At 59.7% G+C, this 48163-nt stretch carries 47 protein-coding genes and 2 pseudogenes; 28 read left to right on the forward strand and 21 right to left on the reverse strand.

Annotation, left to right across the window (positions count from 1 at the left end):
- Nucleotides 1–726 precede the first annotated feature (726 nt).
- The 5 genes from ACXJKO_RS09065 to ACXJKO_RS09085 all read left to right on the forward strand — a co-directional run bounded on the left by ACXJKO_RS09065 (nucleotide 727) and on the right by ACXJKO_RS09085 (nucleotide 3357).
- Nucleotides 727–936, forward strand: coding sequence for a cold-shock protein (locus tag ACXJKO_RS09065; protein ID WP_196271559.1), 210 nt, complete (start codon nucleotides 727–729; stop codon nucleotides 934–936).
- 133 nt (nucleotides 937–1069) lie between these two features.
- Nucleotides 1070–1261, forward strand: coding sequence for a hypothetical protein (locus tag ACXJKO_RS09070; RefSeq protein WP_457090759.1), 192 nt, complete (start codon nucleotides 1070–1072; stop codon nucleotides 1259–1261).
- A complete protein-coding gene (locus tag ACXJKO_RS09075) occupies nucleotides 1258–1635 on the forward strand; it encodes a DUF6481 family protein (RefSeq protein ID WP_457090760.1) in 378 nt (125 codons plus the stop codon). The genes ACXJKO_RS09070 and ACXJKO_RS09075 overlap by 4 nt, the downstream gene beginning before the upstream one ends.
- Before the next feature lie 66 nt (nucleotides 1636–1701).
- On the forward strand, nucleotides 1702–2898 hold the full coding sequence (locus ACXJKO_RS09080) for a sensor histidine kinase (protein ID WP_457090761.1): 1197 nt from the start codon (nucleotides 1702–1704) through the stop codon (nucleotides 2896–2898).
- Nucleotides 2899–3036: 138 nt separating this feature from the next.
- Nucleotides 3037–3357: a response regulator gene (locus ACXJKO_RS09085; RefSeq protein WP_457090799.1), complete on the forward strand. Its 321-nt coding sequence runs from the start codon at nucleotides 3037–3039 to the stop codon at nucleotides 3355–3357.
- 51 nt (nucleotides 3358–3408) lie between these two features.
- Here the strand turns inward: ACXJKO_RS09085 and ACXJKO_RS09090 are convergent, their stop codons facing one another.
- The gene (locus tag ACXJKO_RS09090) at nucleotides 3409–4143 is read right to left on the reverse strand and encodes a PRC-barrel domain-containing protein (protein WP_457090762.1); all 735 of its coding nucleotides are present in this window, start codon (nucleotides 4141–4143) and stop codon (nucleotides 3409–3411) included.
- Between the two features lie 315 nt (nucleotides 4144–4458).
- On the opposite strand from ACXJKO_RS09090, the gene ACXJKO_RS09095 reads away from it, so the two are divergent.
- Both ACXJKO_RS09095 and rsgA read left to right on the forward strand, forming a co-directional pair.
- A complete protein-coding gene (locus ACXJKO_RS09095; protein ID WP_457090763.1) occupies nucleotides 4459–4680 on the forward strand; it encodes a DUF2934 domain-containing protein in 222 nt (73 codons plus the stop codon).
- Nucleotides 4681–4962: 282 nt separating this feature from the next.
- Entirely contained in the window at nucleotides 4963–6006 is a 1044-nt protein-coding gene (gene rsgA, locus ACXJKO_RS09100; protein WP_457090800.1) for a ribosome small subunit-dependent GTPase A, read from the forward strand.
- A 177-nt stretch (nucleotides 6007–6183) separates the two neighbouring features.
- On the opposite strand, the gene ACXJKO_RS09105 is transcribed toward rsgA, so the two are convergent.
- Nucleotides 6184–7611 (reverse strand): alpha,alpha-trehalose-phosphate synthase (UDP-forming), encoded by a 1428-nt coding sequence (locus tag ACXJKO_RS09105; RefSeq protein WP_457090764.1) that lies wholly within the window; start codon nucleotides 7609–7611, stop codon nucleotides 6184–6186.
- Between the two features lie 645 nt (nucleotides 7612–8256).
- Here ACXJKO_RS09105 and ACXJKO_RS09110 point away from each other — a divergent pair.
- Both ACXJKO_RS09110 and ACXJKO_RS09115 read left to right on the forward strand, forming a co-directional pair.
- Nucleotides 8257–9207 carry a transglutaminase family protein gene (locus tag ACXJKO_RS09110; RefSeq protein ID WP_457090765.1) on the forward strand — a complete coding sequence of 317 codons (951 nt, stop codon included), beginning with the start codon at nucleotides 8257–8259 and terminating at the stop codon, nucleotides 9205–9207.
- Nucleotides 9204–10022, forward strand: a complete 819-nt coding sequence (locus ACXJKO_RS09115) for a transglutaminase-like domain-containing protein (RefSeq protein WP_457090766.1) — start codon at nucleotides 9204–9206, stop codon at nucleotides 10020–10022. The genes ACXJKO_RS09110 and ACXJKO_RS09115 overlap by 4 nt, the downstream gene beginning before the upstream one ends.
- A 361-nt stretch (nucleotides 10023–10383) precedes the next feature.
- On the opposite strand, the gene ACXJKO_RS09120 is transcribed toward ACXJKO_RS09115, so the two are convergent.
- Nucleotides 10384–11316, reverse strand: coding sequence for a LysR family transcriptional regulator (locus ACXJKO_RS09120; protein WP_457090767.1), 933 nt, complete (start codon nucleotides 11314–11316; stop codon nucleotides 10384–10386).
- Nucleotides 11317–11461: 145 nt separating this feature from the next.
- Between ACXJKO_RS09120 and ACXJKO_RS09125 the strand changes: the two genes are divergently transcribed.
- The 9 genes from ACXJKO_RS09125 (at nucleotide 11462) to ACXJKO_RS09165 (ending at nucleotide 19710) form a co-directional block, all read left to right on the forward strand.
- Entirely contained in the window at nucleotides 11462–12529 is a 1068-nt protein-coding gene (locus ACXJKO_RS09125; RefSeq protein WP_457090768.1) for a PdxA family dehydrogenase, read from the forward strand.
- 93 nt (nucleotides 12530–12622) lie between these two features.
- Nucleotides 12623–13579 carry a Bug family tripartite tricarboxylate transporter substrate binding protein gene (locus ACXJKO_RS09130; RefSeq protein ID WP_457090769.1) on the forward strand — a complete coding sequence of 319 codons (957 nt, stop codon included), beginning with the start codon at nucleotides 12623–12625 and terminating at the stop codon, nucleotides 13577–13579.
- Between the two features lie 172 nt (nucleotides 13580–13751).
- Complete coding sequence (locus ACXJKO_RS09135; RefSeq protein WP_457090770.1) at nucleotides 13752–14234, forward strand: tripartite tricarboxylate transporter TctB family protein; 483 nt, start codon at nucleotides 13752–13754, stop codon at nucleotides 14232–14234.
- Between the two features lie 51 nt (nucleotides 14235–14285).
- On the forward strand, nucleotides 14286–15776 hold the full coding sequence (locus tag ACXJKO_RS09140; RefSeq protein WP_457090801.1) for a tripartite tricarboxylate transporter permease: 1491 nt from the start codon (nucleotides 14286–14288) through the stop codon (nucleotides 15774–15776).
- A gap of 51 nt (nucleotides 15777–15827) precedes the next feature.
- Nucleotides 15828–16910 (forward strand): isocitrate/isopropylmalate dehydrogenase family protein, encoded by a 1083-nt coding sequence (locus ACXJKO_RS09145; RefSeq protein ID WP_457090771.1) that lies wholly within the window; start codon nucleotides 15828–15830, stop codon nucleotides 16908–16910.
- Between the two features lie 94 nt (nucleotides 16911–17004).
- Nucleotides 17005–17562, forward strand: a complete 558-nt coding sequence (locus tag ACXJKO_RS09150; RefSeq protein WP_457090772.1) for a chromate transporter — start codon at nucleotides 17005–17007, stop codon at nucleotides 17560–17562.
- The gene (locus ACXJKO_RS09155) at nucleotides 17555–18097 is read left to right on the forward strand and encodes a chromate transporter (RefSeq protein ID WP_457090773.1); all 543 of its coding nucleotides are present in this window, start codon (nucleotides 17555–17557) and stop codon (nucleotides 18095–18097) included. Before ACXJKO_RS09150 ends, ACXJKO_RS09155 begins: the two co-directional genes overlap by 8 nt.
- 813 nt (nucleotides 18098–18910) lie before the next feature.
- Nucleotides 18911–19270: a helix-turn-helix domain-containing protein gene (locus ACXJKO_RS09160; RefSeq protein ID WP_457090774.1), complete on the forward strand. Its 360-nt coding sequence runs from the start codon at nucleotides 18911–18913 to the stop codon at nucleotides 19268–19270.
- A complete protein-coding gene (locus tag ACXJKO_RS09165; RefSeq protein WP_457090775.1) occupies nucleotides 19234–19710 on the forward strand; it encodes a helix-turn-helix domain-containing protein in 477 nt (158 codons plus the stop codon). Before ACXJKO_RS09160 ends, ACXJKO_RS09165 begins: the two co-directional genes overlap by 37 nt.
- 34 nt (nucleotides 19711–19744) lie before the next feature.
- Here ACXJKO_RS09165 and ACXJKO_RS09170 read toward each other — a convergent pair whose 3' ends face one another.
- From ACXJKO_RS09170 to ACXJKO_RS09180, 3 genes and pseudogenes are all read right to left on the reverse strand, one after another.
- Nucleotides 19745–20029: a hypothetical protein gene (locus ACXJKO_RS09170; protein ID WP_457090804.1), complete on the reverse strand. Its 285-nt coding sequence runs from the start codon at nucleotides 20027–20029 to the stop codon at nucleotides 19745–19747.
- A gap of 94 nt (nucleotides 20030–20123) precedes the next feature.
- Nucleotides 20124–20630: pseudogene (locus ACXJKO_RS09175) on the reverse strand (cation transporter); the annotation flags it as partial.
- Nucleotides 20631–20889: 259 nt separating this feature from the next.
- The gene (locus ACXJKO_RS09180; protein ID WP_457090776.1) at nucleotides 20890–21144 is read right to left on the reverse strand and encodes a hypothetical protein; all 255 of its coding nucleotides are present in this window, start codon (nucleotides 21142–21144) and stop codon (nucleotides 20890–20892) included.
- A 156-nt stretch (nucleotides 21145–21300) separates the two neighbouring features.
- Here ACXJKO_RS09180 and ACXJKO_RS09185 point away from each other — a divergent pair, with 156 nt between their 5' ends.
- Nucleotides 21301–21615: an XRE family transcriptional regulator gene (locus ACXJKO_RS09185; RefSeq protein ID WP_457090777.1), complete on the forward strand. Its 315-nt coding sequence runs from the start codon at nucleotides 21301–21303 to the stop codon at nucleotides 21613–21615.
- 504 nt (nucleotides 21616–22119) lie between these two features.
- On the opposite strand, the gene ACXJKO_RS09190 is transcribed toward ACXJKO_RS09185, so the two are convergent.
- The 4 genes and pseudogenes from ACXJKO_RS09190 to ACXJKO_RS09205 all read right to left on the reverse strand — a co-directional run bounded on the left by ACXJKO_RS09190 (nucleotide 22120) and on the right by ACXJKO_RS09205 (nucleotide 25649).
- Entirely contained in the window at nucleotides 22120–22692 is a 573-nt protein-coding gene (locus ACXJKO_RS09190) for an NADPH-dependent FMN reductase (protein WP_457090778.1), read from the reverse strand.
- Between the two features lie 92 nt (nucleotides 22693–22784).
- The gene (locus ACXJKO_RS09195; RefSeq protein ID WP_457090779.1) at nucleotides 22785–23861 is read right to left on the reverse strand and encodes an AI-2E family transporter; all 1077 of its coding nucleotides are present in this window, start codon (nucleotides 23859–23861) and stop codon (nucleotides 22785–22787) included.
- A gap of 141 nt (nucleotides 23862–24002) precedes the next feature.
- Nucleotides 24003–25051 (reverse strand): annotated as a pseudogene (gene pstS / locus ACXJKO_RS09200) (phosphate ABC transporter substrate-binding protein PstS).
- Nucleotides 25052–25313: 262 nt separating this feature from the next.
- A complete protein-coding gene (locus ACXJKO_RS09205; protein ID WP_457090780.1) occupies nucleotides 25314–25649 on the reverse strand; it encodes a hypothetical protein in 336 nt (111 codons plus the stop codon).
- Here ACXJKO_RS09205 and ACXJKO_RS09210 point away from each other — a divergent pair.
- Complete coding sequence (locus ACXJKO_RS09210) at nucleotides 25632–26330, forward strand: IS6 family transposase (RefSeq protein WP_457090781.1); 699 nt, start codon at nucleotides 25632–25634, stop codon at nucleotides 26328–26330. The genes ACXJKO_RS09205 and ACXJKO_RS09210 overlap by 18 nt on opposite strands.
- A gap of 83 nt (nucleotides 26331–26413) precedes the next feature.
- Here the strand turns inward: ACXJKO_RS09210 and ACXJKO_RS09215 are convergent, their stop codons facing one another.
- From ACXJKO_RS09215 to ACXJKO_RS09245, 7 genes are all read right to left on the reverse strand, one after another.
- Complete coding sequence (locus ACXJKO_RS09215; RefSeq protein ID WP_457090782.1) at nucleotides 26414–27661, reverse strand: MFS transporter; 1248 nt, start codon at nucleotides 27659–27661, stop codon at nucleotides 26414–26416.
- Between the two features lie 7 nt (nucleotides 27662–27668).
- Nucleotides 27669–28775: a mandelate racemase/muconate lactonizing enzyme family protein gene (locus ACXJKO_RS09220; RefSeq protein ID WP_457090783.1), complete on the reverse strand. Its 1107-nt coding sequence runs from the start codon at nucleotides 28773–28775 to the stop codon at nucleotides 27669–27671.
- Nucleotides 28776–28809: 34 nt separating this feature from the next.
- Nucleotides 28810–29712 (reverse strand): carbohydrate ABC transporter permease, encoded by a 903-nt coding sequence (locus ACXJKO_RS09225; protein WP_457090784.1) that lies wholly within the window; start codon nucleotides 29710–29712, stop codon nucleotides 28810–28812.
- Nucleotides 29709–30605 carry a carbohydrate ABC transporter permease gene (locus ACXJKO_RS09230; protein ID WP_457090785.1) on the reverse strand — a complete coding sequence of 299 codons (897 nt, stop codon included), beginning with the start codon at nucleotides 30603–30605 and terminating at the stop codon, nucleotides 29709–29711. Before ACXJKO_RS09230 ends, ACXJKO_RS09225 begins: the two co-directional genes overlap by 4 nt.
- Nucleotides 30598–31656, reverse strand: a complete 1059-nt coding sequence (locus ACXJKO_RS09235; RefSeq protein ID WP_457090786.1) for an ABC transporter ATP-binding protein — start codon at nucleotides 31654–31656, stop codon at nucleotides 30598–30600. The genes ACXJKO_RS09230 and ACXJKO_RS09235 overlap by 8 nt, the downstream gene beginning before the upstream one ends.
- Nucleotides 31657–31665: 9 nt before the next feature.
- Nucleotides 31666–33219 (reverse strand): argininosuccinate lyase, encoded by a 1554-nt coding sequence (gene argH, locus ACXJKO_RS09240; protein WP_457090787.1) that lies wholly within the window; start codon nucleotides 33217–33219, stop codon nucleotides 31666–31668.
- Between the two features lie 66 nt (nucleotides 33220–33285).
- Complete coding sequence (locus tag ACXJKO_RS09245; RefSeq protein ID WP_457090788.1) at nucleotides 33286–34626, reverse strand: ABC transporter substrate-binding protein; 1341 nt, start codon at nucleotides 34624–34626, stop codon at nucleotides 33286–33288.
- 150 nt (nucleotides 34627–34776) lie between these two features.
- Between ACXJKO_RS09245 and ACXJKO_RS09250 the strand changes: the two genes are divergently transcribed.
- Complete coding sequence (locus ACXJKO_RS09250; protein ID WP_457090789.1) at nucleotides 34777–35676, forward strand: LysR family transcriptional regulator; 900 nt, start codon at nucleotides 34777–34779, stop codon at nucleotides 35674–35676.
- A gap of 152 nt (nucleotides 35677–35828) precedes the next feature.
- Here the strand turns inward: ACXJKO_RS09250 and ACXJKO_RS09255 are convergent, their stop codons facing one another.
- The 3 genes from ACXJKO_RS09255 to ACXJKO_RS09265 all read right to left on the reverse strand — a co-directional run bounded on the left by ACXJKO_RS09255 (nucleotide 35829) and on the right by ACXJKO_RS09265 (nucleotide 38510).
- On the reverse strand, nucleotides 35829–36533 hold the full coding sequence (locus ACXJKO_RS09255; protein ID WP_457090790.1) for an IS6 family transposase: 705 nt from the start codon (nucleotides 36531–36533) through the stop codon (nucleotides 35829–35831).
- 48 nt (nucleotides 36534–36581) lie between these two features.
- Nucleotides 36582–37622, reverse strand: a complete 1041-nt coding sequence (locus ACXJKO_RS09260) for an Ldh family oxidoreductase (protein WP_457090802.1) — start codon at nucleotides 37620–37622, stop codon at nucleotides 36582–36584.
- A 171-nt stretch (nucleotides 37623–37793) separates the two neighbouring features.
- Nucleotides 37794–38510 carry a GntR family transcriptional regulator gene (locus tag ACXJKO_RS09265; RefSeq protein ID WP_457090791.1) on the reverse strand — a complete coding sequence of 239 codons (717 nt, stop codon included), beginning with the start codon at nucleotides 38508–38510 and terminating at the stop codon, nucleotides 37794–37796.
- A 552-nt stretch (nucleotides 38511–39062) separates the two neighbouring features.
- On the opposite strand from ACXJKO_RS09265, the gene ACXJKO_RS09270 reads away from it, so the two are divergent.
- From ACXJKO_RS09270 to ACXJKO_RS09295, 6 genes are all read left to right on the forward strand, one after another.
- Entirely contained in the window at nucleotides 39063–39863 is an 801-nt protein-coding gene (locus tag ACXJKO_RS09270; RefSeq protein ID WP_457090792.1) for a FadR/GntR family transcriptional regulator, read from the forward strand.
- Nucleotides 39860–40852, forward strand: a complete 993-nt coding sequence (locus ACXJKO_RS09275) for a sialic acid TRAP transporter substrate-binding protein SiaP (RefSeq protein ID WP_457090793.1) — start codon at nucleotides 39860–39862, stop codon at nucleotides 40850–40852. The genes ACXJKO_RS09270 and ACXJKO_RS09275 overlap by 4 nt, the downstream gene beginning before the upstream one ends.
- A 104-nt stretch (nucleotides 40853–40956) precedes the next feature.
- Nucleotides 40957–41529: a TRAP transporter small permease gene (locus tag ACXJKO_RS09280; protein ID WP_457090794.1), complete on the forward strand. Its 573-nt coding sequence runs from the start codon at nucleotides 40957–40959 to the stop codon at nucleotides 41527–41529.
- Between the two features lie 44 nt (nucleotides 41530–41573).
- Nucleotides 41574–42980 carry a TRAP transporter large permease gene (locus tag ACXJKO_RS09285; protein ID WP_457090795.1) on the forward strand — a complete coding sequence of 469 codons (1407 nt, stop codon included), beginning with the start codon at nucleotides 41574–41576 and terminating at the stop codon, nucleotides 42978–42980.
- Nucleotides 42981–42993: 13 nt separating this feature from the next.
- Nucleotides 42994–44043, forward strand: coding sequence for an L-idonate 5-dehydrogenase (locus tag ACXJKO_RS09290; RefSeq protein ID WP_457090796.1), 1050 nt, complete (start codon nucleotides 42994–42996; stop codon nucleotides 44041–44043).
- A gap of 91 nt (nucleotides 44044–44134) precedes the next feature.
- Nucleotides 44135–45664, forward strand: a complete 1530-nt coding sequence (locus tag ACXJKO_RS09295; RefSeq protein WP_457090803.1) for a UxaA family hydrolase — start codon at nucleotides 44135–44137, stop codon at nucleotides 45662–45664.
- A 499-nt stretch (nucleotides 45665–46163) separates the two neighbouring features.
- Here the strand turns inward: ACXJKO_RS09295 and ACXJKO_RS09300 are convergent, their stop codons facing one another.
- Nucleotides 46164–47174, reverse strand: a complete 1011-nt coding sequence (locus ACXJKO_RS09300; RefSeq protein ID WP_457090797.1) for a zinc-binding alcohol dehydrogenase family protein — start codon at nucleotides 47172–47174, stop codon at nucleotides 46164–46166.
- A 408-nt stretch (nucleotides 47175–47582) separates the two neighbouring features.
- Here ACXJKO_RS09300 and ACXJKO_RS09305 point away from each other — a divergent pair.
- The coding region (locus ACXJKO_RS09305; protein ID WP_457090798.1) for an IS110 family transposase at nucleotides 47583–48163 on the forward strand (581 nt) is incomplete at its 3' end.

A 48163-nucleotide genomic window follows, 5' to 3' on the forward strand; every position in this document is an offset into this window, starting at 1 on the left:
AATGACATCCGTCAGATAACCAGCAGTTTCCCGCCGAGGTCTGCGAGATGAAGGAAGAGATGGACGAACGGTCTGCCCGGCGCAACCACAAGACTGGGTGCCATTTTGGCCCACAGAGGTCTTTCCGGTAGCGAGTCCTGGATGCGCGCGGATACCCATGATGGCCCGGAGCTGAGGCTCCACCCTGAGGCCGAATACATTGATGCAGCTCTCATGTTCGTTAGTCTGCCAACATCATCTTGCGACGCACGGCCGGACCATACATGATGGCACTTCCGCGACCCAAGCTCGAAGGCCGCAATCCTCATCGAAGCGGACGCTCTGAAAGCGCAGGGAATTTCATTGGCTGACCCGAAGGCGACATTCGACTGAGTTGATCACGGCGTTGAGTTCCCGTGACCGAGAGCGAACCATAACGAGAGCGAACCATAAAAAGTATGAGCATTCGTGCGCTCATCAGGCGACAGGCAATACCAGTTGAGGTCTCAAGAGGATGGCGGCCCCGCTTGAGGGTGCGGAGAGTATCTTTCCATCCAAGCTTGCAATGGGGCGAGAAACACCTATATCCATTCTATCGACTTTGGCCGAACAATCGGGCCGTTACGCCCTGGCATGCCGGGCGCACGTTCAGAAACTCTCCCAAAACATCGACGAACCGAGCACGGGACTGCGCTGCTGCGCGCCCCTTAAGCTCACGTGCACTCACGCATACCCAAGGATATTCCCATGAATACGGGCACCGTAAAATTCTACAACGATCAAAAAGGCTTCGGCTTCATCGCTCCGAGCAACGGCAGCAAGGACGTGTTCGTTCACGCGACCGCTCTTGAGCGTGCCGGCATCCGCGGCCTCGTCGAAGGCCAGAAGGTTGCCTTTGATACGGCTGAAGACCGCCGCTCCGGCAAGATCGCCGTCGACAACATCGAGATGGCATAAAGAGATGGCATAAAGCCAGTCTCTTCGGTGCAGGCTTGCCTGCACTGAGCCATTGAGGCCGCTCTCCATGGGAGCGGCTTTTTGTTTGCATTCGTGGCGCCGCCACAACGCACGCCCACTCTGGAGAACTAACATGCTTCATAAATACAAGATCCGACAGATGGTGCGCCTCGTGCGTGCGCCGATCTCTGACAGCCGCGCCAATGGCAGCGGCATCTACGAGGTGACCCGCCTCATGCCTGCCGACGAGACTGGTGAAGTCTCGTATCGGATCAGATCGGGTGCGACGGAGCGTGCCGTCCGCGAGAGCGAGATCCGAGCATGAGCGGCTTCCGGGACAAAGGGTTTGGTGATCGGCTGAACACGGCCGAGAACGCCCGCAAGGCCATGCTGGAGCGCGTTCGGGCAAAGCCAGGTGCGGACGATCCGGCGATGGCCGAACGCAAAGCAGCGCGGCAGGCGGTCAGTGCCGCCCGTGAAGCGCGGCTGGCCGAACGCRAGACCGCCAAGATTGCCGAGCAGGCCCGAAAGGCCGCAGACGAGGAAGCGCGTCAGGTGGCCGTGCATGAGCAGCGCGTCGCTCAGGAAGCCAGTGAGGCGACCGCCCGAGTGGAGGCCGCTGAGCGCCAGGTCGCTCTGGAGGCCGAGCAAAAGGCAGTCCGCGATGCCCGTTATGCCGCCCGAAAGGCGCGCAGGTGAGCTAATCCAGGCATTGGCCGAACCTCTATTAGCCTGTCACTGCACCCACCTCACACCGGATTGGTCATGAACGAGTTTCAAGAGAACAAGGCGGATACCAACGAACGAACTGTCTCGGAACGCCACATTGAGGCGGTTCGGCAACAAGGTGGCGTGTTCGTCGAGGCGGTTCGGCGCACGCGCATGCCAATGCTGGTGACTGACGCCACCCTGCTTGGCAATCCGATCGTTTTTGCCAATCAATCCTTCGTAGATCTGTCAGGCTACAGCGTGGACGAGTTGCTCGGGCAAGATCCGCACTTCATGAATGGCGAAGGCACCGACCCTGATGCCATCCGGCGGTATGAGGCCGCGATCCTAGAGAGACGGGACGAAACGCTGGAGATCCTTCAGTACCGCAAGGACGGCACTCCTTTTCGGGCCATGCTGTTCGCCAGTCCCGTGGATGACGGCCAGGGCACCGTCACCAATCACTTTCTCTCCTACCTCGACATCACCCGACGGTACGAGGCCGAAGAGGACCTGCGCGCTCTGACCTCGGAACTGGAGGCCCGAGTGGCGGCCAGAACTCGGAAGTTGGAGGCCGCTAACAGGAAGCTGTCGGCACTGGTTTCTGAGAGAGAGATGCTACTGGTCGAGGTCAACCATCGCGCCAAGAACAGCCTTGCTATTGCCGCATCCCTCCTGGCGATCCAAGGACGGCGCCAGCCTGATCCGGCCGTCAGGGCACTGTTCGAGGAGGCCCAGGATCGTCTGAACGCCATGGCGCGGGTGCATGACCTTCTCAGCAAGTCGGAGAAGGCCCAACAGGTCGACGTCTCCGTGTATGTGGCGGATCTATGTGATGCGTTAAGGCCGATCACGGAAAACGACGACCGCATCCGTCTTGAAACGCAGATGGAGGACGAGATCCTGGTCGACGCCGATACAGCGGTTCCGCTCGGCATCGTGCTGACCGAACTGATTACCAACTCCTTGAAATATGCCTTCCCCACACCCCGGTCAGGGACGATCCTCGTCAAGGCGCGCCGCATGCAGCCGAGATGGATTGAACTGGTCGTCCGGGATGATGGGATCGGAATGTCGAGTCTGCGGGAAGGATCCCTCGGATATGGCCTTATCCGGTCTCTCGTTCAGCAGATCCAGGGTCAGATCGATGTGCGCAGTGATGCGGGGCTGACGGTGGTGATCTCGTTTCCAGGGGGCGTTGCAATAGGCGCTGGAACACCCCCCGATGTGACGAAAGTTCCGGAAACGCATTGAAGCCTTGGACCGCGCCCGCGCAACATCATCGCGGTCCCGCAAAGGAAGAGGATCGATCCCCATTTCATTCGACATGACTGAGAAGAAACCTGACATTCGCGCACTCATTCTCGTGGTGAGGACGAAGCCCTCGTGCGCATGATGCTAGTCGATGTGCTGGATGATGCTGGGTTCAAGGTCATGGAAGCGGCTCATGCAGACGAGGCGCTCCGTATTCTCGCGGCCGTTCCCGACGTCCAGGTGGTTGTCACGGACGTGGAAATGCCACCCGGAAGCATCAATGGCTTCGAGCTAGCCCGCCGAGTGCGGGAGGATCGACAGGATATTGGTGTTCTGATTTCATCGGGACGCGCTGCCCCTCAGGCCGGCGACTTGCCGGAAGGGGCTTATTTCGTCGAGAAGCCCGTTCGTCCTGAAAGATTGCTTGAGATGATCCGAGCACTGCTCCGCAAGGAATAGGAGTGCCACGAACGCCGTGGCACTGAATCGCGGGCCAAACCCCTCCCATAGTTATGGGCGCCCTGCAAAGAGCGCGTCATTTCGGGTGCGCCATGCTTCATCCGCCAGCCATTTGTAGTCCTGATCAGGCATGTGCGGCACAGTCCTGACGCTTGCCTCGGTCATGGGAAGGAAGAAGCTGTCCCGTTCCTGCGAGACCTTAAGGGAGCGGATCGGAACGACGATACTGTCCTTGCCGGGTGTGAAGAAACCTCCAGAGGCCACAATAGCGTAGTCGCGGCGGTCTTTGGTGCCAAACACGACGTTTCTAACTTCTCCGACGATTTTGTCATCGGCACTTCGCACCTCTGCCCCGATGATCTGGTCGGCCCGCAGGCCCGGAGCCAGCTCCTCAATGTTGATCAGCGGCTTGGCGTCCTTGTCCGCACGACGACCTCGCACGGCGCCCCGTTGGACCTTCGGCTCGCGCGCGCTCATCTGGGTTTCCGCATCCTCTTCATCGTTGCCACCCAAGGAGTTCATTGGCGGGCCGGAGAGAAGTTCGCGGATATTGCCCAGAAGGCGCTCGCAATCGTCATGCCGCCCGTACGACCAGAGCGTGATCGCAGCATCGCGTAAGTTGCGCAGGTCCCGAACCGTCTGGCGATTGGCCTTCCCGCGAAGCTCGGGCTTTTGCAGGATGGCTTCTTCGAGTTTGGCATCGGCGATCTGGCACTCGGCCATCGCTTGCGTGGCACCGAGCATGCTGAGGAGAGTGACCGCAAGGAGAATTCGTGCCGGTTTCATAGGTGGTCCGTTCTGTGGGAAAGGCAGGCGGAAGGCAAAAGCTGCCTCTTGCCCCAGCCATAGGTTTGTAGGGTAGCGGTAGAAATATTAATCTCGCTGCGAAACGACGTTGTCAGCTAGCGGCAGGATCTTCAGCGATAAAAAATATTCAATAATTCTTCAGGAAGATAAAGAATGAGCATTCATTATACATAATATGCACAATTGTCATACATAATAATACTCAGTTTTATTTCCGTATCCCTTAGGTTGATCTTCAATAAGCCTTCATTGAGATCATATCATTCTGAAACAGAATGACGGAGGGACTACGATATGGAACAGCATGCCAACGATACAGAGAACCGGGTGAGACAGCGTGCCTACGAGCTGTGGGAGCAGCACGGCAGCCGAGAAGGCCACGAGGCTGAGTTTTGGCATCAAGCCGAACGTGAGTTGCAAGGCGAAGCGAGCAGCAGCGACACGAGCAGAGGCATCAGCGCCAATACGGCATACAATAGGAGCGGTTCCGGATCCGACGGACCTGGAAAGGTCTGACAACAAGGCGGGCGAGGTGTCATCTTGGCAGTTGATCCGCAACATTCCTGTGCGCCTTATTTGCCCCCTGGGACGATAGCAGGAATTGCTGGTCTTGAATTCGAGGCCGGCGGAACAGTCTCGTACGGATCTCATGGCTCGGCACCCTGTTGTCATTCCAGTCGGAATATTAAGGGAAGGCGGGTCACGAGCGCCAACACAGTGTCCCATACTCGTGGGTTCCTGTTTATCGGCGGCAGCTCATGCTCTAAAGGATGATCGCTCTGATTGTGACAATGTGTGATTGGAAAAACCGTGACAGAGGCCTTGAACACCCGTCCCGTGTCTCTTTCAAGTTTGGGATGGTCTGATTTTTTCGAAGATCAACTTGAAGCCCATGAGGCCGGGCTTGCCCCCCATCGTATCGCCACCGTTCACCGCGCCCGCCTGACCGCCATATCCCAGACCGGGCTGGTCGGGCTGACGCTTCCGGTTCATAGCCAGACTGGCGATTTTGCCGTGGGAGACTGGGTGCTTGCCGACCCACAAACCCAACTGCTGCATCGCCGATTGAACCGCAAGACGGTGCTGGAGCGTCGTATCGAAGGCAGCAAGACTCCGCAGCTTGCTGGTGCCAATGTCGACACGCTGTTCATCGTCACCTCGTGCAATGCCGATTTCAATCCCGCCCGGCTGGAGCGCTATCTTGCGTTGGCGAACGAGGCCAGGACCAATCCGGTGATTCTGCTGACTAAGGTTGACACTGCGACGGTTGCGCCGGCGTATCAAAATCGGGCGAGCGCACTGCAACGCGGGCTGGCCGTTGTGATCTTAAACCCCCGATCTGGAGATGCCGCAGCTGCTGTCGCCCCATGGTGCCATGACGGGCAGACAGTGGCGTTGGTCGGATCCTCTGGTGTCGGCAAGTCGACGTTGGTGAACACTCTGGCGGGCCTGACGCCGGAACGGGCCCAGGAAACCGGGGGCATTCGCGAACACGATGCCAAAGGACGTCACACCACGACCTCGCGCTCGCTTCATGCTATTGAAGGCGGTGGATGGGTGATAGACACGCCGGGAATGCGCTCGCTCCGCGTCAGCGATGCGGCCTTTGGCATCGAGACCCTGTTCGCTGAAATCACCGAGCTCGCCCCTCACTGCCGTTTCCGCGACTGTATGCACGCCCATGAACCTGGCTGCGCCGTTCAAGAAGCCGTCGCCGCAGGTGTGCTGGACCCGGAGCGTCTCACCCGATGGCGCAAGCTGTCGGAGGAAAGTAGCAATCAAACAGCGGCTCGCAATGCGCCACGCGGCAATGTCGGTGCGAATTGGAACAAGAAGCGCTGAACGACGAGTGGTAGGGCTGCTCACCTCCATGTCAGATCGATCGCTTCCCGGTAGGGTCTGCTTGCACTGGACTCGATGCAAAGGCTGCGATGCGAACATCGCAGTCCATCTGAGGCTCATACTCTGCTTGTTGAAAATCCTAACGTCAGCCCAGGCAAGAAATCGGTTTGGCGGCTCCTATCGCTCATCTTCTTTTCTAGCAGGCCTCGTTCTGCTGCGTCCCTTGCTTGCCTTGGTGGCGGCCAGATCCTTGATAAAACCTGCTGCCCACCGGGAGACATCGGAACTCCCAAGAACTTTCAGCATGGACTGCCAGCGAGCGACCCGCTCCTCTTGGCTCATGTGTAGCGCTTGCTGAATAGCCTCCGCGACTTCGACCTTATCGTTCGGATTGACGATGAGTGCATCCGTGAGCTCCTCGGCAGCCCCGGCAAACTTCGATAGAATGAGAACACCGGGATCCTGCGGGTCCTGAGCTGCCACATATTCTTTGGCCACGAGATTCATCCCATCCCGCATGGGAGTCACAAGCCCGACCCGGGCCAGCCGATAAAGACGAGCAAGGACCGCGCGAGAATAGGTGCTGGTCACGTAGTGGATTGGCACCCAGCCAGGCTCGCCCAGGGAGCCATTGATCCGCCCCAGCGTCTCATTCACGTCTCGGCTGAGAGTCGCATACTCTGGCACTTCGCTGCGGCTGGTTGGGGCTATCTGCAGATAGGTCACTCGTCCCCGCTGATCCGGATGGCTGACCAGGAAGCGCTCGAACGCCTCCATGCGCTCAGGGATACCTTTCGAGTAATCCAGCCGATCGACCCCGATGATCAGCGTGCGGGATCCCAGACCAGCGATCGTCTGCTTCAGAAGCCGGCTTGAGCCAGAGCGTTGGGCTGCTTGCTGGAACCCAGTGACGTCGATGCCGATTGGAGCGCTTTTGATGCGAACGCGTTTGCTGCCCACATCGAGAAGATCGGCCCTGCGCGGAACTGCGCCAAGCTCCTGGACGAGGCTGCGTCGGAGGTTGTCCGCATCCCGCTCTGTCTGCACGCCCACAAGATCGTAATCCGGGATGACGCGCAGGAGCTCTGTGCTGCCTGGTAGAGCCCCAAACACTTCAGGAGCGGGCCAGGGGATGTGATGAAAGTACCCGATCGGGTTGGTGATCCCGGCAGCTCGCAGTTCGCTCGCGAGGGGGATGAGGTGATAGTCATGAACCCAGACGAGATCGTCAGGCTGGATCAGATGGGCCAGTGCACTGGCGAAACTCCGATTAACCCGCAAGTATCCTGCGTAGTCAGCCCGCGAGAACTCAGACAGACCGATCCGATAGTGCATGATGGGCCAGAGCGCCCCGTTGGCGAAGCCGTTATAGTACTCCTGCCGATCGAGCGACGTCAGGTCCATGACGGCATACTGCACCTGTCCCTTGTCGATGATCTTGGGATGGGCTGCCGGATGGGCTGAAACCTTGCCGCTCCATCCGAACCACAGCCCCTGGTAAGCCCGAAAGGCCTCGTGCAGGGCCACGGCTAGGCCTCCCGCAGCGGCTTTTCCGGTAGCATCTGGAACAGCCACACGATTGGAGATGACAACGAGCCGTCGCAAATGCACCGTTCCTTCTGTGGGAGGCTTGAGGGTAGGCAAGGACGAACATCGTGGCAAATAGGGCCAGCCCGCGCGCGCCATGGAGATTTTTTAAAGCGCCGCGATAGGCGAAATGTATCTTGGCAAACGCCCTCACATGATCAAGGTTTCCCCGCCTCACTGTCTCTCGGTCGGGTGCCGGATCACGTACTTTTAGCGAATTTGGCCGACGAGGCCCGCATTTGGCACTCTCGAGACGTAAGCGGTTGGTCCGCTTCAGCGCTCAAGAGTCGACGTTTATTGAGCCGCCGGAATGCGAATGTCTGACCCAGAGCGGCCATTCAAGGTTATGCAGGTTCAGGCAATCGGCGAGCAGTACAAGAGGCTAGGCGGGGTCGCCGATGATCGAGGCGCCTACACTTGAATGCTGTAGGCCATCCTCTGCCACCAGCACAGGAGAGCCGGGTAGGAGCGTAGAAAGAAAAGTGATGGATCCTCAAGTAATCCGTTTGGGTTACTAAGATGAGCCGCAAGCCCAAACTATAGGCTTCCGTCTACGGGGCGTGAGATCTTAAGCTCTTGCTAGGCTGAATTGGTGAGACAAGGAAGCTGTTTGAAAGGGGACACTCCGCTGTCCTCCCATCGCTTCTCAGATTGACGGATGAGATGACACTTCTCGCTGTCCGACATGTCACGATCTATCACTACCGGCAGCCAGTCTCCTTTGGCGAGCATCGGATCATGTTCCGGCCGCGCGACAGCTATGACCAGAGGCTGTTGGACTCTCGGATCGAGATCAACCCCGCACCCAGCGGATTGCGGTGGATCCACGACGTGTTCGGGAATTGCGTCGCCATTGCGAAGTTCGCCAAAGAAGCGTCCGAGCTTCGGTTCGAGAGCGACATCCGCCTCGATCACCAACCATCGAACGCGCCGGACTCCCAGATGGAGGATTATGCACAGACCTATCCCTTCGCTTACAGCGCAGAGGAAATGCCGGATCTGATGCGTACGATGGAGCGGCAATATCTCGATCCGGACCACCAGATCCATCATTGGGTTCAGAAGTTCATTCATCAAGGGCGCCCGACACGCACTGGTGAACTCCTGATGACCCTCACCTACGCCATCAAGGAGAGCTTCACCTATAACCGGCGCTCGGAAGCAGGCGTGCAAGATCCCATCACCACCCTAATGCTTAAGCGAGGGAGTTGCCGCGACTTCGCGATCCTGATGATCGAGGCCGTGCGCGCGCTGGGGCTCGCGGCCCGCTTCGTGTCCGGCTACATCTATAGCCCGGGCTCGAATGGAACCAGCCATGTGGGTGGAGGTTCAACCCATGCTTGGTGCCAAGTCTACCTGCCCGGTGCAGGTTGGGTCGAGTTCGATCCGACCAACGGCATCATCGGCAATCGCGATCTCATCCGCATCGCGGTGGCGCAAGATCCTCGCCAGGCGGTGCCGATCTCCGGAACATGGATGGGAGAGACGAGCGACTTCGAGGGAATGACAGTCGAGGTGAACGTTACGTMCTCTGAGAGTATGCCAGCGCAACGCACCGATTCAACCTCGCCCGATAGTGAGTATTGGCTACCCAATCCGGAAGGCACCCGATGAAGATTCACGCAGGCTATCGGATCGCATTCGAGTGTCAGCAGCCGACGCCTATGCTTCTGATGCTGAACGTTCATCCATCGCGAGTGCCGGACCTTATCACGCCCGACGAACTCATGTGCGATCCTCCCGTCGAGCTCAGGCATTATCGCGACGCCTTCGGCAACATCTGCACCCGGTTACTTGCGCCTGCTGGGCGGCTCGAGCTTTCAACGGATTTCCTGATCCGGGACTCCGGGCTGCACGATCCAGTCGTGCCTGGCGCAGTGCAGCAGCCTGTTGAGGACCTGCCTGATGATGTGATCGTCTATCTGCTCGGGAGCCGCTACTGCGAAACCGACCGACTCTCGGACATCGCCTGGCGTCTCTTCGGTGGTATCGAAGGCGGATGGGCACGTGTTCAGGCCATCTGCGATTACGCGCACGATCGGATCACGTTCAATTACCAGGATGCCTGCTCAACACGGTCGGCTTGGCAGGGACACAACGATCAGGTCGGTGTCTGTCGCGACTTTGCCCATCTGGCGGTCACCCTGTGCCGCTGCATGAACATCCCGGCCCGCTATTGCACGGGCTACCTGGGCGATATCGGCGTTCCGCCTGTGGATGATCCGATGGATTTCAGTGCCTGGTTCGAAGCGTATCTGGACGGCCAGTGGTATATCTTTGACGCCCGTCATAACACGCCAAGGATCGGGCGGATCCTGATGGCTACTGGGCGGGACGCGACCGACGTGGCAATCTCGACGAGTTTCGGCCTTTCCTCCCTGACAGGCTTCTTTGTCAGGACGGACGAACTCCCGCACGCATCAGAGTGACTCGAGCAAACTAAACAGTGCCGATCCGTCAGCGGCGAACCGGCCGCCATCAGACTTGGGCAGGGGCATATCCTCCGATCTTCGACGTCTTGAGGCCCAGTCCCACGACGGCTTCCAGAAGTTTTACGGCGCACACGACGCCATCAAGGATCGGCAGCCAATGACGGGCTGAAAGGTCCGCTGCTGCGAGATCCATTGGTCTTGAAAGAATGGTGAAAAAACTTTCCAGATTGGACTTCCCGCGCAGTTCTATGAAACCGCGTCAAAGGTCAGGTTCCGGCACCTTCCGCATCTTGGCCAAAGCTCTCCTTTTGAGCGGAATGCGGTCATTGATCCGATCGATCCGACGCGTACCTGCCTGTTACGCCACAACCGGTCCGGTGAATTTTAAGGAGGCATATTTCCAGAAGGTCTCAGCTGCACCCGTGAGCCGTGCGCGCGGGCGGAACAGTCGCACCTCGACGGGAATGTCCCATTCAGGCCCGCCCGCGCGGACGAGGCGCCCTGCCTCTAAATCGGACTCCACTAGGCTTTGGATGACCCAGGCGACGCCGGCACTGCTCTGCGCCATCTCTGCCAGTAGAACTGCGGGTCCAATGAAGCCAGGCTGAAGGGATGGAGGCTGCTCCTTGGCGGCGAGCGAACCCGCAACGATGCGGCCGATCCCCGACCCTGGGTGATATGTGAGGTGGGGCAGAGGAGCTTCAGGCGTGCCTGGCAGTGCGAAGCGCGGCTTCAGGGCGTCGGCCTCGTCCGGCGCGCTTACCGGCACGACCATGTCGGTGCCGATGGGAATAGATTGGAAGCGGGAGGCCTGGAGCCGCGTCGGCGCAAGAACATGATGATGGGCGATTAGGAACTGGGCCTCGCCGTMGATCAGCATGCGCTCGCAGGACGCCATGTTGGCTGAGACCAGTTGCAGGTTCATGCTGGAGACGGTTCTGGCCTGCACTTGACGAAACCAATGCGGGAAGAACGTGATGGACAGCGCATTGGTAACGGCGAAGCGTAGGGACTCGGTTGCCGCGTGGGCTTCCTCCAACACCCGCTCCCGTCCTGCCGTGACACGGTGCAGGATGTCCTCGGCAATCGGGCGGAAAGCGACTCCTGCCCGTGTCAGCACCACCGTATGGGTGTTGCGCTCGAAGAGGGATGCGCCAAGCCATTGCTCCAATGCGCGGACGTGCCGGCTCAGGGCAGGCTGTGTCACGTGGCGTCTCTCCGCAGCCCGCGAGAAACCTCCGGCATCGATCACCGCAAGAAAATCCTTCAACCAGCCAAGCTCTACTTCCATGTCGTCAGCGTATCATTTCATGCCGTCTCCGCATTACACCTGAGAAAGTTTCGCGTCTATCAAAGTGTGAAGTGTTGGTCCGGGCAAAGTTTTCCCGGCCGAATTCCTCAACAACAACAGATCGCTGACGATCTGGGAACGCGTCATGACCTCTGCTCAGAACTTTCTCGACATTAGGCTCCAGAACGACAGCAATGCCAAGCCGCGCATTGCCTTGACCATGGGCGACTGCACCGGCATCGGCCCTGAGCAATGCGCGYGGATCCTCTCCGACGGGCGCATGAACAATGTTGCGAAGATCGTCTTGGTGGGCGATGTCCGGGTGCTTGAGCGCGGCATGCAGGATACAGGCGTAAACTTCGAGGTGCGTCGGGTCTCCTCCATCAACGAGATAGACTGGAACGACGACACTGTTCCCTTGATCGATCTGGGCAACACCGATCCAAGCGCGCTCCCACGCGGTGCCGTCTCACCGGAGTCGGGCAAGCTCACGGGCGATACGCTGGCGCGCGCCATCGAGATCGCCAACGAGGGCCATGTGGACGCCGTCACTTTTGCGCCGCTCAACAAGGCGGCGATGTTCAAAGGCGGATGGGAGTTTCCCGACGAGCACAAGATGTTTGCCCATCTCCTGGGCCACAAGACCTACTTCTCGGAAATGAATGTGCTCGACGGTCAATGGATGTCCCGCGTGACCGGGCACGTTTCGCTCCGCCAAGCCATCGAGGAGATCACGCCGCAATCGATCTCCGATGCAGTGACGCTGGTTCACGAGATGCTGCGCAATGCCGGCATGGAGTACCCGCGCATCGCGGTGGCGGCGCTCAATCCCCATGCCGGCGAAGGCGGTCTGTTCGGGCGCGACGAGATCGAGATGATCGGGCCCACCGTGAAGGCGCTGGCCGAGAAGGGCATCAACTGCTCCGGGCCTTACCCCGCTGATACGGTCTATATCAGGGCATTCAAGGGCGAGTTCGACAGCGTGGTCGCCATGTACCACGACCAGGGCCAGATCGCCACAAAGCTGAAGGGGTTCAACCGCGGTGTCACCGTCACGGCCGGCCTGAAGACCATCTTCACCACGCCTTCGCATGGTACCGCCTTCGATATTGTCGGCAAGGGCATCGCAACTACCGGCGCGCTGGAATCGGCGATCACGCTCGCAGCGACACTCGCCACCAACAGGGCACGCCGGGAAGGCGCGGTCCGCTGACCGGACACGAGCACAGCAGAAGATCACCAAAAAGGTGACGGGCATCTAACTGAGTTGCCGCGGAAAGCGGTATTGGAAACCAAGGAGGAACACATGAAGAAAGCCATGACAATCGTTGCTGCGGCGGCTCTCGCATTCGCGAGCGCTGGCCCGGCTCTTGCTGAAATCAAGCGCCTGGAAATCACCGCGCCTGCTGCCGCCGGCGGCGGTTACGATCAGAATGCCCGCATCATGCAGCAGATCCTCCAGAAGGAGGGCCTTGCGTCGGGCATTCAAGTGGTCAACCAGCCCGGCGCTGGCGGCACCATCGGACTTGCGAACTACGTCAACAACAAGAAGCGCACCCCCACTCTCATGACGGGCGGCCTTGCGCTTGTGGGCGCCATCATCACCAATAAATCTACGGTCACGTTCGACGACACCTATCCACTGGCTCGACTGAGTGCTGACTATCAACCGATCGTCGTTGCTGCGGATTCTCCGTACAAGACGCTTGAAGATCTCATTGCCAAGTTCAAGGCCGATCCGGGCTCCGTCTCTTGGGGCGGCTCCGGTCCCGGCAGCACGGACCATATGCTCTACGGCCTGCTTGCAAAGGCCGCTGGCGTCGAGCCGTCGAAGATCAACTACGTGGTGCTGACCTCCGGTGGCGAGATGCTGTCGGGCGTCATGGGCGGCCACGTGACCGTCGGCACCGGCGGCTACAGCGAGCTGTCCGCCCAGATCAACTCCGGTAAGGTGCGCGCGCTGGCCATCTCCTCTCCGGAACGGCTTCCGGGCATCGACATCCCGACCTTCAAGGAGAAGGGCTACGACGTGGATCTGATCAACTGGCGTGCGGTTTTTGCGCCTAAGGATCTCAAGCCGGAGGAGAAGCAGGAACTCGAGCAGGCCATCGATAAGATGGTCAAGACCGAGGATTGGAAGGTTGCCGTCAAGCAGCGTGGCTGGAGCGACGTTTACATGCCGACTCCCGAGTTCGCCGCCTTCGTCAAGCAGGAACACGTGCGGGCCGAGAGCCTGTTCAAGGAACTCGGTCTCCTGAAGTAGCCTTAGGTCGCCGGGTTCGCCTCCAAGCGGGCCCGGCTTTGCCGTCCTGTTCCGGCATAGGCGCCAGCTCAAGCCTTCACGGCGATCGTGGATCGTCCGAAAGAAGACATGTCGGCGGCGTCGATGCCGGCCAGATCATCAGTACACGATGATGATCAACGGAGGTCGCTCGATGAATTCGGCAACCAAGCTCCAGATCGGAAACTTCGTTCTCGGAGCGATCCTGCTCTTTCTTGCCATCCTCGTGGCGGTGGAGACATTCTCGCTTACCGCGCCTACACAGCAGGCAACAGTTGGGCCCGCCTTCTTCCCGCTGCTCATCGCCTTGGGCCTCGCGGCCAATGCCGCAGCGCTGTTCTGGCAGGTGCTTCGCGGCAAGGTAGCTGCAGAGCAATGGCTCAAGCACGATATGGCGCCTGTGCTGATCGTGCTCGCCGGACTTGTCATCCAGATGGCTCTGCTCGCTACGGCCGGCTGGATCGTGGCGACCACTCTGCTTTTTGCCACCGTCGCATGGGCGTTCGGCGGCCGCCGGGTCGTGCTCGACCTCCTGATCGGTTTCGTGCTGAGCGCAGCGTCCTTCTACCTGTTCAACGAAATGCTGGGACTTTCGCTGCCGCAGGGATCGATCGTCGAAACTTTCTTGAACGGCTGATCCTCGCATTTTTACTTCTGGATTCGAACATACCGGGCGCTTCGCGACATGATGGAAACGCYGCAATTACTCCTCCAGGGCTTCTCCGTATCCCTGGATCCCATGAACCTTCTGTGGGCGGCCGTGGGTGTTACCGTCGGTACTGCGATTGGCGTGCTTCCGGGCATCGGCCCATCGCTTACGGTGGCGCTCCTCCTGCCTGTGACCACTGCGCTCGAGCCCACCGCCGCCTTCATCATGTTCGGCGGCATCTATTACGGTGCCATGTATGGCGGCTCGACCACGTCGATCCTGCTCAACACGCCGGGTGAATCAGGCGCCATTGTGACTGCCGTCGACGGACATGCGATGGCGCGCAAGGGGCGAGGGGCGCAGGCTCTCGCGACGGCGGCCATCGGCTCCTTCGTGGCGGGCACCATTGCCACCCTGGCGATGACATTTGTGGCGCCCGCCATGGTCTCCTTCGCGCTGCTGTTCGGCCCTGCCGAATATTTCGGCCTCATGGTGCTGGCCTTCGTGACAGTCACGGCCGTTCTGGGTGAGAACCTGGCTCTCGGCATGGCGAGCCTCATGCTCGGGCTGACGCTTGGTCTCGTCGGCATCGACAACCAGACGGGCGCTGCGCGCCTCACCTTCGATGTTCCGGAGTTGCTGGACGGTATCGATGTCGTCATCGTCGCGGTGGGGCTTTTCGCCATCGGCGAGGCGCTGTACCAGGTCTCGCGCTACCGGCACGAGAAGGAGGAGATCTACGCGCTTAAAGGGTCGCTCTGGATGAGCCGCGAGGATTGGAGCCGTTCGTGGAAGCCGTGGCTGCGCGGAACGGCAATCGGTTTTCCCATCGGCTCACTGCCCGCCGGCGGCAGCGAGATCCCGACGTTCCTCTCTTATGTGGTCGAGAAGCGTCTCGCCAAGAACCCCGAGGAATTCGGTCATGGGGCCATCGAAGCCGTGGCCGGGCCTGAGGCAGCCAACAATGCATCGGCGGCGGGCGTGCTCACGCCGCTTCTTGCGCTCGGTCTGCCTACCTCCGCGACGGCCGCCATCATGCTCGCGGCCTTTCAGCAATATGGATTGCAGCCAGGCCCATTGCTGTTCGAGAACGACCCGCAACTCGTCTGGGGCATGATCGCAAGCCTCTATATCGGCAACGTGTTCCTGCTCCTCCTCAACCTGCCGATGGCAGGCGTGTGGGTGAAGCTGTTGCTGGTGCCCAAACCCTGGCTCTATGGCGGCATTCTGGTTTTCGCGACGCTCGGCGCCTATTCGCTGAACAACAATATCGTCGATCTCGTGCTGCTCTGGATCATCGGCATTGGCGGGTTCGGCATGCGGCTCCTCAACGTGCCTGTCGCGCCTTGCATCGTTGGCCTCATCCTCGGTCCCATGGCCGAGCAGCACTTCCGCCGCGCACTCGCCATCAGTCAGGGAGACCTGTCGGTGTTCTACAACCCGATGACGCATCCGCTGGCCGTGAGCCTGCTGGTGATCGCCATCGCCTTCCTCGTTACGCCAATGCTCCTGCGGCTGCGCCGAGCCTGACGGCAGGCCGACGGACCGTTTCGCTCCTCATTCACTCTGCTGGAGATCGACATGCCTGCTCCTCTTACCATCACCGTTCTGCCGGGCGATCACATCGGCCCGGAAATTAGCCGCGCCGCTATTCTTGCGCTCGAGGCTGCCAATGAAACCTACGACCTGAACCTGCGCTTCGAAGAGCATGCGGTGGGTCATGCGAGCCTGAAAGAGTACGGCACCACGCTCAGGGACAGCGTCTACAAGGCCGCCATCGAGGCCGACGGCATCCTCCTCGGACCCTGCGACAATGGTGGTTATCCTGCTCCGAAGGATGGCGGCATCAACGTGCCGGGCAAGTTCCGCCACGATCTCGATCTCTACGCCAACCTGCGTCCCTCGCGCTCGCATCGCAGCGTGCCCCATGCGCGTCCGGGCCTCGACGTTTTGATCGTGCGCGAGAACTCGGAAGGATTCTATCCGGACCGCAATATGTTCGAGGGTTATGGCGAGGTGATGCCGGTGGAGGGCGTCGCGATTTCCATGCGTAAGATCACGGCGCACGCGTCCAACCGCATCGCGCGCAGCGCATTCGAATGGGCACGCAGACGTCGCAAGCATGTGACCATCGTCAGCAAGAAGCACATCTTCCGCATGACGGATGGGCTCTTCTACGATGAATGCGTGAAGGTCGCCGCCGAGTATCCGGACGTGGAGTGGACCTCATCCATCGTCGATGCCTTCAACGCCGATGTCTACACGAATCCCGACCGCTACGACGTGGTGGTGATGACCAACCTGTTCGGCGACATCATCTCCAATCTCTGCTCCGCGCTTGCAGGTGGCCTCGGCCTCGGCGGCGGCGTCAATGCGGGCGTCAACCACGCCATGGCCAACGCCTCGCACGGCTCCGCGCCGGATATCGCCGGACAGGACAAGGCCAATCCGATCAGCATGGTCGTTTCAGGGGCTATGCTCCTCGGCTGGCTCGGGCAGAGGCACGGGCGTGAGGATCTGCTTGTGGCCGAGAAGGCCCTCGAGCGGGCCATCGACCGCGTGCTCGAAAGCCCCGAGACCCGTACGGTCGATGTGGGCGGCACTGCCTCCTGCAGCCGATCCGCCACCGCTATTGCGGATGCCATCAGGCAGAAGGCAGTATAAACAGGAACAGGGGAGGAGGCCTGATGCCCGATAGGCGCAGGCACGCATCCTCTTTCTTTTCCAGACAGCAGCCAAGCTTAGTCCCGGATATCCCATGACCCCGTCCCGGGCTCCAGTTTCCCTCGTGTCGCTCTTTCTCGTGTTCTTCCGCGTGGGGCTCTTCAGCTTCGGCGGCGGCCTTTCAGGCTGGATCTATCGCGAGGTAGTGACCCTGAGGGGCTGGATGAGCGACGACGATTTCTTCTCCGGGCTGGCGCTCTCCCAGATCCTGCCCGGAGCGAACGTCACCAATCTGTCGGTCTATATCGGCCAGCGCCTGCGTGGACCGATAGGGGCGGTCTGCGCCCTGACCGGCCTGGTGATCGGTCCTTTCTTCGCGGTGATAGCCCTTGCTACGGCCTATAACCAACTCGCCGAAATGCCGTGGATCCAGAATGCCATGAGCGGGGCTGCGGCTGCCGCCATCGGCCTGCTCCTGATCGTCGCCGGCAAGGGCGCCTACAGCGCAAGCCGCAGGCTCGTACCGTTCCTGATCCTGATGGCGACCTTCGTGGCTGTGGGTTTTCTGCAATGGCCGCTCGTGCCGGTGGTGCTGGGGCTCGCGCCCGTGTCGATCGCCTTTGCTTGGTGGCAGGCCTCGTCCGATGCGTGAAAATGCGCTCTGGTCGCTGATCGTCGTCTTCGTGCCGTTCTCGCTGGTTTCCATCGGCGGAGGTCCCAGCATCTTCGCGGGCATCCAGCATCAATCCGTTGAGGTCTATCACTGGGTCACCGCGCGGGAGTTTGTTGATCTGTTCGCGATTGCGCGGGCTGCCCCCGGCCCGGGCTCCATGCTTGTGACCCTGCTCGGCTGGAAAGTAGCGGGCTGGATCGGCGCCATCGTGGCGACGCTCGCACTCTTCATTCCGTCATCGCTGCTCTGCTACGGCGTCACGAAGATGTGGAACCATTATCGTGGCCGCCACTGGCACACAGCGCTGGAGAATGGGCTGGCCCCCATCGGCGCAGGGCTTATCCTGGCCGGCGTGTTCGCAATCTTTCGTATCGCGGGGGCAGGCATCCTGTCCTGGGCTGTAGCGGGCATCGCGGCCGCGATCCTGGTTTGGCGTCCGACGCTCAACCCGCTGATCCTGCTTGCCGGCGGTGCCGTCGCCTTCGCAACCTGGCACGGCATGGTCTCCCATTAGCCGAGGCCCGTCGCAGGCGGGGCAACAGATGCGACCGGCTTCCACCCGTTCGCTCCGGAGCCTAATCTGTTTCGGTTATGCAGATTGTCTTGAGCTGACAGACAGGCCTCGGACTAGGTGATCAGGAATGGCCGCTCCTGGCACGTTCCGGACAGGGGGTGAACTTCCGCTTTGGACAGGAACATTGGACATTCCCGTCAGTGAACGAATTTCACTTCCTGACCCTGATGTATGGACCGGCCGTGCGTCGCAAGAGGCTTCGAGATGGCGAAGTTGGTCTTGCACACATGTATCCGACCCTTTGTGGAGCAGCGCTCCTGGCCATCATGGATATCCGCGAGCATCGGTTCTCATCAACGGACCGGCCCAGTTACGGCCAAGTGGGTCACCAGAGCACCCATGCGACGGCGCGATCGTTCTCCATCTCGTCTTCCTCTCGCAGACCTTGGCGAGTTCCAAGCGGGTGATGCAGGGCAGGGGCGATGCTGCCCTCAACCCATCACTGCCGCTGTACGTGGTTCATAAGTCCGGTTCTGGCTCAGCACACTCCAGGCAATGGGCTCTGTTGCATTAACTTCGCGCGGCACAAGCCATAGCGTGTTTGTTGGCCTGACCAGCTACCAGATCATGTGGCTTGGCGGATTAATGCAACAGAGCCAAGCAAGAGCGAAGCGGAAGGGTCTGTGAATCTGGGCCCGTTAGTGAAAAGCGGCATTCCTCCAGTAGCCTTTGAGCCAAACTCAAAATTAGAATCCGCCTTGGGGCGACTGTTAGAGGGCATTCGGCATAGCCGAGGCGGTTGAGGGTAGGGCAGTGCAAGACGAGATTCCGACAAAGCAGGGACGCCGGCCCGATAAATTCGATGAAATCAGCCTCAGACTGCGCCAGTTGCGCCTTGCTATGGGGTTCATCCAGAAGCGGGCATGGTGCAACTTCATTGGTGCCCACGAGCCGAGCTGGCACGTGTTTGAAAACGGCAACCGCCGTATCACGATAGACGAGGCCCTCAAGGTCTGTGACAGAACGGGTGTCTCGCTCGATTGGATCTATCGGGGCTTGGAGCACACGCTGCCCCTGCATGTGGCCGAAAAACTCCGCCTCAACCTTGCCGCGGCAGACAAAGCTGCCGAAAGGGATTGGCTGGATCTCACCCCTTCAAAGAGGAAGATCTGAAACCAATGGACAGGCCAGAGGTAATTGCGGCTCGGTTGAGAGCCCTCCGCCGAGCGCTGAAACACAATCAGAAGACATTCTGTGAGGTCGTCGGGATCTCCGAACAAGCCTGGAATCACTTCGAGCACGGGCGCCGTGCCCCCACAGTCAAAGATGGGGTGAAGATTGCCAAGAAAACTGGCGTTACGCTCGATTGGATCTACTGCGGAGATGGTCAGGGGCTGCAGGACAAGGCCTTGAAGAAGAGCCTGGAGGACTTGGAGGCAGAAGAGCTTCCGGTAGAGGAAGACACAGAAGATAGCGAAGAGGCCATAGCCGCTACGGAGGCTCCTGACGATGCCCTGACCATCGCAGAGGCGAAGCGCCGGCTTGCTCGCTCCCTGGTCAGCGACGACGCCAACGGCACGATCTTCCGGGTGGCGCACGGAGGATCCAGGTAGCCGACACGGCTGCGGCTGACGACAAGCGTTTCGGTCACAGGTAGTCTGGATCGGTTGTGACGTCGACGGTGAGCCGGACCTGCGGCCAGCTCGCATCAAGCCGGGTAGCGACCTCGCGGCGGATGCCGTCGACGGCCGCGACCGTCCCGACATGGTAATCGGGCGCCACGAGGATGTGGATCTCGACGAACTGCCCCCGGCCGATCTGGGCGACATGGCTCGAATATGTGAGAAAGCCGCGCTCCCTTACGAGGCCGTCCATGACCTGCCGGACCCGTCGGTCGAGTTCCTCCGGTGCCACCTCGAGCACGTCCCTCATGGCGCGGCGCCCACTCGTGATGCTCCGAGGCCGTGAGAGCCATCGCGACGGCGTAGGCGAACAGAAGGGACAGGCTCACGTAGCCGCTCAAGAGCCAGGCACGGGCATCGACGGCCAGCAGGATCGAACCCTGGTGACGCGCCAAGCGGCTCATGTAGGCCGCCATGACGAAGCCCGCGGCGCCCATGAGGCCTGCCCAGATCAGGCCGAACCCGTATGCCACGTGCTGCCCGCCGCTCATCAGTCCTCGCACGGCGTCAATGACGGCGTAGATGCACGCGGTGACCAGGACTGCACTCTCGGCTGCGGCAACCAGTGGCTCAAGATGCCAGTAGCCGTACTGGAAGCGGCGGCTTGGCTCCTGCATCAGCAGCTTCGCCACGGCGAGCGCCCCGAAGGTCAGAAGGACGTCGACGAAACTGTACATGCCGTCGAAAGTGATCGCGCGCGAACCGATTGCCAGGCCGCCGAGGATGCCCGCCAGACCCGTCACCAATGTCACCGCAATCGACAGCTTCAGGGCGCGTTGCTCCGCCATCGGTTCCACGCCTCGTGCCGCTTCGGACGGCCGGGACGCGCGCGTGGCGGAATCCTGGTTCATGAACTCACCGATGCGCTTGGCGTGTCCGCAAGGTCGTACCAGCGCGAGGTCGCGATGGCATGGAGGACCAAGCCGGACAACGCTTCGATTCAGCTCCAGTAAACGCACTGACGTCAGGCACTGTACAGCGTTCGAGGCCCGTATGCGACGGTGCTGGATGCGGCGGGGGCGACGATGGACGGGGTCCACTCGCTCCAGGGAACCGGCGCGACTGCGTCACGCCTATGCCCTGGCTCATCGTTCCGGCCGGACAACCACCTCAGGTATCGCGGGGCAGGGCGGTGTAGACCCGCACGACGGATTGGTGGAACTCCGCCATGTAGGTCTTCGGGAACTCGACCGTGTACTCGTTGGTGACCTCGCCCTGGTCGGTGATCAGGTTCCGCGTGAACTCGGGGTTTGTCGTCGACGACGCCAGCGTTTGGGGCACGCTGGCAGGGGTCGCGGTCGCGTAGGATGGTGCGCTGCTGGTGAGTGACGACGCCAACGGCATGGTCTTCCGGACCACATCCAAGTCTTCTCCATGGGCACGGCTCACTGATGACCGAAGCAACCCGCCGATCCACGACGGGTTCGACGATTGCGGGTGTCACGGTTCGGGATGGAACGCTCGGTCGACTCGTCGCTTCACTTGCCGAAAGGGTCGAAAAACACAGAGGAGGCGAGACCCATGAGAGACAGTGCAATCCTCACACCGGGTCAGTGCCGTGCGGCACGCGCACTTGCGGAAGTTGACGTGGGAACCCTTGCTCACAGGGCGCGCATTCCCGCCGCGGATATCATCGATTACGAGAAGATGCGCCGCCAGCTCGATCCTGACAGTCTATCCGCCCTGCGTCGCGCACTCGAGGATCTTGGAGCGGTGTTCATACCTGAGGACAACATGGGGGTCGGCGTCAGGCTGAAGTTCAACCGCCGAGGCACTCGACGGATCGGAACCTGGGAGAGCGAAGGCGGTTCTGTTGCGGAGGATGATGTTCCCTGAACTCCTCAGACAACATTGACCAGTCATAGCGGCCTCGCATGTCAGCGAACGGCCTTCTCGCCAACGTCCCTTGCATCGAGGGGGGCAGCGCAAGAACCAGGCCTAATGCCACGTCGGCATTCTCAAAGCAAAGGCAGCGACCGTGAAGACAAGGTCAATGCCGACAAGCTCGGACCACGTGCATCCGGCGCCCAGCCATCGAGCGGTGATCGCGGCGGTGGCCGTTTCAGGCCTTGCCCGACAGGCGGTCCATGACCGGGCGTTGGCGAGCAGGCCATTGGGTTCCCCGGCCATCGTCATGTCAGGACCTTGCTGGCAGCCAGGTTGATGCAGCCCATCCCGAACAGGAAGATCGGGAACCATCGCGGGCATGGCGTGGGATGATCGTCGGGGCCGCCGAAACCCTGTCCCGAAACCTGGGCTTCTTCAGGCAATCCAAACGGGGAGCATGACCGTCGCGGGCTTCCATCGATCGTTCGCGACCGAGGCCGACTCCCGAAGGTGTCAGGCATCCCGCGGCAGGGCGGTGTAGACCCGCACGATGAACTGGTGGAACTCCGCCATGTAGTTCCTCAGGAACCCGGCCGTGGACTCGTCCGTGACCTCGCCCTCATCGGTGATCAGGCCTGGCTTGAACTGGATGTAGGCCTCCGGCGCATTCATCTGCGGCGAGTTGCAGAAGCCGAGCACGCTGCGCAGGTGCTGCTGCCCCACGGCGGTGCCGATCGCGCCGGGCGAGGTACCGATCACCGCCGAGGGCTTGCGCGTGAACGAGTTCTTCCCGTAGGGCCGGCTGGCCCAGTCGATGGCGTTCTTCAGCCCGCCGGGGATCGAGCGGTTGTACTCGGGCGTGACGAACAGCACTGCATCCACCGACGCGATGGCGTCCTTAAACGCTTTCGCCACGGGCGGGTAATCCGCATCGTAGTCGTAGCTGTAGAGCGGCAGGTCCTTGATCGGGATCTCGGTGAACTCAAGGTGATCCGGAGCCAGACGGATCAGCGCCGTGGCGAGCTTGCGGTTGATCGACTCCTTGGCGAGGCTGCCGATCATATAGCCGACCTTGAACGTAGTCATCGCGCTCTCCTATGAACGGGTTAGGGCCTTTTGCAGTCATCGCGCGGATGAAGGACATCGCACGATCCCGGCGGATTGTTCCGCCAGGCACCTCATCGGCGGCTGGGCGAAGCCCCCTTCGTGGCACTTTCGGCTCCGGACGCCTCTTCAGTCCGCAGCCTGACGCGGAAAAAGTCGAAGATCACGCGGAGCGTGGCCAGCGTCGGCACGGCCAGGAGGACACCTGTGATCCCCAACAGCGATCCGCCGACCAGGACGCCCAGGAAGACGAGGATCGATGGAACCTTGATGGTGTGCGCCTGGATGCGGGGCGTCAGCACATTGCCCTCCAATTGCTGGATGGCCAGGAAGAGAATTCCCGTCAGCACGGCCGCGGTCGGCGAGATGGAGAACGCCACCAGCAGCGCGGGAATGGCCCCAATCCAGGCACCAAGGTAGGGAATGACTGCCGTGATCGACACCCAGGCACCCAGCGCCAGTGCATAGGGCACTCCGATCAGGAACAGCGCCGCCGCGGACAGCCCGCCCTGGATGGCCAGCACCAGCGCGAGTCCCCCAAGGTAGCGCGAGAGGGCGTGGCCGAGTGCTTCCCAGAACTCCAGGGCATCGTGGCGGTAGCGGCCCGGCACGCTGGTCAGGTAGGCCGCCTTGAACGAGCGCACGTTGGCGAGCAGCGACGCGGCGATGAAGATCACCGCAAACAGGGTCAGCGCCCAACTGAAGGTGCCGACGAGGATTCCGAGCGTGCGGCCGAGCACGTTGTCGGCGATCACGCCGAGGCTGTCCCTGATGTCCGTGATCAGGCGCCCCGCGACCGCCTGCGGCGTGTCGGGCAGAAGGTCGCGGGCATGCAGCGCCCGGAGCGCCCGCACCAGGTACTGCTCCAGGTTCTGCACCAGATCGGGCAGGGCGGTCACGAGGCCACTGGCCTGGGACACGATCAGGGGCAGGAGGATGTAGGCCAGCAATAGGAACACGGCGAGCAGGATCAGGAACGAGAACAGGATGGCCAGGCCGCGCGGAACCACCTGCGCGAACAGGTGGACCGGGAAGGACAGCACCAGGGCCACCGCGAAGCCGGCAAGGGCGACGGCCGGCACGATCGGCACCGCCCACAGGATCAGCACCAGCAGGGCGGCCAGTCCGAACAGGATGAGCCGCCATGTCATGGTGGAGATCCGGATCGGCGTCGGCTTGCGGGGGCCGTGTCTCCGCACAACCCGGCGCGAGGGCAACCGAATGGGTTCAGGAGGCGTGGTTCTCAATTCCATCTCGCCCTCGCCAGAGAGTGTCATTCCCGGGAAACGGCATCAGGACGGCTTCTTGAGCACGGGCTGGCCCGACTTGTCCTTGATCTCGTTCTGCCACGTGGCGCGGACAAGGTCCTTCACCGGGTTGGGCAGCGGGACGTAATCAAGCTCGACCGCCATCGGGTCACCCTTGCTGAAGGCCCATTCGAAGAACCTCAGCGCCTCCACCACCTGCTCAGCCTTCTCCGGGGCCTTGTGGACCAGGATGAAGGTCGGCGACGTGATCGGCCAAGTCTCGTCTCCGGGCTGGTTGGTCAGCGAGATGCCGAAGCCAGCCGCCGGCTCCCAGTCGGCCCCGGCCGCCGCAGCCTGGAACGACTTGGCCTCGGGCACGACGAACTTTCCGGCCTCGTTCTGAAGCTGGGCAACCGCGAGCCGGGTCTGCTTGGCGTAGGCATATTCCACGTAGCCAAGAGAATTCGACACCTGCTTGACGAGCGCGGCGACACCCTCATTGCCCTTGCCGCCCTGGCCGATCGGCCATTGCACCGAAGCGCCCGCACCAGGGCCGCCCTTCCACACCTCGGAGACCTGGGACAGGTAAGTGGTGAACACGTCGGTCGTGCCGGAGCCATCGGAGCGGTAGATCGGGGTGATCGCCGCGTCGGGCAACGTCACCCCCTGGTTGATTTGGACGATCCTGGCATCGTTCCACCGGGTGATCCTGGCATTGAAGATGTCGGCGAGAATCTCGCCTGTCAGCTTCAGTTGACCCGCCGGAATACCCTCGATGTTGTAGACCGGAACGATACCGCCGATGACGACCGGGAACTGGACGAGGCCGTCCTTCCGCAGGTCCTCGCCCGTCAAGGGCGCGTCCGTGGCTCCGAAGTCCACCGTCTTCGTCCGGATCTGGCGGACGCCGCCGCTCGAGCCGATGGGCTGGTAGTTGATCCTGATCTGGGTCTCTCCGTAGTAGGCCTCCGCCCAACGGGCATAGAGCGGAACGGGAAGGTCGCGCCCGCACCCGTGATCGTGGCCGGACGATCCGAGCACGCGGCCATCGCGAGGACAAGCCCAGCCGCAACGGCGTGGGACAAACGGTGCATGAGACCCTCCCATGGTCCACATGAGTGTCACCGACCACGAGCAGGAAACGGACGAAGGTCGGTCCTTGAAACCATGAACGCGGGAAATCGGGAAAAGCTACAACACCGGGGGATGGACTCTCGTCGGGACGGTCAACGACGCGACGCCTCCGATGCTTCTGTCTCGCCATGGGAGTTCGACTGCCCCGATGCCACCTGACCCCGAGGCACAGCAGGTCAAGGGGTGATGGACACGATGACGGCTGCATCGTGGGATCGTGGACTATGCAAGAGGCCGCGCCGGAACCGCCTTTGCCGCAGCCTCCATCCGATCGAAGAGGCGGGCGGCCAGGTCGGGTTTCAGGTCGGGTATCCGCGTGAGGCTCGCGAGGACCACGCCGAGCGAGGCCAACAGGAGCAAGGCGCTGTCCTGGTTGTCGGGAAAGGCGCTTCGGCGCAGCAGGTCTGTCATCAGGGTTTGCAGCTCCTGGAACGGATCCTGTTGCTCGCGCGCCAACAGCAACGGGGCAAAGCGGTACTGTCGCAAACCCATCGGTAACTGAGTTCGGCCAATGTCTCCGGCAAGCTCTGGAGGTGTGTCATGTTCAAAGGCCGTCACTTCGATCGCTCTGTGATCCTGCTGTGCGTGAGGTGGTATCTCGCTTATGGCCTAAGCCTCCGAAACTTAGAGGAGATGATGGCCGAGCGCGGCATCTCCGTCGACCACGCGACGGTCGGCCGATGGGTAATCCGTTACTCACCTGAGCTTCTCGAGCGATTTAATCAGTGCAAACGACCCGTCAGCCGGGAATGGCATATGGATGAGACACACATCAAAGTTCAAGGTCAGTGGCGGTATCTGTATCGCGCGATCGACAGCCATGGCGACACGGTTGAGTTCTGGTTCAGCGAGCGGCGCAATCTGACTGCTGCCAAGCGCTTCCTGCGCAAAGCGCTCAAGCGACATGGCCGGCCTGAGCGGATCGTCATCGATGGCAGCCAGACCAACCGCGAGGCGATCCTCTCCTGCGATACGACAGACCAGCTGCAGGACCGGTCACGACGGAGGCTCAAGCCGATCCGCATCCGGCAAAGCGCCTACCTCAATAATCGGATTGAGCAGGATCATCGTGCCATCAAGCGGCGGGTGCGACCGATGATGTGCTTCAAGTCGATGAATAGCGCCCGTGCCGTGCTTGCCGGCATCGAAATGGTTCACATGATGCGAAAGGGACAGGCGAATTACGCCTGCGCTCAGCAACTGTCGCTCGCTGAGCAGTTCGAGAGGCTCGCCACGTAACGGGGTACGAACCTCGCTCAAATCTATGTGTCTATTGCCAGAAATTGCGACACAGCCTCTTCGGAACAGTGGAGGCGTGATGTCTATGAGAAGGACACAGAACTCCGCGTTGCGCCGGCAATGCCGAATGCAATCAAATATCCCACAACGTGCCCAAGGGAAACAACTGCGAGCAGGATGATCACTAATCCATATTGGCCCGTTACATCGTAGGCATAGCCGGCGAGGAGTGGGCCTGCGGCCATCCCGATGCCCGAGGCCATGCGGCAGATGCCAAGGACACTCGCGAGGCTAGCAAGGGTTGTGATGAGCCGAGCGCCGATTGCGAGAACGACCTGCTGCCCGCCGAAAGCAATCCCAACCGCTAGCGGGAAGATAAGCAACGCGCTTGGGACAGCCAGCGTGGTGCCGACAGCGAGAGACGTGAAGGTTACGATAATCCCACCAGCTGCGATCATCATCACCTTCCACGGGCCCCACAAGTCACAGAGATAGCCTGACCAGAGACGCCAGACGAACAGGACCAATCCCGCGACGGCAACGACCCACACGGCAAGGCTTTCACCGACGCTGTAGCGGTCGAGAAGAGCGATCTGCTGGGTGATGAGTCCCTGATAAGCCGCGGAGCCGCAGAAATAGGCAGCCGCGAGCGCCAGAAGGGGAAGAAGGGGTGTTTTGATCGAAGGCCCGGCGCTCTGCTGCGGTTGTATCCGCCGAACCGGATCTAGGGCAAGGAGATGGAGTGCGCCTCCAATGAGAGCCACCGAGCTGCCGAGAATGAGATAGGCCGCACGCCATCCGAACTCCACGATAATCCAATGGATGATGGGAAGTCCCAAGAACGTGGCGAAGCTCGATCCCGCGTCGGCGATGGCCATCGCGGTTGCTGGGCGCTCTCGGAAGCGGCCCGCTAGAACCGCGAAGACGGCATAGGAACTCGTACAATGGCTCCCAATGCCGCCGATCACGCCAAAGACGAGCCAGTATGCGTCAGGCGTTCTGACCAGCGTCACGCCACATAGAGCAAGCCCCAGGACCAACGACGCCGCTGCAAGCAAGCGGCGGCTATCCCAGCGTCCAAGGGCATAGCCAAAAGCCGGTGCGGTCAGGGCATTCGTCAAAGCAAAGATACTGAAAGCACCAGAGATCTCGGCTCTCGACCAGTGAAACTCTGCTTCGATAGCAACGAGGAAGAGGCTAAACGACGTCCAGATGAGCCCGGAAATCGCCATCAGGCCAAAGGCTGAAGCCAACCGGGTGCGCTTGGCCAAGCGCACCCGACGGCTGCGGGCTTTCAGGCCCGATGCGATGGGGTGGTCGAGCGCCGTCACATCGCGCTCAATGAACCTGGTAGCGATGGACCATGTCCCAGTTCAGCTCGAGCCCGAAGCCAGGACCCTGAGGCACCTGGATGATCCCGTTCTTCGGATTGGGGCGGTTGGTGATCATCTCGGCCCAGATCGGATCGCGTGCCGGTTCGAAGCATTCCACGCAGACGCCATTCGGAATCGCGGCGATCATGTGCATAGCGATCTGCGGTTCCTCGTGGTGCCCGACACCGATATCGTGCAGGGCGCACAAGGCCGCGGCCCGCCGCCATTCGGTGATGCCTCCGGCTTCCGAGGCGTCGAAGTTCACGATGTCCACAGCGCCCTCGGCAACGAGGCGGCGGACGCCGGCACTCGTGGCCTCGCTCTGGCCAGCATCGATTGGGATCGAGGTGGCGCGGCGGACCTGCGCCATCATCCGCGCATCGTCGTACCAGTGGCATGGCTCCTCAAACCAGGCGATGTTGTATTTCTCGATCAGGCGCGCAAAGCGAACCGCCTCGGAAACCGGCCATCCGCGATTGGCATCAACCGCAATCAAGAAATCATCGCCGGCGCCTTTCCGAGCGGCTTCGACCCGTTCCGCATCCTTCTCGGCTGACAATCCACCGACCTTGACCTTGCAGCCGGCAAGGCCCGCATTCTTCAGGCGCTCCATCTCCTTGCCGAGATCGGATAGGGTCTTGCCCTCCTCATAGTAGCCGCCGATGCAAATGATCGGCAGTTCCTGCCGGTAGCCGCCAAGCAGGCGGCACACATTTACGCCGGCGGCCTTGCCCATGAGGTCCCAGATCGCGCTGTCGATGCAGGCGACGGCCTCCATCACGAGCTTACGATCGCGGTTCCACTCCGCCTGCTTGAAGAGCCGCTGCCAGATACGCTCAACGGCAAAAATCTCCTCTCCGACAACGAGCGGGACAAGCTCCTTTTCGATGATCTCGACCACTTCGCGCATGTGGTCCCGATTGTCGCCGTTATAGACCTCACTGATTAGGCCTGTGTCAGTCTCCATGCGGGTGATGATGGTGCACCTTTTACTTACATTGTATCGGCTGCCGCCGAAGTTCTTCGAGAGGGGGATTTCGACGGCCATCACCGTCACGTTCTTGATCTTCATGACAACCTCGGGATCATCGTGTTGCGATTGAAACTTATTCACCTTTCGCGCCGCCTTCGGAGAGCCCGACGACGAGCTTGCGCTGAACAAGCAGGTAGAAGAGAACGACGGGGATCGTGACGAGCACGGCACCCGCCAGAAGCATGCCCCAGGAATAGATGTTGTCCTGACCGATCCAGGTGGCGAGGCCGAGCGGCAGCGTCTTGTTGCGCTCGGAAGACGTGAAGACGAGCGCGAACAGGAACTCGTTCCAAGCATGATTGAAGCTGAAGACGCCCACTGAGATAACGCCTGGAAGAGCCAGGGGTACGGTGACGCGATACATGGCCTGCAGGCGCGTGCATCCGTCGATCATCGCGCTCTCTTCAAGGCTGACGGGGATCGCGTTGAAGTAGGAGCGCATGAACCAGAGCGCGAGGGGCAAGGTGAAGGCAGTATTCGCGATGATCAGTGCGAAGAGCGTATCCGCCAGGCCGAGCTTGACCACATAGATGTACAGGGGAAGGACGAGGAGCACCTCCGGCAGCATGTAGCAGATCAACGCTGCATTGGAGAACGCTGCGATCCCGAAGAACTTGAAACGACTGAGGCTGTAGGCGCCCAACCCTCCGATCAGGAGCGAGAGAAAAGTGGCGCCGCCCGCGACGACAAGGCTGTTGGCGAAGTAGATAGGAAAGTTCGTCTGGACGAACAAGTCCCTGTAGTTCTGAAGGGTCCATTCGGTCGGCAGGAAGGTCGGCGGGGTGGCATAGAGCTCTCCTCCGAGCTTGAAGGAACACAACACCATCCAGAGCAGCGGGAAGCCGACCACGGATACCGCTGTGAAAACCAGAAGGTAGAGCATGATGCGAGAGGCGAGATGGTGCACATCCGCCATCTCGTAATTGCGGCGGGGACGCTCTGAGGTGGAGGCGACAGACAGGGTTGCGGACGTCATTGGCGGGCCTCCGCGCGATTGATCAGTATGAAGTAGAGGGCCAGCAGAACCCCTAGGATGCCGAAGGTGAGGATCGCCACCGCAGCGGCACGTCCGAACTCGAAATCGGAAAAAGCCTTGAGATAAACGAGAATAGGCAGCGTCGTCGTCGCGTCGAGGGGGCCACCACCAGTCATCAGGTAGATGATCTCGAACTTGTGGAAGGTCCAGATGGTCCGTAGAAGTGCGGTCAGCAGGAAGACCGGCATCACGTAGGGCAGGGTGATGCGCCAGAACTGCTGGAAGACACTCGCTCCATCGATGCGCGCTGCCTCATACTGCTCCTGTGGGATCGCCTGAAGAATTCCGAGGAGGGCAATGACGGCGAAGGGGAAGAACTTCCAAACGCCCACCAAGATCACGGACGTCATTGCCAAGGACTGGCTGTTGAGCCATAGCAGCGGCTTGTCGATCACTCCGATGGAGATGAGCCCCGCATTGATGATACCGACGATGTCGTGGAACATGTAGCGCCAGGTAAGCACAGCCACGACGGTGGGAACGAGGTAGGGTGCCAGGATCACAGCCCGCGCGACGCCCCGAAAGGCAAAGGTCTTATTGAGAAGAAGCGCCAGACCGAGACCCAGAACCATCTCGATCGACACACTGCCGAAAACCCAGATGAAGGTGTTCCACAATGCGGTGTAAAACGCTTCGCTCGTCAGGGCCCAAGCAAAATTCTCGAAGCCGACATAGGGCCCCGACATATCACCCATGCCGACATCCTGCGTGGCCGTGACGAACACCGTAATCGTTGGCACAACGGCAAGAAGCAATAGGAGCAATGCGCTTGGCGCGAGGGTCACATAAGCGAGCGTTCGGTCGCCGGCGAGGGCAGCGCGTCTCTCAAACATGAGCTACCCTCCGTTCGCTGAACGAACCGGTGATGGGCAGCGCCTTGCCGCTTGCGGTATCGAACCGCCGCAGGTCGCTGGTTGCGACCGCGAAGGGCGCTTCAGAGCCGACAACTGGCGCGTATGCCACGCTCGAGGGAATCCGGGCGATCACGGGCGTTTCGGGCAGATTGCCGGATACATGGCCGTAGAGCAGCCGATCGCCTCCAAGATACTCGATCCGATGCATGCGGAAGGCGATCCGGGTGATCTCGCTCCCTGACGCAAAGTTACTCTCTGGCAGGAAGTTTTCCGGACGGAAGCCCAGGACGATGTCTCCCTGTGAGACGAGGTTCATCGGGGGAGAACCCATGAAGGTGGCAACGAAAGTATCCGCGGGGTGGAGATAAATCTCCTCTGGCGTGCCAATCTGCCGGACCGTGCCGGACTGCATCACAACGATGCGGTCACCAAGGCCCATGGCCTCAACTTGATCGTGGGTGACATAAACCGAGGTGACGCCGACGCGATCCTGGAACTGGCGCAGCTCCTCGCGAGCCGAATGGCGCAGCTTCGCGTCGAGGTTCGACAGCGGCTCGTCCAGAAGGAAGACGTCGGGATCACGGACCAACGATCGCGCCAGAGCGGTGCGTTGCCGTTCGCCGCCCGACATCTGGCGGGGCTTGCGTTTCAGGAGCTTGTTGAGCCCCACCAGACTGGCCGCCCACTGAACCTTCTCATCCACCACCTTGGAATTTGTGCCACGAACCCGCAAGGGAAAGGCGATATTCTCGTAGACGGTGAGGTGCGGATAGAGCGCGTAGTTCTGGAACACCATCGCAATATTGCGATCCTTCGGCTGGAGGCGTGTCGCAACGCGGTCGCCGATGACGATGTCGCCATAGGTGGGCAACTCGAGACCGGCAATCATGCGAAGGAGCGTGCTCTTCCCGCATCCCGAAGGTCCGAGCAGGACCAGAAACTCACCATCGTTCACGGTGAGGCTGACGTCGGATACAGCGGTATGATCCGTAAAGACCTTGCTGACCTGTCGGATTTCAAGGCGCGCCATAGGACTATCTCACAATACGGATTGAGCGGGCAGGCCCGCTTCGGCAATCAGTTGCCGGGCCTGGGCTTCAAGTTGCGTGTCGGCATCCGCGATCCGGTGGAGGATCTGCTCCGTCTCGCCGGCGTCATGCTCAAGACCTGTCTTCCTGCGAGCCAGCATGTCAGCCATCCGCTCGGGGGCAGGGCCTCCCGTGACAGTGCGAGTCTTGAGGTTCTCTGCCGGGTCGAGAGCCGTGCGGACTTTACTCTCGGGAATACCAAGGGTGTGTCCGAAGAGAGCCTGTGACGCAGCATCGAGATCCGCCGTGGTGATGTCCGTCGCGATGCGCCCGGCCTCGATCGTCTCACGAACGACGCGGCCGACCACGTTGTGAGCCATGCGGAAGGACAATCCTGTTTCGCGGACGATGATGTCCGCGAGTTCAGTCGCCGTCCCGAAACCGACTTCGGCCGAGTGGCGCATCACTTCGGGCCGCACTTTCAACGTGGACAGGGTTCCTTCGAAGACCAGAAGCGAACGGATGACCCGTTCGATTGCCTCAAGGGCAGGGGCGTTGGGGGCTGATACGCCGTCATTGACATCCGCCAGGGCGGTATTCTTGCTGCAGGCCAGCACCGTGTTGAGAGCCCCGACGGCCATAGCGGCCACCGCCTTCACATGCTCGAGCGCCTGCGGGTTCTTCTTCTGCGGCATGATGCTGCTGACGCTGGAGTAAGCGTCATCGAGCTCGATGAAGCCATATTCCATAGTATTCCAGCTCTGCAGATCGGTGGCGACACGGGAGACGCCGGTCATCAGGATCGCCAGGGCCGCCACGGCCTCATGAACGTCGTCACGGATGGCAACGCCATCATAGCCGACTTCGACAAGGCCGGAGAATCCGAGCAGTCGGCTCGTCATCTCCCGATCAATGGGGAAGCCTGTGGTAGAGAGCGCGCCCGATCCGAGCGGGCTTCGGTCGCAGCAGGAAAGCGCACTGGCGAGCCTTCGGAAGTCGCGTTCGACGAGGTCAGCGGCGGAAAGCAGGTAGTAGCCGAAAGAGATGGGCTGCGCGTGCTGCGTGTGCGTATAGCCCGGCATCACTGTGTCGATGTGCATCTCGGCGAGGTCGAGAAGGGTGCGTCGCAGGCGCAAGACAGTCTTCAGCAGATCTAAAAGGCGGGCTCTCAGGGCCAGCCGCCAGGAGGTGGTGTGCATATCGTTGCGGCTCCGGCCGGTATGCAGGCGCCCGCCCGTGGCAGGTCCAAGGCGCTCCACAAGGAAGCGCTCGATGTAGGAATAGAGATCCTCCTGCTCGTAATCGATGGTGAGCGCCGACACGCCGGACTGGCGCAGTTCCAGCAGTGTTGCGAGGATCTGCGCGATTTCCGAGCGATCAACGATCTTGCGCTCTGCCAGCATGAGCGCGTGAGCCACATGGATCTTCATCTCGGGGTCGAACTGGAACCGGATCCCGGCCGCAACTGCGGGGGCATAATAGGAATCGATCATGGTCTGCGCGGGCGGGGACTTGACGCGTTCGCGCAGAGACACGACCGCCGGAGCCGCCTGATCTTGGGTCATGAAAAATTCTCCGAGGAAATGGGGTCCGCGTCATGCGACGCGGATGCTGGAATTGTGGCGCGACGGCTACTTCTTGAGCTCGTCGACGATGCGCTTCATTCGCTCCTGGCCCCATGCCGMGGCCTTGGCGGGGTCTTCTCCCTGGATGACCACGCGTTGGACGACCTCGGCGGGAACGCCGCGGGCGACGATCGAGCCGATATAGGGATTGACCACGCCGGAGCGGATCACCTTGCCGTCCTTGAAGACTGCGCCAGCCTCGGATTCGAAGTCGAGCGAGTTGGATGTATCGAACGCAAGGCGGCCGATGTCTTCCCGCCCATTCAGGACCTCGGCGGCCCCCGCCTTGATCACCTTCTCCTGCACGCCTTTCAGTGGCGGGATAAGGTGGGGATATGCGGTAAGCGAGAACTTCTCAAGGCGTTCGCCCGTCACGATGTACTTCAGGAATTTACGGGCGGCGTCCACATTCTTGGAGCCGACCGAAGGTGCCGCGAGGGCGAAGCTGTTGGCGTTAACGAACTTGACCGCTACCCCGCTCGGGCCCACTGGCATGGGCTTGGCGCTCGTCTGCTTGAAGAGATCTGGCGTATTCGCCGCCGCGTTGGCGGCCAGACGGGGAGCGTAAATGTCGAGGCCGATCTTTCCCGTCAGATAGACATTGATCATGTCCCCGTAGGAATAGGAGCTGATGCCTGATGGCGAGTAGGCGGCCATTTCCTTGAGAAATGTGAGCGCTTTCACAGTTCCTGGATTGTCGAAGGTGACGTTGAGGTTCTTGTCGAAGTAAGTGCCGCCAGCATTCCAGATCATCGCCGAGAGATAAATGCTCGTCATCCGGTTCTTGCCGGCTGGAAAGATGAAGCCGAAGTTGCCGCCGTCGGTGAGGGCCTTCGCAGCGGTCTTGAGTTCATCCCAGTTCTTTGGTGTCTCGAGGCCCTTCGCTTTCAGCAGGTCGTCCCGCTGCCACAGCACACCGTAATTGCCGAGGGTGTAGGGAATATCGTAGGTCTTGCCCTCGACAGGAACGAGGGATCCCGGAACATAATCCTCTGTGCCGATCTCGGCGATGACGTCGTCGAGGGGTACGAGATATCCCTTGCGGGCGAATTCGAATCTCTCCTCAGGAAGGAGTTTGAACACTTCCGGCATTGTCTTCGTATTGATGGAGGYCAGCACCTTTTGAAGGCGCCCATCCGTGCTGACGGCTTCCATTTCGATTTTGATGTCCGGGTTGGCCGCCTCGAATTCCTTGATGGCCTTGTTGTAGAACTCGATGCTCGGTGGATCAGTCTCGTTATGTAGAAACCGGACTGTCTTGGTCTGAGCCAGTGCTGATGTCGAGACGAGGGCAAGTAACAGTGAGCTAGTAATGCCTGCGGCAACTCGCGCTTGATGGCGTCGCATAGATTTCCTCCTAATGTTATTTTGTCCCCTTCAACTCAATCCTCTGGATATGCTGAAGGCATTATTATTGAAGAATATGCTAGCAGCTGTTTGTGATCCGTCCAGTACATGATACCAATATCAGGTATCCGAAATCTGGATGGCCCTGTAGTGAACCTGGAGCATCTGCGAACCTTCGCCCGCGCTGCCGAATTAGGCAGTTTCACCAAGGCTGCCGTGTCTCTCGGTCTGGCACAGCCGACGGTCAGCCGGATCATCAGCGAGCTGGAGGCGGAATGGGATGGTCCGCTGTTCTACCGAACGGGACGCGGCGTGGCGCTGTCGGAGCTTGGACAAGAAGCCCTGGTGAGAGCTCAATCTCTGTTACGGGATGTGGATCAGATCTCCGAGGATCTACGTGCCTTCAGCCGCTTCCCAAGCGGAAACGTCTCGATCGGGCTGCCACCGTCACTCATCGGGGCGGTCATTCCCGCACTGCTCAATCAGCTCCGCTGTGAACTACCGGGCATTCACCTGCGGATCTACGAGGGATTCAGCGAGCAGATCGAGCGCTGGCTCTCGGAGGGCATCGTGGATGTCGGCACCTACAGCAAATATAAGGAGGGTATCATCAAAGACGACACTCTGATGCTGAACTCGCGGCTCGTCCTAGCCGGAGTCGCGAGCCGATGCGACCTGCCGGCTGAGATCGACTTCGAGCGGCTTGCCGATTATCCTCTCGTGCTGCCGGCGCTCACCAATGGGCTCAGAATGTCTGTCGATGCCGTCGCCCGGCGTACGAAGGTCGAACTTACCGTCGTTGCTGAAGCGGATTCAATCCTTGCTCAGAAAGAAATGACGCTGAACTGCGGCTGCTACATGATCAAGGCACCACACACGATCGCCGACGAAAGGCGCAAAGGAGTGTTTGCGAGCAGCGTGATCCGCAATCCTTATATCAGTCGTCACGTGGTTCTCGTCACTGGTCAGCAGAAGCCGCTCAGTCGTGCGGCTCGTGAGGTGGCCGCACGCGTCATGTCGATTCTGCGAGGACTTTCGAACGAGGCTTAGCAGTCGAGTAGGCGTTGTCATGTCTGGCGGCGCACATTTGGCAATGTGATTGTTGATGAGGCTTGGCGCAGTGGGCGCAAACTATCCAGACTTTAGGTAGGTACTGTCAACTTGACGCCAAGGAAACAACATTGCCGCGAGACTTATCCCGTTTAGCCTACGAGCGTGGCACCAGTAGCATTACGCCAAGCGGCAAAGGCGCGATCACGAGCAGCGCGGTACTCATTGGCGGAGAGGCAATGGCGGCGGAGTTGGAAGTGGTTGTGGATCGGAGTGTGAGTGGCGAGGAACTGTTGCGCCTGCCCGGCTGATTTGAAACGCCTCATATGACGCTCGCGCCTTCGGGTGGGTTGGTGCGAGACCTCACAGCGGTTGTTCAGATACCGGCTCTGCCGATGTTCAACACCCGGCAGGACCTCGCGTTTCGCGGCACCATAAGATCCGAGTTTGTCGGTCACGATCACCCTGGGCACGTAGCACAAACCCTTCAGCAGCTTGCGAAAGAAGCGCTTGGCCGCTTTCGTGTTCCGTCGGCTCTGGACCAGCACATCGAGTACATTCCCGTGCTGATCAACGGCCCGCCAGAGGTAGTGCAGTTTGCCTCGGATGCGCACGAACACTTCATCGAAAAACCACTTGTCTCCGGGTTTGGGCCGGCGCCGCTTGAGCGTGTTGGCGTAGGTTCGTCCGAAGCGCAGGCTCCATTCACGGATGGTCTCATACCTGACCACAGCACCCCGCGCCGCGAGGATCAACTCGACCTCTCGAAGGCTGAGGCAGTGATACAACCAGACTGCTTGGTTAATAATCTCGGCCGGAAAGCGGAAGCCGCGATAAGAAATGGACCTCGTACTCATACGGAAGGTCCTGCCATACGCCCGGGACTCCGCCAGCCTGACAATACCTTATGAGACCAATCCCAAGAATTGCGCCGTCTCCCGATCCACTGGGACGCCGCTGAGCTGCCGCTCGACCTCGACCGCCCATTCTCGATCGCCCGGCGCCATGATGGTCTGCCCCTCACGGGCGGCAGTCGTCCGCAGTGCGGCGAGATAGCGGCTGATGGCTTCATCATAGAGGGTCCGCCCCACGAACCGAGCAGGATCGATCGCGAGGCAAAAATGCCCCATCCGGCGAGGTGTTTCAAAATCATGCGTCTCAGCCATCCGGATCATCTCATGATCTAGGGTGCTGCCGGTCAATATTGCCGAAAACAGGGTTACCATTCCCGCCAAGGCAGCTCCCTTGAACCCGAAATCAATCCCTCCGAGTGGCATCAGCATCTCGACAAGGGCAGGATCTTGGGTGGGTTGGCCTGATTGATCGGCTGCGACACCCTCGGGCAGAGCCCTGCCCAAGGTCTTGTAGAGGAGCACGCGATTGAAGGGGATTGACGATGTCGCCATGTCCAAAAGCCAAGGCTTTTGGTCTGGAACGGGTGCTCCGATAGCGATGGGGTTTGTGCCATGGAATCGCTCAGCTCCGCCGTGAAGGCCAACGATCGAGTCCGTGTTCGACATCGAGACTGCGATGAAGCCAGCCTCAGCTCCGGCAAGCGCATAGGCACCGGCCGCGCCAAAATGGGACGAGTTGATCACCCCGACTGCACCAACGCCGGCTTCTTTCGCCAAGCTGCAGGCCAGCTCCATTGCTGCATAACCGGCGGCATGACCAAGGCCATTGTCTGCGTCGAGAACGGCAGAGCCTAAGGCCGTGCGGCGGATCTGCATCTTTGGCGTTGGATTGACACGTCCGCTTCGTAGCACACGGGCATAATGTATTGCAAGCCGGACCCCATGACTGTCGATCCCAAGGCGCGACGCGTGCAGCATGGCACGAGTAGCTGCACCGGCTGAAGCCTCGTCGGCACCGGCGCTCCGGAGTCCAGCGAAAGTTTGGGTTTCAAGCTGGCCCAGTGGAGCAACAATAAGGTCTGTCACATCAATCTCTTTCGATTTAGCGCGTTCGGGTTTCTGCCGGATTACGACGCGCAGTTGACCTTGGCATCAGCGAAGAGGTTAACTCCGCCGCAAGCAGAAAGTATCCTGACCCGTCACATGTGAGGCGCCGTCGAATGCCAGGTAAACGAAAGCAGCCGCAGCAAAGGTGCTGCTCCCTTATTCCGGCGTGAAGATCTCACGGTTCTGACCCGACACAAGCTCCAACTCCTCCATAACAGCTTCCAAATGGGTCTTCATGGCGCGTCGTGCTGCCTCGGCATCACGAGCCTCAAGGGCATGGAGCACCTCGCGATGTTCAATAAGGGTCGCCATATGCCGCCGCGGCGAAGAAAGAAAGCGGCGAGCTCGATCAATGTTAGCACGTGATACCTCAATGAGCGCTGCAATCCGCGGAAGCTCCAGGGCCTCTACCAGAGTGTTATGAAAGGCTAAGTCAAGGTTATGAAATCCCGATGGATCCTTTCGCGCAACAGCTTGCTCCTGGGCTTCCAGATTACTCCGAAGTACGCCCAACGCAGAAGGTGATAGTCGGTGAGCGGCTGTCGCAGCCACCAACTCCTCCAAAGCTTGGCGGATTAGCATGAACTCCCTGATCACACGCAGATGTATTCGAGTTACTCGGGTGCCGCGTTGTGGCAGGACCTCAACGAGGCCCTCTACGGCTAAGCGCGCGAGCGCCTCCGAAACGGGAAACATCGAAACCCCGAGTCTGGCGCAGACGGCTCTTTTGTCTATCAATTCGCCCGGGACGAGATCCAAGGAAATGATAGAAGTTCGCAGCGACTGTTCTACCTGCTCTAAAGTACTTCGGCGGGGACGATGCTCGAGACGAGAAAGGAACGTATATTTGCTATTCTCGTCGGGGGCTTGCATGATGCGACAGTTTTAACAGTTACATACCTCAGACGCATAGTCGGATTAGGACGGCAATGCTCACAACCTACTCCTGAACGTTCAGCAAACAGGGCAGAGTGTCTATGTGGTTTGTCACTGATAAGCTGTCCTAAGGATCAGATAAACGTTTTACGCCGACCAGGCCTAATCCCTTCTCGCATAAGGGCCAAGTATCCGGAATGAAACTTACATACTTCACTGTAGGTGAGGGGCGCAGAATTTAGGCTCCTCAATCAGCCGGAAGTCTAAGGTGGATCGTTGCAGCTTCCTTTGTGTTCTGAAGCTCGTTGCTTCCGCTGCTTCCCAGTAGCCTCTCTCCCTTGCGGACAAATCGAGAGAGGGCAATTTGTGATGAACCTAGTTGCCTGAAGTCGATCGTTCAGGCGCCTTACCAAGGCCCCACGCTGAACTAATCTCACTTGACACACTACAGATATTGTTATCTTTTTTAAGAAAATTGGCCAGACCAATCCAGAAAAGGCGGCCGCGAATAACCGGCTTGGGGTGGGAAATGATCGCAGGAGGGAGGCCTTGTCATTCAAGGTCGATGAGTCACGGCGGCTTTACCAACAAATTGCCAAGCACTTACGCGATCTGATTGATAGCGGTGAGTACCCGATTGGCGGACGGCTGCCTTCTGAGCGCGAGCTTGCCGACCGCCTACAGGTCTCTCGCACAAGTGTGCGGGAAGCGCTCATAGCCCTTGAAGTCGAAGGTCTTATTCGTATCAATGTCGGTTCCGGAATCTACGTTCTGGGGCCGTCAGCATTGAAGTCGACAATACCTTTTAGCGAAACTTCGATCGAAGGCCCATTCGAAATTCTGCATGCGCGTGAGATCCTAGAGCCCTCCGTGGCAGCGGAAGCAGCTATTATCGCAGATCCCGAACACGTCAGCACCCTTGATCGAATTCTTGCCCAGATGGAGAAATCTCGCGGCAATGATAAGTGGATCTCGCTTGATCGCGAATTCCACGTAGCAATCGCAGCATCTCTTTCGAATGGAATGTTAGCCCGCTTCATTGGGCGGCTCTTTGATCAACGCATGAATCCCTACTTCCGGCGCTTGGCAAGTTATTTCGAAGATGCAAGCACCTGGAGCCAAGCTCTCGCTGAGCACAGGTTCATTCGCGATGCCATTGCAGCCGGTGATCCTGAAGTAGCACGGCAGGCGATGAGACAACACTTGAAGCTCTCTCAAGAGCGATTTTCAAGAAGTTTCGGTGAAATTGCAGTGCTATCCCACCGATCGGGCAAGGTCACGCCCGTACTTCGCAGTCGAGCGGAAAGCCCGCGCGAGCTGCAAACGAGAACCAGCAGGAGGAAAGTATGACGACAGTGAAGTGGTCAGCGGTTGTAGCGGCTGTACTTGGGCTCGCGATTACGGGAGGGGCAGCGCAGGCCCAAACGAAGCTGAAATGGGCTCACGTGTACGAGCCTAACGAGCCATTCCACACGCAGTCTGTGTGGGCCGCTGGCGAACTCGCTAAGCGTACCAACGGGCGCTACACGATCGACGTCTATCCTTCCTCGCAGCTTGGCAAGGAAACCGACATCAATCAGGGCCTGTCCCTTGGTTCTGTCGACATGATCATTTCAGGGTCCAGCTTTGCCGCACGAAGCTATCCGCCCATCGGTGTCACGTATTACCCATACGTTTTCCGAGATGCGAACCATCTCCTGGCTTACACCAAAAGCGACGTATTCAAGGAACTTGCCAAGGGCTACACGGACAAGACCGGACACCAGATCCTTGCGGTGACCTATTATGGCGCGCGCCATACATCGTCGAACAAGCCCATTAAGACATGTGCTGACATGAAAGGATTGAAGATCCGCGTTCCGGACGTGCCAGCCTATCTGGCGATGCCCCGCGCGTGTGGTGCCAACACTGCTCCGATCGCATTCGCAGAAGTGTATCTTGCGCTTCAGAATGGGACTGTCGAGGCTCAGGAAAACCCTCTGACTACGATTGAGGCCAAGAAGTTCTACGAGGTGCAGAAGCACATCGCCCTGACAGGGCATATTGTCGACCATCTCAATACGGTGGTATCTGCCAATCTGTGGAAGAAGCTTTCTGACGAGGACAAGAAGATCTTCTCGGAGGTCGCCCAGGAAGCAGCAGCCCGCGCCACTGCTGAAATTCAGGCCAAGGAGAAAGAACTCGTCGGCTTCTTTAAGGATAAGGGACTAACCGTGTCTGAGGTCGACAAGGAGGACTTCAAGCAGAACGTCTTGAAGAACGTCACGTTCGAGTCCCTTGGATACCGCAAGTCGGACTACGATAAAATCCAGGCAATCAAGAGCGAGCCTGCGTTGTAAGGCTCGTGTTCGCCCTGCCAGGGGACTTGGTACCCCTTGGCAGGATCCCGAACGAAAAACGTCGATTATCTCAATTGTGCAACGATAACTCTGGAGTGAACAGGATGAAGCCCGAGGTTCATACTGAGATCACGGCTGAGGAACTGGCCCACGCTTTCGAGGAGCCCGCACTTKAGGTCGATCTCAAGCAGTATGGTATTGAGGACTGGGCGACACTGGCGATCTTCTGGCTGATGGCTTTCGCGGTCTTTCTGCAGTTCTTCACGCGGTACGTGCTCAATGACTCCTTCGCGTGGACCGAGGAGATTGCAACCTACTGCCTAGTAGCAGTGGTGTTTCTTGGGGCTGCGATGTGCGTTCGCTTGGGTCGCCATATCCACGTTGACTTGCTCTTCCGCTACCTACCAGCAAGGATGGCAAGGGCCTTGGCAACGATGATCGATGCCATACGCACGCTTTTCTTCGCCTATGGAGCCTACCTGGTGTGGAACTTCATGGCAATTGTCGAAGGCGAGACAATGACCACGATCATGCTGCCGAAGAACTGGGTTTATGGCTGTGTCTTCGTCGGGTTCATCTTAATGTTTCTCCGATCAGTTCAGGTATCGATTGATAACTGGCGCCGCGGTTACTCTATTCTGGAGAGACCAGAAGCATTTGACGCAGCCCCGATCTAACAACTTCGATAATCCTTTGTCCTAAGATTTGATCGGAACTCGCCATGCTCATCCTGATAGGTTCGTTTCTCGCTTTGATGCTCCTTGGCCTTCCGGTGGCTTTAGCGATGGCCGTCTCGTCCCTTATTTATATCCTTGCCACGGGAATCGCGCCTGACGTCGTACTAGCTCAACGCATGATCGCGGGCGTGGAGAGCTTTCCGCTGCTCGCCGTGCCGTTCTTCATTCTTGCGGGCAACCTGATGAATACTGCTGGCGTCACGGGGCGGATCTACAGCTTCGCGGTCGCATTGGTCGGCTGGATGAAAGGTGGGTTAGGTCAAGTCAACATCATTGGCTCAGTAATCTTTTCCGGAATGTCGGGAACTGCGATCGCTGACGCCGCTGGCCTTGGCACAATCGAAATCAAGGCGATGAAGGACCACGGCTACTCGACTGAGTTTGCTGTCGGCGTGACCGCCGCTTCCGCGACACTTGGGCCGATCATACCGCCGTCCTTGCCATTCGTAATCTACGGCATGATGGCTAACGTTTCTATTGGGGCGCTTTTCCTTGGAGGGGTAATCCCCGGCGTCGTCATGACACTCATGATGATGGCAACGGTGGCATATTTCGCCCATAAGAACGGTTGGGGCAGTGACAGTCCATTCTCTTGGCGCCAACTCGGGGATGCGACGGTCGAAGTCATCGTTGTCATGATGTTCCCGGTTGCTGTCTGGGCCATGGTCCAGTTCGGCCTGTCGACCAACGTTTCAATCGGCATTGCGCTCGCGGTCCTCCTTGCACTCGACTGGTACTTCGATTTCTCGGCCGTTATGGCCCTTATGGCGCCTGTGATCCTGATCGGCGGCATGACCCTCGGATTGTTCACACCAACTGAGGCTGCCGTTGCCGCAGTGCTGTGGTCACTCTTCCTCGGTCTCGTGCGCTACCGCTCGATGACCTTGAAGACGTTGGCCAAAGCAACCTTTGACACCATTGAGACCACAGCCTCGGTGCTGTTCATCGTGACAGCCGCATCAATCTTTGCGTGGCTTCTCACTGTAAGTCAGGCCGCCCAGATCCTATCGGACGCGATCCTCGGTATCACGCAGAACAAATGGGTATTCCTGCTGCTGGCCAACTTGTTGATGCTGTTTGTTGGTTGTTTTATCGACACGATCGCGGCCATTACCATCCTTGTACCGATACTTCTTCCGATCGTACTCAAGCTCGGCATTGATCCCATTCACTTTGGCTTGATCATCACCCTTAATCTTATGATCGGTCTTCTTCATCCGCCCCTCGGGATGGTCCTGTTCGTACTAGCTCGCGTGGCGAAACTCTCGGTTGAACGTACGACCGTGGCAATTCTGCCTTGGCTAATTCCACTAATGCTTGCGCTTGTCGCGATCACCTACATTCCTGAGTTGACTCTCTGGCTGCCGCGAACGATGGGGGTGGCAAAGTGACTGAGGTGGCAAAGTGACTGAGACTGTTCTTTCCGCAACGCTCTTTGGAGCCGAAGATCTTCGCTTAGTGGAAGTTCCGCTTGGTCCTTTGGCTCCAAGCATGGTCCGGGTGCGCTTCGGCGCAGGTGGGATCTGCGGGTCAGACATACATTACTACCGACATGGTCGAACCGGGGATTTCGTTGTGAAATCCCCCTTAACCCTTGGTCACGAGATCGCCGGCGAAATCGTGGACATCGCCGCAGACGGCGGGGATCTCGAAATTGGCGACCGCGTCGCAGTCAACCCATCACGGTGGTGCGGTCACTGCGCAAGATGCCAGGAAGGCCGTCCGAACCTATGCGAGAACATCTATTTCATGGGATCTGCATCAAAGACGCCGCACATGCAGGGAGGCTTTGCCACATATTTTGACGCCATCCCAGCCCAGTGTATCAAAGTTTCGGACAGTACACCAATGGCCGCTGCCGCGTTGGCAGAGCCCCTTGCTGTGTGTCTTCACGCGATCAGTCGGGCCGGCCAGGTGGAAGGGCGGAAAGCAATTGTGTTTGGCGCGGGTCCTATCGGACTTCTGACCTTTCTGGCGGCTCGATTGGCCGGAGTATCAGAGGTCGCGGTGGTCGATGTAGCCGCCGCTCCGCTTGCCTTTGCGCAGCGTCTAGGCGCTGATCATACAGTTGATATCTCTGGGGGCGAGGGCGCTCTGAAAGAGCTTGCTAAAGCCAAGTCTTTTGACTTGGCCTTTGAGGTTTCTGGAACGGTCGCCGGTTTATCTTCTGCGATATCCAACGTACGTCGCGGTGGTACTGTCGTCCAAGTCGGCAATCTGCCTGGTGGCCAGATCTCGGTCCCTGCCAACGCTGTGATGGCTAAGGAAATAGACCTCAAGGGCTCGTTCCGTTTTGGCGAGGAATTCGAGCAAGCTGTCCGTCTGATTGATGACAGGAGGGTTGATGTCCTTTCCATCGTCACCTCCGAGTGTCCGCTTTCCAAAGCTACAGAAGGTTTCCGCGCGGCTCTAGATCGATCGCAGAGCGTTAAAGTCGTCCTGACAGCTTCTTAAGCCGGATTGCCTAATGTAAGAAATGGCTGATTGCCGTCATTGTGCAACCGAGATGCTCTTCGTGAGCGGTGAGGAAGTATCTTCTATGACTATGCATGCTGCCACGCCCCCGGTGATTTGCCTTCACCCCCACGATCACGTGGCCATAGCGCGCGCGACACTGTTGCCGGGCACGTCGGTTGCAGATGGTATCGCGGCCTATGAGCGTATTCCGGCCGGGCACAAAGTTGCTGTGCGCCCAATCGCGGCGGGTGAGGCGGTGCGGCGTTACAACCAGATCATTGGCTTCGCCACCGCCCCAATCGCCCCGGGCCAGCACGTGCATGTTCATAACCTTGGCATGGGTGAGTTCACGAAGGACTATGCCTATGGCCAAGATACGACGCCGACAGAGTATGTCGACACCCCGGCCACCTTCGAGGGCATCCGCCGCCCGGATGGGCGTGTCGCGACCCGCAACTACATCGGCATTCTAACCTCAGTAAACTGCAGCGCGCATGCAGCCAACTTGGTGGCCGATGCCTTCAAGCGCCACCCTTTTACCGGCCTTGATCCTCTCGCCGAATTCCCGAATGTTGATGGCGTGGTTGCGTTAACGCACAAGACGGGCTGCGGCATGCCAGAGGGCGAGCCCCTTCAGCTCCTGCGCCGCACGCTCGCTGGCTATGCCCGCCATCCGAACTTTTCCCACATCGTGGTGCTCGGCCTTGGCTGTGAGGTGAACCAGATCAGCGGGATGTTAAAGGAGCATAAGCTCACCGACCGGATCCGCAACATGGATATCCAGAGCATGGGCGGTACCCGCAAGACCGTTGAGGCGGGCATAGCCTTCGTGAGAGAGGTCTTGGCCGAGTCGAACAGGGTGCAGCGCCAGACGGTGCCTGCGAGTGAGCTGAAGGTGGCGCTGCAATGCGGCGGCTCGGATGGCTATTCCGGCGTTTCCGCGAACCCGGCCCTCGGGATCGCCAGCGACCTTGTCGTGCGCCACGGTGGCACGGTGATCCTGTCCGAAACAACCGAGACATATGGTGCCGAGCACATCTTCACCCGTCGGGCGGTCAGTCGCGAGGTCGGCGAGAAACTGGTTGAGCTGATGCGCTGGTGGGAAGAATACACACACAAGCACGGAGCGGAGATCAATGCCAACCCATCACCTGGCAACAAAGCCGGTGGGCTGACCACAATCCTGGAAAAGTCGCTCGGCGCCATGGCCAAGGCTGGCAGCACCAACCTTGTCGACGTAATTAACTATGCCGAACCTGTGACAGAACGCGGCTTTGTGTTCATGGATACCCCGGGCTTTGACCCCGTCTCGGCCACGGGTCAGGTCGCCGGCGGAGCCAACGTGATCTGTTTCACCACTGGACGCGGCAGCGTGTTCGGGTGCAAACCATCGCCATCGATCAAGATTGCGACCAATACGCCTCTTTACCGACGCATGGAAGACGACATGGACGTGAACTGCGGCACGATCGTTGATGGTGAGGAGACCGTGCAGGAAGCTGGACGGCGTATCTTTGACCTGATCCTACGAGTTGCCTCTGGCGAGCGCACGAAAAGTGAGCTGTATGATTTCGGCTCCGCCGAGTTCGCACCGTGGCCGCTTGGCGTGACCGTGTAATCATTGGGCACTGTGCCCAATGAAAGGAGGGCAATGTGGCGGATCGCACACAAGATCAGGCTAGTGTGGATCTAGGCTCAGCGGCGCAGGCTCGCAGACTAGCCGAACAGGGCCTGCATGAACAAGCAATCGGCCATAATGAGGAGGCTGACCGTTTGCTCATCCAAGCCCAGGAGATTGATCCTGAAGCTGTCGCCGAAGTACTGCGTGAGCACGATGCTGCACGAGCACCCGATGCGAGGCTGCAGTCGACGGCGGATCAAGATGTGGAGCGCGTTCTCCCGCGTATCAAGCCTGGACCAGAGTAGTCCAGCGAATGATCCGAAGAGCAGATAGAACCTCGTCCTTGTACGTTCCCTGATGTGAACCTGCCGATTTTGGTACGTTGGTCGATCGATCTTGGCTGAGCCTTGGCAAAACTGTGCGAGAGCCTCACGGCGAATGGCCTCTCCCGATGCGGCATCCACTGAGACTGGTCAGGTTCGAGATCCCGATCCGGCTACAGCTCGACGAGCGCCTTGATCACCCCCGCCTCGGGCGTCGACCATGCCGGAATACGGTTAGGAGCCTCGTCAAGGCCAGTGCGGTGGCTGGCAAGCGCTGCGACCGGCACCCTGCCGTCCCGCATGGTGTTGAGAACCGTCTCAAAATCATGCCGTGTGGCATTGCGGCTGCCAAGCAGCGATGTCTCGCGCTTGTGGAATTCCGGGTCGTTGAACGTGATGTCGGCCCGCACGATCGATAGGAGCACATAGGTGCCGCCATGGCCAACGTAGGAAAAGCCCTTCATCATCGCTTTGGGGTTTCCGGTTGCATCAAGAACGACGTCGAAGAAATCGCCGTCAGTGGCGGTCTTGAGACGCTCATCGATGTCGGCTGACACCTCGAAGGCATGATCGACTCCGATCTTGTCCTTGCAAAAGGCAAGTCGCTGGGTGTTCATGTCGAGGACGGACACCTCGGCGCCTCGAGCCTTCGCGAAGATCGCAGCCGCTATTCCAATCGGCCCGGCCCCGACCACGGCAACGCGGCTCATCGGTCCTGTGCCAGAGCGCTGCACGCCGTGAGCACCAATCGCTAGGAACTCGACCATCGCCGCCTCGTCCAGCCCCAGACCGGTCGCCGGTACGACATTGCGCTCCGGCACCGCAAGATATTCGCAGGCCCCGCCGTCACGATGCACGCCCAGTACTTGCAGGTTCTGACAGCAGTTCGTCTTGCCCTGCTGGCAGACACGGCACGTACCGCAGTAGAGATAAGGTTCGACACAGACAATGTCGCCGACCTTCAATGAGCTGCCGATTGGCGTCTCGGCGATCTCGCCTGCAAGCTCATGGCCAATCACCCGTGGGTATTCGAGATAAGGCTGATTGCCATGATAGATATGATAGTCGGTCCCGCAGATCCCAACCCGCCGGATGCGCACCAGGACCTCGCCTGAGCTTGGCTTCGGGAGATCGCGTTGGATGATGCTCAGCTTGCCGGGCTCATCACATCGCAGCGCTCTCATCATCCTCTCCAAATTGCTGGAACTGCTCGCGTAAAGTAAGCTTAGTGCGTTGTGGCGAAAGCTCCAAGCTGGTGCTGCGGGAGATTGCCAGAGGGCCCATTTTGCTGGGCGCTTAGCTTCCAGTTGCCACTGAGACCCAAGGCTCTCGAAGACTTGCGCTCTACAAAGGGCTTATCGGAAATTCCAGCTGGAGACCGGGAATGTCGCGTATTGGCAGATACTGTTGAAAAAGTCTGCAACTGCCGCTTTTCGCATGATTGGCATACAGGATATTGGGGCTCGTCCGGCCCGCTGGCCCTAGTAATAGACCGCTAACGCAGCGCCCGGGAGTTTTTCAACATTGGGTAATGGGGCGGCTCTCCCTGGATGCCGATAACATCGGCTGGCCACGTGCACAGGAGAGCAGCCATGGACTACTATGCTGGTTTAGACGTCTCGATGAACGAGCCCCACATCTGTGTGGTCGAGCGGGACGGAGGTGTCGCTCTGGAGGCAAAAGCCTCCAGCACCCCAGAGGCCATTGCCGCCGTGCTGGAGACGGCGCCCGCCTGCGCGAAGATCGTGCTCGAGACCGGTCGTATGGCGCCCATGCTTTTCCATGGCCTTGCCGCCCTCGGGCTGCCGGTGATCTGCATCGAGAGCCGGCAGGCCTACCAGGCGCTCAAGTCGCTCGCCACCCACAAGACCGACCGCAACGATGCCCGCGGGCTGGCGCATCTGGCCCGCACCGGCTTCTTCAAGCCCGTGCATGTCAAGTCGCTGCCGGCCCATGCGGTGCGCGCTCTGATCATCGCCCGCAAGAAGCTGGTCGGGCAGCGCGTCACCCTGGAGAACCAGATCCGCGGTCTGGCGGTGGTGTTCGGGATCCGGCTGCCCCGCGGGCTCAGTCCGCGCTTTGGCGACGAGGTCCTACGAGCCAGCCAGGGGATCGCAGGCCTGTCCGGTGCCATGCAGGGCCTGCTCGCCGCCCGCAAGGCCGTTCTGGAAGC

The sequence above is a fragment of the Microvirga sp. P5_D2 genome (assembly GCF_054049475.1).

Coding starts and splice junctions, on each gene's coding strand:
- ACXJKO_RS09065 (WP_196271559.1), top strand. CDS start 727: ATGAATACGGGCACCGTAAAATTCTACAACGATCAAAAAGGCTTCGGC.
- ACXJKO_RS09070 (WP_457090759.1), top strand. CDS start 1,070: ATGCTTCATAAATACAAGATCCGACAGATGGTGCGCCTCGTGCGTGCG.
- ACXJKO_RS09080 (WP_457090761.1), top strand. CDS start 1,702: ATGAACGAGTTTCAAGAGAACAAGGCGGATACCAACGAACGAACTGTC.
- ACXJKO_RS09085 (WP_457090799.1), top strand. CDS start 3,037: ATGATGCTAGTCGATGTGCTGGATGATGCTGGGTTCAAGGTCATGGAA.
- ACXJKO_RS09090 (WP_457090762.1), bottom strand. CDS start 4,143: ATGAAACCGGCACGAATTCTCCTTGCGGTCACTCTCCTCAGCATGCTC.
- ACXJKO_RS09095 (WP_457090763.1), top strand. CDS start 4,459: ATGGAACAGCATGCCAACGATACAGAGAACCGGGTGAGACAGCGTGCC.
- ACXJKO_RS09115 (WP_457090766.1), top strand. CDS start 9,204: ATGAAGATTCACGCAGGCTATCGGATCGCATTCGAGTGTCAGCAGCCG.
- ACXJKO_RS09130 (WP_457090769.1), top strand. CDS start 12,623: ATGAAGAAAGCCATGACAATCGTTGCTGCGGCGGCTCTCGCATTCGCG.
- ACXJKO_RS09135 (WP_457090770.1), top strand. CDS start 13,752: ATGAATTCGGCAACCAAGCTCCAGATCGGAAACTTCGTTCTCGGAGCG.
- ACXJKO_RS09145 (WP_457090771.1), top strand. CDS start 15,828: ATGCCTGCTCCTCTTACCATCACCGTTCTGCCGGGCGATCACATCGGC.
- ACXJKO_RS09150 (WP_457090772.1), top strand. CDS start 17,005: ATGACCCCGTCCCGGGCTCCAGTTTCCCTCGTGTCGCTCTTTCTCGTG.
- ACXJKO_RS09155 (WP_457090773.1), top strand. CDS start 17,555: ATGCGTGAAAATGCGCTCTGGTCGCTGATCGTCGTCTTCGTGCCGTTC.
- ACXJKO_RS09170 (WP_457090804.1), bottom strand. CDS start 20,029: ATGAGGGACGTGCTCGAGGTGGCACCGGAGGAACTCGACCGACGGGTC.
- ACXJKO_RS09185 (WP_457090777.1), top strand. CDS start 21,301: ATGAGAGACAGTGCAATCCTCACACCGGGTCAGTGCCGTGCGGCACGC.
- ACXJKO_RS09190 (WP_457090778.1), bottom strand. CDS start 22,692: ATGACTACGTTCAAGGTCGGCTATATGATCGGCAGCCTCGCCAAGGAG.
- ACXJKO_RS09195 (WP_457090779.1), bottom strand. CDS start 23,861: ATGACATGGCGGCTCATCCTGTTCGGACTGGCCGCCCTGCTGGTGCTG.
- ACXJKO_RS09210 (WP_457090781.1), top strand. CDS start 25,632: ATGTTCAAAGGCCGTCACTTCGATCGCTCTGTGATCCTGCTGTGCGTG.
- ACXJKO_RS09220 (WP_457090783.1), bottom strand. CDS start 28,775: ATGAAGATCAAGAACGTGACGGTGATGGCCGTCGAAATCCCCCTCTCG.
- ACXJKO_RS09225 (WP_457090784.1), bottom strand. CDS start 29,712: ATGACGTCCGCAACCCTGTCTGTCGCCTCCACCTCAGAGCGTCCCCGC.
- ACXJKO_RS09230 (WP_457090785.1), bottom strand. CDS start 30,605: ATGTTTGAGAGACGCGCTGCCCTCGCCGGCGACCGAACGCTCGCTTAT.
- ACXJKO_RS09235 (WP_457090786.1), bottom strand. CDS start 31,656: ATGGCGCGCCTTGAAATCCGACAGGTCAGCAAGGTCTTTACGGATCAT.
- argH (WP_457090787.1), bottom strand. CDS start 33,219: ATGACCCAAGATCAGGCGGCTCCGGCGGTCGTGTCTCTGCGCGAACGC.
- ACXJKO_RS09255 (WP_457090790.1), bottom strand. CDS start 36,533: ATGAGTACGAGGTCCATTTCTTATCGCGGCTTCCGCTTTCCGGCCGAG.
- ACXJKO_RS09265 (WP_457090791.1), bottom strand. CDS start 38,510: ATGCAAGCCCCCGACGAGAATAGCAAATATACGTTCCTTTCTCGTCTC.
- ACXJKO_RS09275 (WP_457090793.1), top strand. CDS start 39,860: ATGACGACAGTGAAGTGGTCAGCGGTTGTAGCGGCTGTACTTGGGCTC.
- ACXJKO_RS09285 (WP_457090795.1), top strand. CDS start 41,574: ATGCTCATCCTGATAGGTTCGTTTCTCGCTTTGATGCTCCTTGGCCTT.
- ACXJKO_RS09295 (WP_457090803.1), top strand. CDS start 44,135: ATGCATGCTGCCACGCCCCCGGTGATTTGCCTTCACCCCCACGATCAC.
- ACXJKO_RS09300 (WP_457090797.1), bottom strand. CDS start 47,174: ATGAGAGCGCTGCGATGTGATGAGCCCGGCAAGCTGAGCATCATCCAA.